Here is a 57,671-nt window from a genome sequence, read left to right as displayed (position 1 = left end):
GCCAGCGACAGCATCTTCATCGCCTTCTTCAAGGCCATGACCGGCACCACGCCGCGGGCGTATTTCAAGTAAGGCCGCACGTTTCATTCCTGGGGGATGTGGCGAAAGCCCACCGCTACAGCACGGGTCGAGGTGGGGCTACGTTACGTGCCGCACGCACCCAGGCCCATGACCGCTATCGGGGAGCTTGAGGAGACCAATGCCGTCGCGGCCCAGCGCCTTGGCGAGGCAGGGCGGGAGACCGCCAGGCAAGGCCCTGCGGGCCTTTGCGCAGCTTCGCAGGCTCAGCAGCGGCTACAGGGCCAGTGCCGTTCGGCGATTTTTGTAGCCGCTGCCGCAGGCGGCGAACGGCTGCGCGCAGACGCGGCGATGCCAGGGGTATTGTCAGGCCAGGGCCGGGCCGGGGCTTGGGGTGGCCGGCGCCTCAGGTGCGGCTGCGCAGCCATTGCAGGAAACCCTTCCTGGGCACTGGCTTGGGCGCAGCCTGGGACAGGGTCTGGGCCATGTGCCGGCGAAAATCCAGGAGGTTCTTCATGGCCTCGTTGATGTCGTGGCGCGCATCCAGGCAGGGCTTGAGGAACTCGTTGTCGATGCGGTAGAGGCTGCAGAAGGTCTTGGCCGCAAACTGCGCCACTGTGGCTTGATCGGCCACCACGCCGGCTTCGCCGATGACCTCCCCCGGCCCCATGCGCCCAGCCTCGAAGGGCTTGCCGTCGCGTTGCATGGTCACCGAAACCACCCCGGATTCGATGATGAACAGGTGATCGCTGACCTCGCCCTGGGCCAGGATGGTCTCGCCGGCACGATAGGTCTGCAGGTGCATGTTCTGGCTGAAGGTGTCCTTCTCATCCTGGCGCAGGGTGGAAAAGATGCTCGAGGCGTCCAGCAGTGCCCGGGGCCGCGACAGGGTCGCCGCCTGGGCCGGCTCGGCGGCGGACAGCAGGCCGATGCCGCTGGCCTGCAAATGGCGGAAGGCCAGGTCGAACAGCTGGTTGCGCACCTCGCGCTTGTGCCCCATGTCGGCGACAAAACAGCTGATCTCGTATTCCGCGCCACTGCTGCTGGTGCTCTTCATCGCCACGCTGGCCGCCGGGGTACTCAACAGCAGGCGGCAGCCCAGGGTGGCCCGTTCCAGGGCCTCGATGACTTTCTGCGGGCGCGCGTGGGGGCTGACCTGCACGCTCACCGACAGGCCATGAACATCCACCGGCCGGCTGAAGTTGGTGATCTTGGCCTTGGACGCCAGGGAGTTGGGGATCACCACCATGCTGCCCTGGGAGGTCTGCAGCCGGGTGGCGCGCCAGTCGATGTCCAGCACCCGCCCCTCGGTGCCGTCGATGGCGATCCAGTCATCGATCTGGTAGGGCTTGGTGGTGTTGAGGACGATCCCGGAAAACAGGTCGCTGAGGGTGCTTTGCAGCGCCAGGCCGACGATGATCGCCAAGGCCCCGGAGGTGGCCAGCACGCCCTTGACCGGCAGTTCCAGCACATAGGCCAGGGCGGCGATGATGGCGATGAGGAAGATCACCGCGCCCATCAGGTCCTGCAGCAGGCGCCCGGTATGCCCCACCCGCTGCATCATCAGGGTGCCCAGCAACACCGTCAGGGTCCGCGCGCCAAACAGCCACCAGCCAATTTCCAGGCCGGTGGCGGCCAGGTGCAGGGGCACGTCGTCGGGCCAGGGCGCGGCCTGCATCGGGTTCATGCCCTGGTTGAACAGCATCAGGCTGTAGAGGGAAAAGATCAGCACCCGTACCGCCAGCTTCCAGTAGTCGCCACGGCTGCCGATCAGGCGCCAGAGCAGCATATCCAGGAACAGCAGGAACAGCGCGGCCAACAACGGATGATCGCTGAACAGGGAAGACATCGAGGCACTCCGGCATGACGAAGACGGCACGATCGCACGAAAGACGCAGGAGCAGGTATAGCTGGAAAAGCCCGGGGCGTGCGCCCCGGGCCGGGATCGGGCGACGGGCGCAGGGCCCGCCGCGACTCAGGGATTACTGGCCCTGGGTCAGGGTGTTGTAGCTGGTCATCAGGTTGCGGTAGTCGGGGATGTGGTTGGAGAACAGGGTGCCCAGGCCTTCGATGTCGTTGCGCCAGTCGCGGTGCAGCTCGCAGGCCAGGCCGAACCAGGTCATCAACTGGGCGCCGGCATTGGACATGCGGTTCCAGGCCGAATCGCGAGTCAGGGCATTGAAGGTGCCGGAAGCGTCGGTAACCACGAAGACTTCAAAGCCTTCTTCCAGGGCCGAGAGCGCCGGGAACGCCACGCATACTTCGGTAACCACGCCGGCGATGATCAGTTGCTTCTTGCCGGTGGCCTTGATCGCCTTGACGAAGTCCTCGTTGTCCCAGGCATTGATCTGGCCCGGGCGGGCGATGTACGGCGCATCGGGGAACAGCGCCTTGAGCTCCGGCACCAGGGGGCCGTTGGGGCCGGTTTCGAAACTGGTGGTGAGGATGGTCGGCAACTTGAAGTACTTGGCCAGGTCGGCCAGGGCCAGCACGTTGTTCTTGAAACGATCGGGCTCGATATCGCGGACCAGCGACAGCAGGCCGGCCTGGTGGTCTACCAGCAGAACGGCGGCGTTATCCTTGTCCAAACGCTTGTATGCAGTGGTCATGTGAAGTCCTCGCTAATGATCGATGCCGGAAGACCCGGCTTGGATGAAACCCGTGGCACGCTCCGCCGGGGTAACGGCGGGCGTCGGGGAGTAGCACGCGACAGGCAAAGCCTGGTGGCCGATGCCCGCCGCGCCAGTGCAACCGGTCAGTGACCGGTTGCGTCCATCTGGCCGAAGCGTCCCGATTGGAAATCGACGAAGGCCTGATGAATCTCTTCTTCGCTGTTCATCACGAACGGGCCGTGGCCGACGATGGGTTCGTCGATGGGCTCGCCGCTGAGCAACAGCACGATCGCGTCGTTGTTGGCCTCCAGGCTGATGTCCTGGCCGTCACGCTCCAGCAGCGCCAGCTGACCTTCGCGCACCAGCTCCTGGCCATTGACCTGCACCGTGCCGCGCAATACCACCAGGGCGCTGTTACGCCCCGAATGCAGAGGCAGGTCCAGGTGCTTGCCGGCTTGCAGGCGGATGTCCCAGACGTCGATCGGGGTGAAAGTCCGTGCAGGGCCCCGGTGGCCATCGAACTCGCCGGCGATCAGGCGCAGGCTGCCGGCATTGCCCGGCAGCGGGACCTGCGGGATGTCCGCCGCAACGATGGTCTGGTAACCGGGCGCCGCGAGCTTGTCCTTCGCCGGCAGGTTGACCCACAACTGGACCATTTCCAGGTTGCCGCCACGCCGGGCGAAGTCCGTGGAATGGAACTCCTCATGGAGGATCCCCGAGGCCGCGGTCATCCACTGCACATCGCCAGGGCCGATCTTGCCGCCGCTGCCGGTGGAATCCCGGTGCTCCACCTCGCCGTCATAGACGATGGTTACGGTTTCGAAACCGCGATGGGGGTGCTGGCCGACGCCGCGCCGGGCGCTGGTGGGGCTGAACTGCGCGGGGCCGGCGTGATCCAGCAGCAGGAACGGGCTGATGTGCTGGCCGAGGTTGTCGTAGGAAAACAGGGTACGGACCGGGAAGCCGTCACCGACCCAATGGGGCCGTGGACTGGTGTAGATGCCAATGATGTTTTTCATGTCGTCCTCCAGAACTATCTGATGGACACACCTTAAAACTCAGACCTTTGCCGCGCTAGACTGCAAAAATCACCCTTAGCGTTCTATCTGGAGAACGATCTTGGAAGATCTGAACACCCTCTACTACTTCACCCAGGTGGTGGAGCACCGTGGCTTTGCCGCCGCGGGACGGGCCCTGGACATGCCCAAGTCCAAGCTCAGCCGACGGATTTCCCAGTTGGAGGAACGCCTTGGAGTGCGCCTGATCCATCGCACCAGCCGCCACTGTTCGCTGACCGAGATCGGCCAGGAGTACTACCAGCGCTGCCTGGCCATGCGGGTGGAAGCCGAGGGCGCGGCGGAGGTCATAGAACGCAACCGCTCCGAACCCCAGGGGCTGGTACGCGTGGCTTGCCCCACGGCCCTGCTCAATTCCTGGGTGGGGCCGATGCTTACCCGCTTCATGCTCAAGTACCCCCTGGTGGAACTGTTCATCGAGAGCACCAACCGCCGGGTCGACCTGATCCACGAGGGCTTCGACATCGCCCTGCGGGTGCGCTTCCCGCCCCTGGAAAACACCGACCTGGTGATGAAGGTGCTGGGCAACAGCACCCAGTGCCTGGTGGGCCACCCGGATTTTCTCCAGCGCCTGTCGGGCCCGGCAACACCGGCCGACCTCAGCGGTTTGCCGAGCGTGCACTGGGGTGCGGCGCAACGTGAATATCAATGGCAATTGCTAGGCCCGGACGGCGCCGAGGCACTGATCCGCCACCGACCGCGGATGGTCACCGACGACCTGCTGGCGCTGCGTCATGCAGTGTTGGCGGGCATCGGCATCGCCCACCTGCCCAAGGTGGTGGTGCGTGAAGACCTGGAGGCCGGGCGACTGCTGGAACTGGTGCCCGACTGGGCGCCAAGGTGCGGCATCGTGCATGCGATCTTCCCCTCGCGCCGAGGGCTGCTGCCTTCGGTACGCAGCCTGATCGACTTTCTCGGGGAGGAATTCAGCCACAGCGACATGGCCTGAGGCTCAGAAGCAAGCGCCTGGAACGGCCAGGTGGTGGCGGTTGGGCAACCTCCCTGTGGGGTTTCGTGCCTGGGTACGCGATTCGCCGGCAAGCGGGTTCCTACAGGGGCAGGTGGATTCGTGAACGCGGGGCAATATTCCTTTGTGCCGGCGGCGGTTTTTCTCAGCGATGCAGGTACGGATACTGCCGGCCAATCCCACTGCAATGCCCGGAGTGACCCATGTCTGTACCCGCCTTTGGCCTCGGCACCTTCCGCCTTCAGGGCCAGGTGCTCATCGATTCCTTGAGCTGCGCCCTGGAACTGGGCTATCGCGCCATCGATACTGCGCAGATCTACGACAACGAAGCCGATGTCGGCGCCGCGGTGGCCGCCAGCGGCATTCCCCGCGACCAGCTGTTCATCACCAGCAAGATCTGGATCGCCAACCTGTCCCGGGAGCGCCTGATCCCCAGCCTCAAGGAAAGCCTGCACAAGCTGCGCACCGATTACCTGGACCTGACCCTGATCCACTGGCCCTCGCCAGACAACCAGGTGCCGGTGGCGGAGTTCATGCAGGCCCTGCTGGAAGCCAAGACCCAGGGCCTGACCCGGCAGATCGGCGTGTCCAACTTCAGCAATGCCTTGCTGCAGCAAGCCATTGATGCCGTCGGGGCCGAGCAGATCGCCAGCCACCAGGTGGAATTGCACCCCTACCTGCAGAACCGCAAGGTGGTGGAATTCGCCCGCAGCCAGGGCATTCACATCACCTCCTACATGACCCTGGCCTATGGCGAAGTGCTCAAGGACCCACTGATCCTGCAGATCGCCCAGGCACGCCAGGCCACGCCGGCCCAGGTGGTGCTGGCCTGGGCCATGCAGTCGGGCTATGCGGTGATCCCCTCCTCCACCCGCCGGGCCAACCTGCAAGGCAACCTCGCCGCCTGCGCCTTGACCCTGAGCAGCGCGGAGCTTGAGAGCATCGCCGGCCTGGAGCGCGGCCAACGCCTGACCAGCCCGGCAGGCATTGCCCCGCAGTGGGACTGAAGCGCGAACGGCGCTGACAATAACGCCAAACGGCATCCCTCGGGATGCCGTTTGGCGTGGGGTGTGCAAACCTCGGTCAGTTCGGGCTGCCCCAATGGCCATGCAACTGCGCCAGCCGCTGCCGGGAAGGCCCGGCGGCCTCGGGCAATGGCGGGTCCACCCATAGCATCAGGCGCTTGATCGCCGCGCTGTCCGGCCATTCGGCCGGGCTGACATGCACCTTGCACCACCGGCTGCCGGAAGTGGCGGCAAGATGCTGGGTGCCGTAGATCAGGGCTTGCTCGATATGCGGGTGGTCCAGGCAGAAAACCAGCAGGTCGAAATCACTGCGGACAGCCAGGTTGGCGTTGATGATCAGCAGGTCGAACGACTCGCAGGAATACTCCACCAGCGTCAGCAGTTCCTCCAGCCTGTGCACCGGGGCCACTCGGTAATAGTTCAGTTGATTCAGGGCTCTTTCGATCTGCATGCGACGAAAGTGCTGATCATCGGCAATCAATATGCGCAATGCTCTGTTGGACATTTTTCTGATCCTGCTGACAAGACTTCGGCACTGCGAATACCGGCCCTACTCCCGGGCCGCTGGAAGGCTAAGCCAGTGCGTGGAGGTTGGCTCTAGGAACAACCTGAAAGTCGCTGCCGAGGGCGCCCCGGCGGACGGCGCTCTACCCCAGCCGCCTGGCGCTCGCGGCTCGTCCTCCAGCCCCGCTGTGCAACCGTGCCCTACCATAACCACCGGCCACGGTTTTTAGCAGGGGCCAGCCCGCGGAAAAGTCTTGTTGTCCGGTAAGCCCCTTCCGAGAGAAGCCGAGCCGTATCTCATGCCTCCCCTGGACGGAGGCGAAAAATGCTCATTCGGTGGTGCTCGGGCTCCAGAACGCCTGCTGCACCCAGGGCGATGTGGACAGCCGGGCCACCAGCACATCCAGTTCGTCACCGTCCACCGAGGTGGTCGCCAGGGTCGCCTCGATCTCCACATCCTCCGTACCGAAGGCGTGCACATCAACGTCGCTGGCGGGGTAGTTGCAGCGCGCCAGCTCCGCTTCCAGCAGGGCGAACACTGCCTTCTGCTTCGAGCGGTGGGCGATCACGTAGACGATATTGGTGACCTCGGCGGACACCACGTCCAGGGGCTGGCGGTTGATGTTGTTGACGATGGGCCGCAGCAGGGTATTGGCGGCCAGCACGAACAGGGTGCCCAGCAGTGCCTCGAGGATCAGGTCGGCACCGGCGCAGGCCCCCACCGCCGCCGAGGCCCAGAGGGTGGCGGCGGTATTCAGCCCACGGACATTACCCTCCTCGCGCATGATCACCCCGGCGCCGAGAAAGCCGATACCGGAGACCACGTAGGCCACCACCCGCACCGCCCCTTCGGCGCCCCCCAGGCGGTTGGCCATGTCGACGAAGATCGCGGCCCCCACCGCCACCAGCACATTGGTGCGCAAACCCGCGGTGCGCTGGCGGTACTGGCGTTCGAAGCCGATCAGGCCCCCGAGGATAAAGGCGGCGCTGAGGCTGACCAGGGTATCGATCAGCGAGTCCAGGTTGATGTTGTGCAGGGCTTGCATGGCGACTGTCCTTGAGCGAAGGGCATGAATGGCACCAGAGGACTCTAGCAGCGGTCCATGAACGTCTCATGGCCTGCCGTGATGCACGGCTGACCGTAGGAGCCGGCTTGCCAGCGAAGAGGCCCGTAAGGGCGCCTTAGCCCGCCGGGGAGCTTTCGCTGGCAACACAGCCTTCGCCAGCGAGCTGGCTCCTACAGGGCAGCATTACTGCCAGCCGAAGCGCCGCACGTAGAAGCCCTTCACCGCCTGGGTCAGGGCCATGTAGGCCAGCAGGATCAGCGGCAGGAACACGAAGTACAGCGACGGCAGCGCCTGCAGCTTGAAGTAGTGCGCCAGCGGGCCCATCGGCAGGAAGATCCCCACCGCCATGATGACGCCGGTCATCACCATCAACGGCATGGCCGCGCGGCTCTGCAAAAACGGAATCTTCGGCGTGCGGATCATGTGCACGATCAGGGTCTGGGTCAGCAGCCCCACCACGAACCAGCCGGACTGGAACAGCGTCTGGTGGTCCGGGGTATTGGCGTCGAACACGTACCACATCAGGGCAAAGGTGGTGATGTCGAAGATCGAGCTGATAGGCCCGAAGAACAGCATGAACCGCCCCACATCCGCCGGCTGCCAGCGCTGCGATTTTTTCAGCATTTCCTCATCGACGTTATCGAAGGGAATGGCGATCTGGGAAATGTCGTACAGCAGGTTCTGCACCAGCAGGTGCATCGGCAGCATCGGCAGGAACGGAATGAAGGCACTGGCCACCAGCACCGAGAACACGTTGCCGAAGTTCGAGCTGGCGGTCATCTTGATGTACTTGAGCATGTTGGCGAACGTCCGGCGCCCTTCCAGCACGCCCTCCTCCAGCACCATCAGGCTCTTTTCCAGGAGGATGATGTCCGCCGCTTCCTTGGCGATGTCCACCGCGCTGTCCACGGAAATGCCGATGTCGGCGGTGCGCAACGCCGGGGCGTCGTTGATGCCGTCGCCCATGAAGCCCACCACGTGGCCGTTGGCCTTGAGCAGGCGGACAATGCGCTCCTTGTGGGTCGGGGTCAGCTTGGCGAACACGTTGGTGGTTTCCACCGCCTGGGCCAGTTGCTCGTCGCTCATGCGCTCGATGTCGTTGCCCATCAGCAGGCCCTGCTGCTCCAGGCCCACTTCGCGGCAGATCTTCGCCGTCACCAGTTCGTTGTCACCGGTCAGCACTTTCACCGCCACGCCATGTTCGGCCAGGGCCTTGAGGGCCGGCGCAGTGCTTTCCTTGGGCGGGTCGAGGAATGCCACGTAGCCGATCAGGGTCAGCTCGCACTCGTCCGCCAGGCTGTAGGTATCGCGCCCGTCGATCATCGGCCGCGCGGCCACCGCCACCACCCGCAGCCCCTCTTCGTTGAGGTCGGCGGTCACCTGGCGGATCCGCGCCAGCAGGCTCTCGGTCAGGGCTTCCTCGGCTTCGCCATGGCGTACGTTGCGGCACACCGCCAGCACTTCCTCCACCGCCCCCTTGCAGATCAGCAGGTGCGGCCGGTCCTGTTCCGCCACCACTACCGACATGCGCCGACGGGTGAAATCGAAGGGGATTTCATCGACCTTCTGGAATGCCGTGCCGACCTTGAGCTCGCGGTGCACCTCGACGTGCTCCAGTACCGCCACGTCCAGCAGGTTCTTCAGCCCGGTCTGGTAGTAGCTGTTGAGGTAGGCCATTTCCAGCACGTCGTCGGAATCCTCGCCCCAGACGTCCACGTGCCGCGCCAGGAAGATCTTGTCCTGGGTCAGGGTGCCGGTCTTGTCGGTGCACAGCACGTCCATGGCGCCGAAGTTCTGGATCGCGTCCAGGCGCTTGACGATGACCTTCTTGCGCGACAGGAACACCGCGCCCTTGGCCAGGGTCGAGGTGACGATCATCGGCAGCATTTCCGGGGTCAGGCCCACGGCAATCGACAGTGCGAACAGCAGCGCCTCCATCCAGTCGCCCTTGGTGAAGCCGTTGATGAACAGCACCAGGGGCGCCATGACGAACATGAAGCGGATCAGCAGCCAGCTGACCTTGTTGACCCCGCTCTGGAACGAGGTGGGCGCGCGGTCGGTGGCGCTGACACGCTGGGCCAGGGCGCCGAAATAGGTGCTATTGCCGGTGGTCAGGATCACTGCCGTGGCGGAACCGGAGACCACGTTGGTGCCCATGAACAGGATGTTGTCCAGGTCCAGGGGGTTGCTGGTGTCGGCGTCCTGCTGGCGGGGGAATTTCTCCACCGGCATGGATTCGCCGGTCATGGCCGCCTGGCTGACGAACAAGTCCTTGGCGCTGAGCACCCGGCAGTCGGCGGGAATCATGTCGCCGGCCGAGAGCACGATCAGGTCGCCGGGCACCAGTTGCTTGATCGGCAACTCGATGCGCTGAGCGCCCTTGACCTCGGCGGCGGCCCCCAGCAGGCGGCCGAGCATCGGCGCGGCCTGGGGCGCCGCCCCTGGGCGCATGACCGTGGCGGTGTTGCTGACCATGGCCTTGAGGGCATCGGCGGCCTTGTTCGACTTGGCCTCCTGCCAGAAGCGCAGCAGGGTCGAGAGCACCACCATGGAGAAGATCACCGTGGCCGCCTTCATGTCTTCGGTCAGCCAGGAAATCACCGCCAGCAGGGTCAGCAGCAGGTTGAAGGGGTTCTTGTAGCAGTGCCACAGGTGGGTCCACCAGGGCAGCGCCTGCTCGTGCTCGACCTCGTTGAGGCCGTGACGCTCACGCAGGGCATCGGCCTCCTCGGTGCTCAGGCCGTCGGTGTGGCTGCCGAGCTGGTCCAGCAGTTGCGCGGCATCGCTGTTGGCCGCGGCCACCAGGGTTTGCGCCAGGGTCGGCGGCACGTCGCGACTGACGCTGGCATCGCTGAAACTTTCCAGCAGTGCCAGGCGGCGGAAGTGCCGGGCGAAATGCCGGGTCCGCAGGAAGCCGGCAAAGAACTCTTTCAACAGGGTGAGCTTCATGGTGATGACTCCTGCAGCAACGGCGTAGGGAAAACCGCAGGCAGGTACGATCGGGCGTTGCCGGAGGGTAATCCTCCATGCATGCCTGATCCGCAGGTCCTGGACCTGCGCGTCGATGCCACCACGACACGGCAGCCGGCCGGGTCGAAGGGGAAATAGAAGTCGCCAGGAAGTGGCGTCGGGAAGCGAACCACAGAAGTTCGCGATCGGGATGCCGCATCTCGCTGGACGGCGAGACAGCGGCAGGAAAAAGGCTGCGCGCTATCTTGCCGGGACTGCGCCGGTTACTGAAACCGGCCGACTCCTGTCACTCGAACAAGTACCCACACTGGGCCTCCACTGATTGAAAACGCGCGCAGCTTACGCCGCACTATTTGCAGAGTAAACCGGAGGGAAACCCTGGCAGAGGGAATCGAAAAGTTCTTCAGCCAAGGTTCAGGAATGCCTTCGCCGGCAAGCCGGCTCCTACAAAAAACACCCGGGATAGCCCCGAATGGCAGGAGCCGGCTTGCCGGCGAAGAGGTCCGCAAGAACGGAGGTGGCGCCGATCAGCTGGCGGTGGCCAGCAGCATGTCACGCACCGAACGGCTGTGACCGCGGCTCTTGCCGTGTTCGTAGAGCGAATCGGCAATCTCCTGGGCACGGATCGGCAGCACCGACAGCAAGGTGTCGCTCAGGCCATGGCTGGCCTGGCTGAAGCCCTGCATGTAGACGCCGGCCTTGCAGCGCTCGTCGGTCACCAGGCGGTAATTGCGGTCCACCTCGAAGTCACCCAGGTAGGCCTGCAGCGGCGCCAGCAGTTGACGATGCATCTGCCGCTCGTAGCCGGTGGCCAGCACCACCGCATCGTAGTGACGCACTTCGCGCTCGCCGCTGGCACTGTTGCGCAGGATCAGCTCGATGCCCAGGTCGGTGGCGGTGGCCTTCTCCACCGTGGTCATGGTGCGGAAGGTGTGGCGTGCGATGCCGGAAACCTTCTGCCGGTAGAAAATCCCGTAGATGCGCTCGATCAGGTCGATGTCCACCACCGAATAGTTGGTGTTCTGGTATTCGCTGACCAGGCGCTCGCGCTCGCTGCCAGTCTGCTGGAACACCAGGTCGGTGAAGGCCGGGGAGAACACTTCGTTGACGAACGGGCTGTCATCCGCCGGCTTGAGTGCCGAACCGCGCATGATGATGTCGGCCTGCACCGAAGGGAAACTGTCGTTGAGGTCGATGAAGGCTTCTGCCGCGCTCTGCCCGCCGCCGATGATGGCGATGTTCATCGGTTTGCCACTGACACAGGGCTGGTTGGCCATGCGTTCCAGGTACTGGGAATGGTGGAACACCCGCGCATCGCCCTTGAGCCCCTTGAAGGTTTCCGGAACCCGCGCCGTGCCGCCGGCACTGACCACCACCGAACGGGTGGTGCGCACCAGTTCGCTGCCCTGGGCATCCCGGGAAATCACCCGCAACGCCTCGACCTGCTGGTTGTGCAGCACTGGCTCGATGGCCAGCACTTCTTCGCCGTAGCGGCTGTGTTCCTGGAAGTGCCCGGCCACCCAGCGCAGGTAGTCGTTGAACTCCATGCGGCATGGATAGAAGGTGCCCAGGTTGATGAAGTCCACCAGGCGCCCGTGGTGCTTGAGGTAGTTGACGAAGGAATAGGGGCTGGTGGGGTTGCGCAGGGTCACCAGGTCCTTGAGGAAGGAAATCTGCAGTTCGCTCTGGGTTACCAGGGTATTGCCATGCCAGCGATAGTCAGCCTGCTTGTCGAGGAACAACGCGTCCAGCGGACCGTGCTCCTGCCCGCGCTCCTCCAGCGCAATGGCCAGCGCCAGGTTCGAGGGGCCGAAACCGATACCGATCAAATCGTGAACGTGGGCCGATGCAATTGCCTGTGTCATTTCCAGTGTCCTCTGGATAAACCGCCTCAACGCGGGGGATAAAGTGTCACGGTGACCCGACTGGCCCATGCAGGACAGCAGATCGTCTGTTGAGTAGGGACGAGGACAATGAAAAAAAATTTAACTAAATACGTCTCAACGGCAACGGCTTATTGAGCATCCCACTGGCGCAGGCGCGACCGGCAATGCTTCATGGCATTAACGATGTGTTTCTCCACCAGGCTGCGGGAAATCCCCAGCTGTTCGGCGATCTGCGGGTGGGACAGACCTTCGAGCTTGCGCAGCAGGAAGCTCTCGCGACACAGCCGGGGCAGCTCGGCCAGGGCCCGTTGCAGCATTTCCAGGCGCTGGCCGTGATCCAGGCTGGTCTGCGGCGAAGGGTTGAAGTAACGCTCTTCGTTGTCCAGCACCTCCAGGGGCTCGGACTGGCGCAAGGCATTGCGCCGATGGCCGTCGATCACCAGGTTCAGGGCCGTGCGATAGAGAAACGCCCGCGGCTGCTCGATGGGGGTATCGCTGGAGCGCTCCAGGACCCGCACATAAGCGTCATGCACCACATCCTCGGCCACCTGGCGATTGCCCAGCTTGGCGTTGAGGAAGCACATCAGCTCGCGATAGTAGTTTTCCAACAGGGCTCCCGAGCGCCCACTGGGGCGGTTCTGTCCTTGAGCAAGTCCGGCCATGGCCGATTGCACCCGGTAATTCGTGATGGCTGTTTAGTAGCGGCGTAATTTATAGTAATTCTCATATAGATTTAAAGTAGCGGAGCACCGCGGTGGGTTTATTTTCAGTGTTCCGACAGCTGTAACGCCATGTGTCGGCAGTTAAATTCCCCCCCCGGCATCTCGTTTACCTGACAGCTCCCCGTCTCTGCCGTTCCTGCGGCAGCCGCAAGCCTGGCTGCCCCTTGTGCAGCTGGCCGTTGTGACGGGCCGATATCCCCTGGCCGGAACCCTGCATGAAACGTCCTCGCCCTACCCGACGCGCCCTGCTTGCCGCACTGTGTGTGATCCCCGTTGTTGCCATCGCTGCCTGGAAGTTCATCCCGGCAGGCCGTGACCAGTTCACCACCGTGCAAGTGAGCCGCGGCGATATAGAAAGCAGCGTCACCGCCCTGGGCACCTTGCAGCCACGACGCTACGTGGATGTGGGCGCCCAGGCGTCCGGGCAGATCCGCAAGATCCACGTCGAATCCGGTGATCAGGTCAAGGAAGGCCAGTTGCTGGTGGAGATCGACCCCTCCACCCAACAGGCAAAACTCGACGCCAGCCGTTTCTCCATCGAGAACCTGCAGGCCCAGTTGCAGGAGCAGTACGCCCAGAACCAGCTGGCCCGGCAGAAGTACCAGCGCCAGCAGAATCTGGCGGCCGGCGGCGCCACCCGCGAGGAAGACGTACAGACCGCCCAGGCCGAACTCAAGGCCACCCAGGCGCGGATCGACATGTACAAGGCGCAGATCCGCCAGGCCCAGGCCAGCCTGCGCAGCGACCAGGCCGAACTGGGCTACACGCGCATCTATGCGCCCATGTCCGGCACCGTGGTCGCGGTGGACGCCCGCGAAGGCCAGACCCTCAACGCCCAGCAGCAGACCCCGTTGATCCTGCGCATCGCCAAGCTCTCGCCCATGACCGTCTGGGCCGAAGTCTCGGAAGCCGATATCGGCCACGTCAAACCCGGCATGCACGCCTACTTCACCACCCTGAGCGGCGGCAACCGACGCTGGACCAGCACTGTGCGGCAGATCCTGCCGATCCCGCCCAAGCCCCTCAACGAATCCAGCCAGGGCAGCGGCAGCCCCAACAGCACCAGCAAGAGCGGCAGCGGCCGGGTGGTGCTCTACACCGTGCTGCTGGACGTGGACAACGCCGACAACGCCCTGATGGCGGAAATGACCACCCAGGTGTTCTTCGTCGCCAATCAGGCAAAAAATGTGCTCACTGCCCCCATCGCCGCCCTGCACGGCAGTACCGAGCCGGACCTGCAGATGGCTCGGGTAGTGGCCAAGAACGGCTCGATCGACGAACGCAAGGTCCGGGTCGGCATCAGCGACCGCCTGCGCATCCAGATCCTCGACGGCTTGAACGAAGGTGATCATCTGCTGATCGGCCCGGCCAACAGCAGCGGGGGTTGAATGCAGACGCCTCTGATCGACCTCAGGAACATCCGCAAATCCTACGGCGGCGGCGACAGCCCGCAGGTCGATGTCCTGCGGGGCATCGACCTGTCGATCCACGCCGGCGAGTTCGTCGCCATCGTCGGCGCCTCGGGCTCCGGCAAGTCGACGCTGATGAACATCCTCGGTTGCCTGGACCGCCCGACCTCGGGCGAGTACCTGTTCGCCGGGGAGAACGTGGCTCACCTGGACAGCGACGAACTGGCCTGGCTACGCCGCGAAGCCTTCGGCTTCGTGTTCCAGGGCTACCACCTGATCCCATCCGGCTCAGCCCAGGAAAACGTCGAGATGCCGGCCATCTACGCCGGCACCCCGGCCGCCGAACGCCACGCCCGCGCCGCCGCCCTGCTGGAGCGCCTGGGCCTGGCCAGCCGCAGCGGCAACCGCCCGCATCAATTGTCCGGTGGCCAGCAGCAGCGAGTGTCCATCGCCCGCGCCCTGATGAACGGCGGCCACATCATCCTCGCCGACGAACCCACCGGCGCCCTGGACAGCCACAGCGGCGCCGAAGTCATGGCCCTGCTGGACGAACTGGCCAGCCAGGGCCACGTGGTGATCCTCATCACCCACGACCGCGAAGTGGCGGCCCGGGCCAAGCGCATCATCGAGATCCGCGACGGCGAGATCATCAGCGACACCGCCACCAGCGATCCCTCGGTACAATTGAGCGCCAACGCCGGCGCCCTGCAAGCCGTGGACCTGCGCCAGCGCCTGGCCGACGGCAGCGAGCCCACCGGTGCCTGGAAAGGCGAACTGCTGGAAGCCATACAGGCCGCCTGGCGGGTGATGTGGATCAACCGCTTCCGCACCGCCCTGACCCTACTGGGGATCATCATCGGCGTGGCCTCGGTGGTGGTGATGCTGGCGGTGGGCGAAGGCAGCAAGCGCCAGGTGATGGCGCAGATGGGGGCGTTTGGCTCGAACATCATTTACCTGAGCGGCTACTCGCCCAACCCGCGCACCCCGGAAGGCATCGTCACCCTGGATGACGTCGCCGCCCTGGCCAACCTGCCCCAGGTGAAACGGATCATGGCGGTCAACGGCGCCAAGGCCGGGGTGCGTTTCGGCAACGCCGACTACATGAGCTACGTGGGCGGCAACGACACCAACTTCCCGGAAATCTTCAACTGGCCCGTGGCCCAGGGCAGCTACTTCAGCGAGGCCGACGAACGCTCGGCAGCGGCAGTGGCGGTGATTGGCCACAAGGTCCGGGAAAAGCTCCTCAAGGACGTGGCCAACCCCATCGGCCAGTACATCCTCATCGAAAACGTGCCGTTCCAGGTGGTCGGCGTACTCTCGGAAAAAGGCGCCAGCTCCGGCGACAGCGACAGTGACGACCGCATCGCCGTGCCCTACTCCGCCGCCAGCATCCGCCTGTTCGGCGACCACAACCCGCAATACGTGGCGATCGCCGCCGCCGATGCCAGCCGGGTCAAGCAGACCGAACAGGAGATCGATGAACTGATGCTACGCATGCACGGCGGCAAGCGCGATTTCGAACTGACCAACAACGCCGCGATGATCCAGGCCGAGGCCCGGACCCAGAACACCCTGTCGCTGATGCTCGGCGCCATCGCCGCGATCTCGCTGCTGGTGGGCGGCATCGGGGTGATGAACATCATGCTCATGACCGTGCGCGAACGCACCCGGGAAATCGGTATCCGCATGGCCACCGGTGCCCGCCAGCGCGACATCCTGCGCCAGTTCCTCACTGAAGCAGTGATGCTTTCGGTGGTCGGCGGCCTGGCCGGCATCGGCGTGGCCCTGATCATCGGCGGCATCCTGATTCTCAGCGAAGTGGCGGTGGCCTTCTCCCTGGCCGCAGTGCTCGGCGCCTTCGCCTGCGCCCTGGTCACCGGCGTCATCTTCGGCTTCATGCCGGCCCGCAAAGCTGCCCGGCTCGACCCGGTCACGGCCCTTACCAGTGAATGATCGATCTATGAAAGTGCACCTGACCCTCCTGGCCGCCAGCGTCTTGCTGGCGGCCTGCAGCAGCCCGGCGCCGCGCCCGGAAAGCGGCCTGCAAGCACCGGCGTCCTGGCACTCTCCCGCCAGCCAGGGCGACCGGCAGCAAGACCTGCGCTGGTGGACCCGTTTCGGCAGCCCGGAGCTGGACCAACTGATCGCCGAAGCCCGGGCCGGCAGCCACGACCTGGCCGCCGCCATGGCCCGGGTCCACCAGGCCCAGGCCAGTGCCATCGTCGCCGGGGCACCGCTGCTGCCCAGCGTCAATGGCACCTTCAACGCCAGCCGCAGAAAACAGTTGCGGGGCAACGACTCCAGCCAGCTCGATTCCAGCAGCAACAGCAAGGTCACGAACTCGTTCGACGCGGGCCTGAGCGCCACCTATGAAGTCGACTTCTGGGGCGGCCGCCGCGCCGCCTACGACAGCGCCCTGCTCGGGGTCCAGGCCAGCGAGTTCGACCAGGCCACCGTTGAGCTGACCCTGCTCAGCGGCGTGGCCAACAGCTATGCCCAGGTCCTGTCGTTGCGGGAACAGAGCCGTATCGCCGAACTCAACCTGGCCAATGCGCAGAACGTGTTGCAACTGGTGCAGACCCGCTATGACTCCGGCTCGGCCACCGCCCTGGAACTGGCCCAGCAGAAAAGCCTGGTGGCCGCCCAGCAACGCCAGGTGCCCCTGGTGCAACAGCAGGCCGAAGAGGCGCAGATCACCCTCGCCACCCTGCTGGGCCGGCCGGTACAGAGCCTGAAACTGAACGACCAGCCCTTTACCCAATTGAACTGGCCGACCATCGATGCCGGGGTGCCCAGCGAACTGCTGACCCGCCGTCCCGATATCGCCGGTGCCGAGGCCCGGCTGGCGGCGGCCCAGGCCGATGTCAAAGTGGCGCGGGCGGCAATGCTGCCGACCCTGACCCTGACCGCCAACCTGGGTTCGAACGCCGACAAGCTGGGCAATGTCTTGCGCAATCCCTTCTACAACCTCACCTCTGGGCTGGTGGCGCCGATCTTCAACAACGGGCGCCTGAGCGCCGAACGGGACAGGACCACAGCGCGCCAGCAAGAGCTGCTGGAGACTTATCGCGGGGCGATCATCAATGGTTTTGCCGATGTGGAGAAAGCCCTCAACAGCATTCGCGGCCTGGACCAGCAGCGCCAGTGGCAGAGCGAAGAACTGAACCAGGCGCAGCGCGCCTTCGAGATCGCCCAGAGCCGCTATCAGGCCGGCGCCGAAGACCTGCTGACCGTCCTGGAAACCCAGCGCACCCTGTACACCGCCCAGGACCAGAACGTGCAACTGCGGCTGTCGCGCCTGCAGTCGAGCATTGCCCTGTACAAGGCCCTGGGGGGCGGCTGGAGCCACTGACACGGCGGGAGTGGTCGGCCCGTTCACTCCCGCGCCCGGCGCAGCGGTCGAGCGTGAAATCGCTTAGAATCCCCTCCCGCCCCACCGCCAACAGAACCCCATGTCCCTCGAAAATGTGCCGCACGACCCACTGGCAGACCTGCTGGCCCTGCTGCGCAAGGTCTACCCCAACGGGCTCGACAACCGCGACTACAAGCGCCTTCTGGTGCTGCTGTACCCGCACTTGTGCGACCGCAATCTGGCACAGTTGATGGCGCAGCTCACCCACAGGGACGCGGACCTCATTCTCAACGACCTCTACGCCGCCGTGACCGGCCAGCCGCCGCCCGCCGCAGAGCTGCAAGCGTTGCAGGCGCTACTGGAGCGGCACGGCGCCCGGGCCCTCCTGACGGACGACTGACTGCGCAAGGAGCAAACAATGAACGTCGAGGACTTCAAGCAACTGCTGGACGAGCGCAAGCGCAGCCATCCGATCTGGTTCGAACTGCCGTCGGACCGCCTTGCCAGCCAAACCCAAATCCTGGAGGCGCAGCAGGCCTTGGGGCTGCAACTGCCAGCCGACTACACCTGGTTCCTCAAGGAGTGCGGCGGCGGCTACTTTGCCCTGGCCATGCTCTACTCACTGGACAGCAGCAGTGATTTCCACCTGGTGCAGATCAACCGGGCGCACCAGGCCATCACCGGCCGTCACCTGCTGTTTTCAGAGAACGGTTGCGGTGACTTCTACGGGTTCAGGATCGAGAGCCGGCACTGCCTGGCGCCGGTCGAGTTTTTCGACCACAGCTGCGGGCAATGGCAAACCAGCCGATACAACGGGCTCTTGAGCTTCCTCGCCGAAGTGGCTCTGAGCAACTGAATCCCCCGCCTCAGAGCTTCAAGTGCTGGGCATACCAGGGCCGGCGCGGCGCCCGCTTGAGCAGGTCCGGCACCTCTTCGTCGCGGCTCAGGGCGATGCGCAAGGCCAGCTTCATGACCTCCTGATCCATCTCCAGGGACATTTCTCCCGGGGCATTGCCCAGGGGGCCGCAGCCATGGGTCGAGGCCCCCAGCCACGGGTCGTCGATCTCGACCCAACGCCCGGGGGCGAACCAGGGCACGCCATTGACCTCGCGGCGCAATACTTCGCCGGGGTGGTAGCGCTCGTGGGCCCGGAACCAGTCGTCGATCCGGTCATCGATCCAGCCATGGAATTTCCAGAACATGGGGTGCACGTGGGACGAGAAGGGATCGCCGAGAAAGTCATTCTGCGGCTGGTACCAGCGCCCGGCGAAGTCCGAGGACAGGCGCGCTTCCATCACCGGCATGCCGTTGGAAGGATCGCGGGCGACATCCGCCCAGCGCATGTGCAGCCAGTCGTGCAGGCCCAGCTCGACCTCGGACCCGAACTGGCCCAGGGTCAGGCGGCTGAGGTACTCGGGGTCCTGGTACTGCGACTCCCAGACCTGGAAATTGCCATAGAACGCCGCATCGCTTTTCAGCCCGTGCAGCCATTGGGTGAACTCTTCATCGTCGTCGGCCACCCAGGCCGGCGGCACCGAACAGCCGTCGTGGTTTTCGTAATAGCGGATAAAGGCCTGCCGGTCCTGCTCAAGGCGGGCACAGGGCAGCGGCAACTGCTGCCAGGACACCAGGTCCGGCTGCAACGAGCGGGCGTGCAGGAGCATGTGCCGGTGCATGAACAGAAAATCGATGCCCGAGGCATTGCGGTGCTTGCGCCGCCCACGGGCGTCACGTTCATGCTTGACCGGGCCCGGCTGCCAGCCGAGCCCCCGCAGGCTGTTGCGCTTGTCCTTGGGCAGGGTGTGCCAACGGTCCCGCGAAGCGTGCCAGAGCTGATGGAACAGGCGGTGCTGCGGCGAGACCAGCCACGCCAGCAAGGCGGGGCTCAGCCCGCTCTGGTCCCGGGCGGCAGGAAAGACTCGCTTGCGCGCCACAAAACGCGCCGCGGATACCGGCGCCAGTGGCGACGCCTGCAGCGACTGCAGGCTGCCACTGAGGGTGCCGCTGCCGGCATTGCCCCAACTGGCCCAGACCTCATCGAGCACCACCTGGCATTCATGGCTGGGGGCACCGGCGATGCGGCCACCGGCAAACAAGCGCCAGCGCAACCTGGCGGCGTCCACCGACGCCAGGTCGCCCTGCACCATGAACTCCACCGGGCCGTCGCCTCGCAGGCTCTGCGCACGCCCCAGGAGGCCACGCAAGCCGCGCCCGGTGGGGCCGGCATCCAGTAACAACTCACAACCTTTACGAGGCAGGGATTGCGGTCCGTTGGCGTCGAGAAACTCGATATCCCAGATGCCCCGCAGGTGATCGGCAAGGCGCACGCCAGGGTCCAGGGCCACCTCCAGCTTGGCTTCCCCGGGGGTGATCTCCTGCTCTTCCTTGCGGCGAACATCCTGACGCAGCAACTCCTTCTGGGTGTAGAACGCCACAGGGATAGCCGCTCCTGTTACCGCCAGACCGGTCAAAAATCCTCTTCTCGAAAACCTCATCGCTCTACCTTTATCCAGTGGCGCGTCACGCATCTAGCTAGAACGTTGGATTTGCAGGGAAATTTACCGGCCAGCGATTGCCGCGACGCTAAATTTGCTCTCGGCCAGCTCGTTTATCGCGGATAGATGTGCACAAAAGGTCGGACCCGGCAGCACTGAACCCCAGGGCCCGACCCCGTCATCAGCCCGCCTGCGACTGGGATAGCAATGATCAAAATATCTGGTAAGAAAACCCTCTATCTGAGCCTGCTGATACTTATCATCGCCGCCCTCGGCGTCGGTGCCGGCGCGGCCTGGCACTACTACTGGAAGGATCGGGTGTCCTACCCCAACGAAATCGTCAAGCACGCCAACGACCTGCAAGAACGCATCATCTCCTTCGACAGCCACATCACCGTGCCCCTGGATTTCGGCACCGAAGGCAGCGAAGCGGACAAGGACACCTCTCGCCAGTTCGACCTGGTCAAGGCCGGTCGCGGCCGCATGTCCGGCGCCGCCCTGAGCATCCTGGCCTGGCCGGAGATGTGGAACGGCGCCAACGCGCCGCACCGCCCCACCGCCGGCTTCGTCGAGGAAGCCCGCCACCAGCGCGAGACCCGCTACCGGATCATCCAGGGCATGGTGCGTGACTTCCCCAACCAGGCCGCCATCGCCTACACCCCCGCCGACCTGCGCCGCATTGCCTCCGAAGGCAAGGTGGCGGTGGTGATCAGCCTGCTCAATGCCTACGCCATGGGCGACGACCTGGACCAGCTGGACCAGTGGGCCGCACGGGGCATGCGCCTGTTCGGCTTCAGCTATGTGGGTAACAACGACTGGGCCGACTCGTCGCGCCCGCTGCCCTTCTTCAATGACACCCGGGACGCCCTCGGCGGCCTCTCGCCCGTCGGCAAGCAGGCGGTGCAGCGGCTCAATGACCTGGGGGTGGTGATCGACGTCTCGCAGATGTCGAGCAAGGCCCTGGACGACGTTGCGAGCCTGACCCGGGCACCGGTGGTGGCTTCCCACTCCGCCCCCAGGGCGCTGGTGGATATCCCGCGCAACCTCAGCGACCAGGAAATGCAACAGATCAAGGCCACCGGCGGGGTGATCCAGGTCGTGGGCTTCTCCACCTACCTGCGCCCCCTCAGCCAGCCGACCCTGGACAAGCTCAATGCCTTGCGCAAGCGCTTCGACCTCGGGCCACTGCAAGGCCTGGAGAACGCACTGATGCCCGGCGACGCCGTGATCACCATCTGGCCGGAACAGCGCTTTGGCGAATACGCCAGCTCCCTGTACGGCATCCTCGATGAGGAACCCAAGGCCAGCCTCAAGGACTATGTCGACGCCATCGATTACACGGTGAAGAAAGTCGGCATCGACCACGTCGGCATCAGCTCGGACTTCAACGAGGGCGGTGGCGTCAATGGCTGGATGAGCGTGGCGGACAACCGCAACGTCACCGCCGAGCTGATCCAGCGTGGCTACAGCGATATCGAGATCGCCAAGCTCTGGGGCGAGAACTATCTGCGCGTCTGGGAACAGGTGCAGAAACTGGCCAAGCCTGCAAAACCCGCCCCTCAACCCGCCATCGCCGGCTAACCCATGACCACGAGCCTTCCTGTGACCAACCGTCGGACATTCCTCAAACAAGCAGGCCTGTTGGCCGCCGCCCTGCCCCTGGGCAACCTCGCCATCAGCCAGGCCCGGGCCGACAGTGCCACCGCCAGTGCTTCGCAGTGGACCCAATTGCGCCAGTTGTTCGACCTCGACCCGGACTACGTGCACCTGGCCAATTTCCTCATCACCTCGCACCCGAGGCCGGTGCGCGAGGCCATCGAAAAATACCGCGCAGTGCTCGACCGCAACCCGGCCATGGCCATGGACTACGACACCCAGTACACCTGGAAGCGCGAGGCCCAGGTGCGCGAAAGTGTCGGCCGCTACCTGCAGATCAAGCCCGGCCAGGTGGCCCTGACCGGCAGCACCACCGAAGGCCTGGCCCTGATGTATGGCGGCATCCACGTGCGCCCCGGACAGGAGATCCTGACCACGGTTCACGAGCACTACTCGACCCGCAACGCGCTGAAGTACCGCACCCAGCGCGACGGCACCCAGGTGCGCACCATCGAACTGTTCAAGTCGCCCCACCGGATGTCCACCGACGAAGTGCTGGGCAACATCGACCGCAACATCCGCGCCAACACCCGCGTACTGGGCATGACCTGGGTGCAGTCGGGCAGCGGCGTGAAACTGCCGATCGGCGAGATCGGCAAGCTGGTGGACCAGCACAACCGCAATCGCGATGAGCACGAGCGGATTCTCTACTGCGTCGATGGTGTGCACGGGCTGGGGGTGGAGGACATCACCTTTGCCGACCTGAACTGCGACTTCTTCGTCGCCGGCACCCACAAATGGATGTTCGGCCCCAGGGGTACCGGGATCTTCTGCTCGCGCTCGGAACAACTCGAACACCTGACGCCGATGGTGGCGACCTTCTCCGAAAACCAGAACTTCGCCACCACCATGACCCCCGGCGGCTACCACAGCTTCGAGCACCGCTGGGCCGTGGACCAGGCCTTCGACCTGCACATGCAGCTGGGCAAGGCCAACGTCCAGTCGCGCATCCACGAACTCAACAGCTACCTCAAGCAGCGCCTGCAGGAACACCCGGGCATCGAACTGGTCACGCCCCTGAGCCCCGAGCATTCCGCCGGCTTCACCTTCTTCCGCGGCCAGAACCTGGACACCGACGCCACCGCCGCCTGGCTGATCGAGAACCGCATCCTGGTGGACGCGGTGGACCGCGATGCCGGGCCGGTAGTGCGCATGGCCCCCGGCCTGCTCAACAGCGAGGCGGATATCGACCGGACCATGGACCTGCTGGGCAAGCGCCTGCGCAGCAGCAAGACCGCCTGAGCCGTTGCCACGCCCCCTGAACTCACATTGCACAAGGCTATTGACTGATGAAACCCATCGCCTATTCCTCCTTGGCCGCCCTGGCCGGTTGCCTGATCAGCCTCAACGCACACGCGGTAGAACCGCCCAAGCCCGGCAGCGTGTTCAAGGACTGCAAGAACTGCCCGGAAATGGTGGTCCTGCCGGCCGGCAGCTTTGTCATGGGTACCCCGGAAGACGAAGTGGGCCGCGAGCCCGATGAAGGCCCGCAGCACAGCGTGACCTTCAAGAACGCCTTAGCCATGAGCCGCTTCCATGTCACTGCCGCCGAGCTTGATGCCTACATCCGCGAAACCGGTACCGTGATCAAGGACGGCGACGACCGCCCCGGCCGCCTGTGCCAGGCCAGCAAACCACGCTATGAACAGGGGCCGCGCCAGCCGGCGGTCTGCGTCGACTACGCCGACGTGCAGGCCTATACCCAGTGGCTGTCGAAGAAAACCGGCAAGCACTACCGGATGGTCAGCGAGGCGGAACGCGAATACGCCGCACGCGCCGGCAGCACCGGTTCCTTTCCCTTCCCTTTCGACGAGGAAGGCCAGTACCAGATCACCAAGCACGCCAACACCTACGGCCCCAAGGACGGCTTCAGCTTCACCGCCCCGGTGGGCAGCTATCCGCCCAATGCCTTCGGCATGTATGACATGCACGGCAACGTCTATGAATGGGTCGCCGACTGCTGGCACCCCGACTACGTGGGCGCACCTGCCGATGGCCGGGCCTGGATGGAAGAGTCGGAAGGGGTGTGCCTGGATGCCCAGATTCGCGGCAACGACTGGGGCGAGGCACCGGTATTCTCGCGTTCGGGCAACCGCAACAGCCGCAAGCGCGAAGTGCGCGGGGACTGGCTGAGCTTCCGGGTCGTGCGTGAGCTGGAACAGCCCGGCGCCAGCCACAAGTAGACACCCCGATGAACAGCGGCCCGGGGCAACAACCGCACCGGGCCACTGGCAGTATCAGGCGACGTCCCGGGCCTTGCCGGCCTGAGCCTGGCGAAGGTTCTCCAGCATCAGCCACAGGCCCTGGCGCAAGGCCGGGAACAGGCTGTTGTTGAAGTTGTTCCAGCGCAGTTCGAGGATGGTGTCCTCGGGGCCGATTTCGGTGTTGAGCACGTCATGCAGCACCTCGCCGGAGTCGATACCGTTGTCCACGTAGTGGAACGAGGCACCGGTCAGGTATAGCGGCGCGGTCGGCTCGGTTTCCTTCGTCGCCCAATCCACTACTTTCTGCCCACGGGCGCCGTACAGGGCATTCCAGGTGGCATAGGCCCCGCGACGCTCATAGGGCGATTCGATGCGGGTGATGCCCGGGTGGATGTTCATGATCCGCCGGGCGAAAGGCGCTCCCGGGCGCACCAGTTCATCGAGGATCACCAGCAGGCCGTCGAGCACCACGATATCGGCTTTGAGCTCCACCAGGGTGTCGTGCAGGCGGCGTTCGAAATCCTGCTTGCCGGCGATGTGTTCGGCACTGCCGCGGGGATGGCGACGATAGGTGGACGGCACACTCAGCAGCAAGTCGTTGACCCGCTTGCCCTGCACTTCCAGGTCCGCCGGGTACAACCACTGGCGGCCCGGCTGGTAGGCAAAGCCGTAGTCGCTGACCAACTGCTGGTCCCGTGGCGACTGCTCGTCATCGTCGTAGACCACGCCCACCAGTTCGTAGGCCTCGCCCAGGGGCGTCTGGTTCAGCGTCTGGACCAGAAATTCCAGCACCGATTTCATGTAGCGCTCGTGGTCCTTGTAAGCCACCGCCTGCCCGGCCTTGTCGGCGGCGGCATTTCGCAGGGACCAGACATACACCAGATTCTTCTTTGTCATTTGCTCGCTCTCGCTCAATGGTTCAGGCACTGCGTCGATACACGTGCGCCCACAGAACAAGAACGAACCACAGGCAGGGCAATTTATCCGCAGTGCCCGCCGGGCTGGCATGCCGAGCTAAATACTGGCGTCGGCGCTTCGTTTGTCAGGGGTAAGGGTCTGCGTGCTACGACCCTCTATCCACTCTCTGGGAAGTACTTATGACCGACCCCAAGCGCGGCGCCTTCAACGGTCTGCTCGCATTGCTCAGGCCCTTTCGCACCATCGTGGTGATCTCCGTTGCCCTGGGCATGGCCGGCGGCCTGGCCATCACCCTGTTGCTGGCCACCATCAACAACGCCCTGCACTCGGCGACCGGCATGACCCAAGGCGTGGTCCTGACCTTCGCCGCCCTGTGCGTGCTGGCCCTGGTCAGTTCCATCGTCTCGGACATCGGCACCAACTATGTGGGACAACGGATCATTGCCGCCCTGCGCAAGGACCTGGGTGAAAAAGTACTCTCGGCGCCCATCACCCAGATCGAGCGCTATCGCTCCCACCGCCTGATCCCGGTACTGACCCACGACGTCGACACCATCAGCGACTTCTCTTTCGCCTTCACTCCCCTGGCCATCGCCACCACCGTCACCCTGGGTTGCCTGGGCTACCTGGCGTACCTCTCGGTGCCGATGTTCCTGATGATGGTGGTGGCCATCATCATCGGCACCAGTGTGCAGCTGGTGGCCGGCGGCAAGGGCATCAAGGGCTTCGATGAGGCTCGCGACCATGAGGACGAGCTGCAGCGCTACTACAACGCGATCGCCTCCGGTGCCAAGGAACTGCGCATTCACCGGCCCCGGCGCTTTCGCATGAATACCCAGCGCATCCAGAAAACCGCGGATCGCATCAGCGATATCCAGGTGCGCTCGGTAAACATCTACATCCTGGCCAAGAGCTTCGGCTCGATGCTGTTCTTCGTGGTCATCGGCCTGGCCCTGGCCATGCAGGCCTACTACCCGAACCCGGACCCTGCGGTGATCACCGGTTTCGTGCTGGTGCTGCTGTACATGAAGGGCCCGCTGGAACACGTGGTCGGCTACCTGCCCATCGTCGGCAAGGCCAAGATCGCCTTCGCCCGGATCAGCGAACTGTCCGAACGCTTCTCTTCTCCCGAGCCGCACCTGCTGATGGACGACAGCGAAGCGCCGCAAGCGGTGGTGCACAGCCTGGAACTGCGCGAGGTGCGCTACAGCCCGCCGCCGGTGGAAGGCAGCGAACCGTTCCACCTGGGCCCGATCAACCTGAACATCAAGCAGGGCGACATCGTCTTCATCGTCGGCGAGAACGGCTGCGGCAAGACCACCCTGATCAAGCTGTTGCTGGGCCTGTACCAGCCCCAGTCCGGGGAGATCCGTCTCAATGGCGAAGCGGTGACCGACCGGGCCCGGGATGACTACCGGCAGCTGTTCACCACGGTATTTGCCGACTACTACCTGTTCGACGACCTGGTCCAGGGCAATGCCGGCAAGTCGCTGGACGTCGCCACCCAGTACCTGAACCGCCTGGAAATCGCCCACAAGGTCAGCGTCAAGGATGGCGCCTTCACCACCACCGACCTGTCCACCGGCCAGCGCAAGCGCTTGGCCCTGGTCAATGCCTGGCTGGAAGAGCGCCCGGTGCTGGTGTTCGACGAATGGGCCGCCGACCAGGACCCGGCCTTCCGGCGGATTTTCTACACCGAGCTGCTGCCCGATCTCAAGCGCCTGGGCAAGACCATCATCGTGATCAGCCACGACGATCGCTACTTCGACATTGCCGACCAGTTGGTGCGCATGAAGGCCGGACGAGTCCTGACTGAACTGCAACCGGCGTGATTGTTTCCGGTTTATGGCAGCTGATGCGTCATACAGACAGAACTGAGAATTAATACCATTAACAGTCACTACATCTGCCGGATCTATAAGAGCATATGAGCATGCCCGCACAACACCGACTGACCCCTTTGACGAAAGCGCTGCTTCGCCAGGCCTTCTCGCCAAAACTGGCTTCCCGCACCCTGGGCCTGGCCCTGACCCTGACCCTGCCACTGATGGCTCAGGTCCAGGCCCAGGAAATCCATTTCAACATCGTCTCGCAGTCCATGTCTGCGGCCCTGCAGGAGTTCGGGCGCCAGGCCAATATGCAGGTGCTCTACAACCCTGACGATGTGCAAGGCAAGCGCAGCAACGCCCTCAGCGGCAGCTATTCGCCGGAGCGGGCCATCGCGGCCATGCTCAATGGCACGGGGGTGGCCTACACCCTCAAGGACAACTCGGTCACTATCCGCAACCATGGTGGCAACGGCTCGCTGGAACTGGGGACCAGCACCATCAGCGGCCAGGGCCTGGGCACCACCACCGAGGACACAGGTTCCTACACCACCGGGGCCATGCAGACCGCCAGCAAGCTGTCGCTGACGGCCCGGGAAACCCCGCAGTCGGTCACGGTCATCACCCGCCAGCGCATGGATGACCAGAACATGAGGTCCCTGGAGGATGTGCTCAAGGCCACCCCCGGCATTTCCATCACCAAGGACGGTCCGCAGCGGCCGACCTTCTACTCCCGTGGTTTTGCCGTCGAAAACCTGATGACCGACGGCTTGCCCAACGATTTGACCCACTACCTGAGCCGGGACATGAACTCCTCGGCTGACATGGCGATCTTCGACCATGTGGAAGTGGTGCGTGGCGCCACCGGGATGATGCAGGGCGCAGGTAACCCGTCGGCAGCGATCAACATGGTGCGCAAGCGCCCCACCGCCACACCGCGGGTCACCGTCACCGGCAGCGCCGGCAGCTGGGACGACTACCGCACCGAGATCGACGCCTCCAACGCCCTCAACGAAAGCGGCACCCTGCGCGGCCGGGTGGTCGCCGCCTATCAGAGCAAGGGCAGCTTCCAGGACTTCGTCAGCAGTGAACGCAACGTGTTCTACGGCATCACCGAGGCCGACCTGAACGAAGACACCACCTTCACTTTTGGCGTCTCCAACCAGAGCGGCAGAAACAACACTTCCTGGGGTGGCCTGCCGGTTGCAGCCGACGGCAGCGACCTGCACCTCAAGCGCTCGACCTACCTGGGCAGCAAGTGGGAGTACTGGGATCAGAACAACACCACGGCGTTCAGCCGCCTGGAGTATCGCTTCGCCAACAGCTGGAAAATGCTCCTGTCCGCCAGCAAGAGCTGGTCGGACCTGAACATGCTCGGCTCCATTCCGGAACGCATGGGCGCCAACTACGATGAGTTCGGCCAGAACATCGGTCGCTACGACTACGAAGACCAGCAAAACAGCTACGACGGTTACGTCACCGGTCCCTTCTCCCTGTTCGGGCGTACCCATGAACTGGTGCTGGGCGCCAGCCGGCGCGACTTGACGTTCAAGGGCAAGGGCTTGCCCATCGACCTTGAGACCCACACCAACATCTACAAACCCAGCGGCATTCCCAAGCCGGACATGAGTGCCAACCCCTGGACACAACGCCGTACCAGCCAGCTGGAAGGCACCTACGTCACCACTCGGCTGAGCATCACCGATGACCTGAAGCTGATCCTGGGCGGCCGCCTGGACTGGTACGACTATGACGTGACCACCACCTGGAACGGCAAGGCCTCCGCCTCCAGCCTGCCGAACAAAGTGACACGCCACCTGACCCGCTATGCCGGGGCCATCTATGACCTGGACCAGAACCACTCGGTCTATGTCAGCTACACCGATATCTTCAAGCCACAGACCGAACTCGACACCTCCAACGGCGCGCTCAAGCCCATCGAAGGCAAGAACTACGAACTGGGCATCAAGGGCGAGTACTTCGACGGCAAACTCAATGCCAGTGCGGCGATCTTCCGCATCGACCAGGAAAACCGTGCCAAGGTACTCAACCCCAACCAGTGCAACCCGGTGGGAAGCACCTGCTACGAAGCCGCGGGCCAGGTGCGCAGCGAAGGTATCGAACTGGAAATCAACGGCACCCTGGCCCCGGGCTGGGAACTGGGGGCGGGCTACACCTATGCCTCGGTCAAGTACACCAAGGACTCCAATGAAGCCAACGTCGGCCGCCTGTTCGACACCGACATCCCGCGCAGCGTGTTCAAGGCCTTCACCACCTACCAACTGCCCGGCGACCTGAACCGCTGGACCATCGGGGGCGGGATCTATGGCCAGAACACCATCTACAACAAGGGCACCAACGACTACCTGAGCACCTTCGACTACCGCATCGAACAGAAGTCCTACGCCCTGGTGGACCTGATGACCAGCTACAAGGCCTCGGAAAATGTGAACATTCGCCTCAACGTCAACAACCTCTTCGACAAGCGCTACTACCAGAGCATCGGCACCAACACCGACTACGGCACCAGCCTCTACGGCGACCCTCGCAACGCCATGGTCACGGTCAGCTGGTCTCTGTGAATCACGTCCTCCCCCTGTAGGAGCCGGCTTGCCGGCGAAGGCGCCCTTGAGACTCGTGCGCATTCGCTGGCAAGCCAGATCCTGCAACGCGATGAATTCCCCTCCCCTCCCACATCCCCTTCCGTAGGAGCCGGCTTGCCGATGAAGGCGCCCGCAAGTCATGCAGCGCCCCGGGTGACGTCTTCGCTGGCAAGCCAGCTCCTACAGCAGTCAGATACACGGTGCAGATCCCCGCAGGAGCCGGCTTGCCGGCGAAGAGGCCCGCAAGTCATGCAGCGCCCCGGGTGACGCCTACGCTGGCAAGCCAGCTCCTACAACAGTCGGATGCACGGTGCAGATCCCCGTAGGAGCCGGCTTGCCGGCGAAGAGGCCCGCAAGTCATGCAGCGCCCCGGGTGACGCCTACGCTGGCAAGCCAGCTCCTACAGCAGTCAGATGCACGGTGCAGATCCCCGTAGGAGCCGGCTTGCCGGCGAAGGCGCCCTTAAGACCTGCGCACGTTCGCTGGCAAGCCAGCTCCTACAGAGCGAGGGCGAGCCGTTGATTTGCTTATGACGAAAACGACAAAGGCCTGGACCGTTGCCGGTCCAGGCCTTTGTCGGTGTCTCAGTTCAAGCAGGTCAGCAACTGCTCTGTGAAGCTCTCCAGCAAGGCTCGGCTGTCCACCATGGCTTCATGGCGGGCTTCGATATGATATGAAGCGGCTATCTCACCACCCTGCACCTCACGACCCATGGCCTGCTCCATGATCTGGATCCGCTCCGGGGTGTAGTCACTGGACCACCATAGCCGCGGCGCAACCCGCAGGGGGCGATAGGCATAGGCCGCAGACAAGGCGCTCAAGTCATTGAACACCGCGCTGACTAGCGAGGCGTCGAACTCGGCCTTGAACAGCCCCACCACCCGATCCAGCTCGCCGGGAGCCAGGGGGATATTGCCAGCCACCCAGCCATGGATGCTCTGCCAATCGAGCTCGGCTTCGCGCCTCAAGCGGCTCTCGATCATCCCTGCACTGCCCGGGAACTGCTGGCAGAGCTTGTCGATGATCGCCTGCCACTCGGACTCGGCCGTCACAGTGACTGGCATCTCCTGCGTCTGGATCTGATCGTCCCCGGCGCCCTGAGGCGGTGTCGGGTCGAGCAGGCCGAGGAAACGCACCGTCTCTCCCGCCGCCTCCAGTTCGCTGGCCACGTCCATGGCAATGGACCCGCCCAGGGACCAGCCCGCCAGATAGTAGGGACCGCTCGGCTGTACCTGACGGATGCTGGCGACATAGCGCTCAATCATGGCCTGCCATGAAACCTCGCTCCAGTCGGCTTGCAGGTAGGCCTGGTGCAGCACGCCATACACCGCGCAACGGTCGCGCAACTGCGCCGCCAACGGCAGGTAGCCATACACGCTGCCCCCCGCCGGGTGGAAGCAGAACAGCGGCTGGCCGGAGCCGCCCAGGGCGATGACATTCTGTGCACTGTCGGGCTGACCGGCTGCGATCACACCAGCCAGTTGCCCCACGGTCGGCGCCGTGAACAGCGCATTGATGCTCAGTTGCACAGCCAGTGCCTGGTTGATGGCGCCGATCAGGCGCAAAGCATCCAGGGAGTGCCCACCCAACTCGAAGAAGTTGTCGTCCAGGCCCACCTGATCGACGCCCAGCACCTGGCTCCAGAGGGCGGCGACCTGCTGTTCCAGCTCGCTCTGTGGAGCGATGTAGGCCTGCTGCAACAGGCTGGCCTCGGCCTTGGGCAGGGCCTTGCGGTCCAGCTTGCCATTGGGGCTCAACGGCAGCGCTTCGAGGAACAGCAGGTGCGCCGGCAGCATGTAGTCCGGCAGCACCTCCTTGAGGGCCGCTTTCAATTGCTCGCGCAGTTGCGCCTGGGCCTGCGGCGTATCGGCCGCCACCTGCGCGGCTGGCACTACATAAGCCACCAGTTGTGGCCCGCTCGCGCCGTCCTGGGCCAGTACAAGCGCCTCGCGTACTGGCGTCAGCTCCAGCAGCCGCGCTTCGATCTCGCCCATTTCGATACGGAAACCGCGGATCTTCACCTGGTGGTCGATGCGCCCGGCGTATTCGATCACGCCTTCGGCGTCATAGCGGGCCAGATCGCCGGAGCGATACAGGCGCCCACCATCGCTGCTGAACGGATCGGGAATGAAACGCTCGGCAGTCAGGCCTGGGCGGTCGTGGTAACCCCGGGCCAGCAGGTCGCCACCGATCATCAGCTCGCCAATCACACCGTTGAGCGGCAGGTTGCCGCTGCTGTCCAGCAGGTAGATGGAACGGCCCGGCAGGGCCTTGCCCAGTGGAATCACCGCCGGCAGCGGCTCGGTCCCCTTCAGGTAGGCACCGCAGTCATGGGCCGTGGCACTCACGGTGGCCTCGGTAGGCCCGTAGGTGTTGAGCAGGCAGGCGTGTTTCAGGCCGGCCTGCTTCCAGGCGGCCACGCCTTCCGCCGGCATGGCCTCGCCCCCCAGGTTGAGCTGACGCAGGCGGCCAAAGTCCCGCGGCCCCTTGGCGGCGAAGTCCTTGCCCAGCATGAACCAGTAGGCGGTGCTCAAGTCGACGATACTGATTCCTTGCTCGATCAGCTCGCGGTAGAAGGTTTCGCTGTCCCACAGCGCCTTGCCGCGGATCACCACCGAAGCACCACGGATCAGCGCCGGGTACAGCTGTTCGACAAAGGCATCGAAGTTGAAGGTGGAGAACTGCAAGCCACGGTCCGCAGCCGTCATGTTGAAATGGCTGGCGGTGGCCCGTGCGTGCTGGCTCAGGGCGTTGTGGGTAATACCTACGCCCTTGGGCCGGCCGGTGGAGCCGGAGGTGTACATCACATAGGCCAGGTTTTCCGCGCTGCTGCGCTCAGGCGGGTTGCCCTGCGCCATACCGGCCAGCCAGACGGGAGCCTGGTCCAGGCACAGGTACGGCACCGCGAGGCCATCCTGCAAACGCTCCAGCAGCGGCGACTGGGTCAGCAGCAACTGGATGCCGCTGTCCTGCATCATGTAGTGCAGGCGCTCCTGGGGGTACTCGGGGTCCAGCGGCACGTAGGCGCCACCGGCCTTGAGCACCGCCAGCAGGCCGACAATCATGTCCAGCCCGCGCTCCACGGCAATGCCCACCCGCACATCCGGGCCTACACCCTGCTCGATCAGCTTATGGGCCAACTGGTTGGCCCGCTGGTTGAACTGGCCATAGCTCAGTTGCTGGCCGGCGCACAGCAGCGCCACGGCATCCGGAGTGCGCGCGGCCTGGGCTTCGATCAACTGGTGGATATTCAGGTCCCGGCCCACTTGCCCGGCCGCCCGGCGGGACTCCTGTTCAACGGCCGTCCGTTGCCCGTCGCTGAGCAGCGAAAGATCCCCCAGGCACTGCCCGGGGTTGCCGATCATGGCCAGCAGCAGCTGTTGCAGGCCCTCGGCCAACTGCTGGATCGCGGCGGCACTGAAGTGCTGGCACGAATAGCTGTAGTCGAACGACAGGCGCTCAGCGACGAACACCGACAGGGTCAGCGGGTAGTTGGTCTGCTCATGATTGCCTACCGCGCCAAATTGCAGCTGTGCCGGCGAGCCTTTTTCCAGGGCTTCGGACACCGGGTAGTTCTCGAACACCAGGATGTTGTCGAACAGCGCCTCGCCCCCCAGACCGGCCCAACGCTGCACGTCGTACAGCGGCGTGTGTTCGAAGTCACGCAGGGCCAGGTTGCGTTCCTGCACTGCCTGCAACCAGTCGCTGACCGACAACTGCGGAAGTGGCGCGGCCACCACCGGCAAGGTGTTGATGAACAGGCCGATCTGCTGCTCCACGCCCTTGAGTTCCGCCGGCCGGCCAGACACGGTGGCGCCGAACACCACAGTGTCCTGCCCGGTGCAGCGTTGCAGCAGCAACAGCCAGGCGGCCTGCACCAGGGTGTTGACCGTGACCTTCTGCTGGCGGGCAAACTCGCCCAGGCTGCGGGTCTGGGCCTCGTCGAGGGTGCAGCCATGGCTGCCATGGCCCTCCTCCAGCGGCGCGCGTGCACCGGCAGCAATGGCCTGGGCCAGACGGGTCGGCTCATCCAGCCCCTGCAGTTGCTGTTTCCAGAAATGCTCACTGAGGGTTGCGTCCTGGCGTTGCAGCCAGGCGATGTAGTCGCGGTAGCGCCCGGTCAGGTGCTGCGGCAATTGACCGGCATAACGTTGCAGTACTTCACCGAGCAACTGCGAGTTGCTCCAGCCGTCCATCAGGATGTGGTGGTTGGTGTAGATCAGGTGGTAACGCTGCTCGCCAGTGCGCACCAGGGTCAGGCGCAGCAGGGGCGCAGCGGCCAGATCGAAGCCCCGTTGACGCTCGGTCGCCGCCAGGGTGTCCAGGGCTTGCGGGGTCTGCTGCGTCGAGCGCCAGTCGTGCTCGACACACTCCAGGCTGACCTGCTTGTACACCACCTGGATCGGCGCCGGCAGTTCGCCCTGCCAGAGGAAACCGCTGCGCAGGATGTCATGACGCTCGATGGTTGCCTGCCAGGCCTGGCGGAAGCGCTCGGGATCGAGCCCGTCCACATCCACTCGTAGCTGGTTGATGTAGTCGCCACCCTCCTCTTGATACAGGGTGTGGAACAGCATGCCTTGCTGCATCGGCGACAGCGGATAAAGGTCCTCGACCTGTGCCAGGGCCAGCGGCAAGCGGTCCAGCTGTTGCTGGCTCAGGCCGGCCAGCGGGAAGTCCGATGGCGTGGCGCCACGGTGCTCGGGCTGGCTGCAATGCTCGATCAGCGCCTTGAGTTCCCGGGCGTAGTCATCCGCCAGGTGCTCGATGGTGGCGGTATCGAACATCGCCCGGCTGAAGTTCCAGCCCAGGCTCAGCTCACCGCCATAGACCTGGCCATTGAGAGTCAACCAGTTGCCCAGGGGGGCGTGCAGGCTCTGGTCGTCGCCCTTGGCCTCACTGGCCGGGGCAAACCATGCCTGCTGGTCATCGAAACTGCCGTCGAACTGTCCCAGGTAGTTGAAGGTGATGCGTGGCACCGCCAGTGCGGCGAGGGCTGCCTGTGCTTGAGCATCCCCCAGGTAGCGCAAGGCACCGAAGCCGATGCCCTTGTTCGGCACCGCCCGCAGCTGTTCCTTGATGAACTTGATCGAGTCGGCCAGGGCCGGCTGCGGCGTCAGCTTCACCGGAAACACGCTGGTGAACCAGCCCACGGTGCGGCTCAGGTCGATGCTGTCGAACAGCTCTTCGCGGCCGTGGCCTTCCAGCTGCACCAGGGCGCTGCTGTCGCCGGTCCAGCGGGTGATGACCCGGGCCAGGGCGGTAAGCAGCAGATCGTTGATCTGGGTGCGATAGGCTGCCGGTGCGTCCTGCAACAGACGTTGGGTATCACCCTTGCTCAGCCGGGTTTCGACACTGCTCGCGTGCTGGTTCTGCAACCCGTCGTGGCCGTGGTCGCAAGGCAGGTTCGATTCGACACCCTGCAACTGTGCCTGCCAGTAACCCAGCTCCTGCTGCAGCGCCGCGCTGCTGGCATAGGCCTGCAACTGCCCGGCCCAGGCTTGGGTCGAGCTGGACTTGGCCGGCAGTGCCTGGCCGCCCAGCAAGGCTTGCAGATCCTCCAGGAGAATCCGCCAGGACACCCCATCCACCACCAGGTGATGAACGATCAGCAACAGGCGCTGGCTCTGGTCGGCCAGGGTGAACAGCACGGCCCGCAGCAACGGGCCCTCCTGCAGGTTGAGACTGCTCTGGGCCTGCTCGGCAAACTGCTGCAACGCCTGGGCGTCGGCGACATTGGCCTGCCACAGCAGTTGCACCGGCTCCTCGGCATCGGCAAAGGCTGCACGCCACGTGCCCTGATGTTCGGTAAAGCGCAGGCGCAAGGCATCGTGCTGCACCGTCAGGGCCTGCAATGCGCTTTCCAGGGGCTGGGCTTGCAGCGCCTGTAGCGGCTTGAGCAGCACCGACTGGTTCCAGTGATGCCGTTCCGGTACCGGGGTGTCGAAGAACCACTGCTGGATCGGCAGCAGCGGCATCTGCCCACGCACCGGGCCCTGGTCGATCTGCAAACCGCCCTCGCCCTGCTCCGCCACCGTGGCCAGCCCCTGCACCGTCTGGTGCTGGAACAGGTCCTTGGGGGTGAAGCGGATACCGGCCTGCCGGGCACGGCTGACCACCTGGATCGAGATGATCGAGTCGCCACCCAGTTCGAAGAAGTTGTCGGTGACGCCCACCTGCTCAAGCTTCAGCACATCGGCCCAGATCGCCGCGATCTGTTGTTCCAGCGGGTTCTGCGGCGCGACGTAGGTCTGCTGCATCAGCTGCGCATCGACTTTCGGCAGCGACTTGCGGTCCAGCTTGCCGTTCGGTGTCAGCGGCAGTGCTTCGAGGAACAGCAGGTAAGTCGGCACCATGTAGTCCGGCAGGCTCTCGCGCAGGCGCGCCTTGATGCTCTCGCGCAACTGCGCCTGGCGCTCGTTGCTCGACGCCACCTCGGCGTCCACCGGCACGATATAACCCACCAGCTGCTGGCCGCTCGGCCCTGGCTGGGCGATCACCGCCACTTCCAGTACCGGGTCCTGCTCCAGCAAGCGCGCTTCGATCTCGCCCAGCTCGATACGGAAGCCCCGCACCTTCACCTGATGGTCGACACGGCCCACATATTCCACCAGGCCGTCGGTGCGGTAGCGGGTCAGGTCGCCGCTGCGGTACAACCGGGCGCCGGTGGTGCTGTAGGGGTCGGGAATAAAGCGTTCCGCCGTCAGCCCCGGACGATCCAGGTAACCCCGAGCCACGCCCAGGCCGCCCAGGTACAGCTCACCCGCCACGCCAACCGGCAACAGGTTGAGGTTGGCATCGGCCACGTAGGCGCTGCGGTTGCCAACGATATTGCCGATAGGCGCGTAGGCCGCATCACAGGGATCACCGACACGGGCCTTCCAGATCAATGGCGTAACCACCGTCTCGGTCGGGCCGTAGCCGTTGAAGATGTACTTGGGCCGCAGCACTCGCCACGCCAGATCGTAACTGGCCTGCGGCACTGCATCGCCACCAAAGCAGTACACCCGCACCGCCGGCGGATTGCCATCGCGCTCCGCGTGCACCGCCAGTTGTTGCAGATACACCGGCGGGAACACACCGACGGTGACGCCATAGCGATGCATCTGTTCGTAGGTGAATTCCGGCGACCACAGGCTGTCATCACGGATCAGCACGCTGGCGCCGTAGATCAGCGGGTGCATCCAGCCTTCGTGGGAGCCGTCGAAGGCGAAGGACATGAAGTGCAACTCGCAATCCGCCGGGCTCATTTCATAGCGCTCGCCGGTGGCCAGGCTGTGCATGGCCAGCGGGCCGTGGGACACCGCCACGCCCTTGGGCAAGCCGGTGGAACCAGAGGTGTAGATCACATAGGCGAGGTTTTCCTCGGCCAGATCCACCTGCGGACTGGTCACAGGGTAAGCCGCAAAATCAGCCGCGCCTTCGACGCTGAGGGTCGGCAGCCCCTCAGGAATCGGCAAGCGATCCAGCAGATGGTTCTGGGTCAGCAGCAGCCACGCGCCGCTGTCTTGCATCATGTAGCGCAGGCGGTCCTGGGGGTACTCGATATCCAGCGGCACATAAACCCCACCAGCCTTGAGCACGGCCAGGAAGGCCACCATGATTTCCGCGCAACGCGGCATAGCAATCGCCACCCGCACTTCCGGGCCAACGCCCAGCTCGATCAACTTGTGCGCCAGCTGGTTGGCTTGAGTATCCAGCTCGCGATAGCTCAGGCGCTGCTCGGCGAAGAACACCGCTGGTGCATCCGGCGCCTTGGCCGCCTGATCGGCAAACAGCTGGTGAACAAAACGCTCGGTCGGATAGACCACATCGGTGTGGTCCCAATCCTGGCGGATACGGTGCTGCTCGTCCTGCGTCAGTAATGGCAACTCACCCAGGCCGGTTTGCGCATGCTCCATCAGGCTCAGCAACAGGCCCTGCAAGTGCCCGCCCAACTGCACCATTGAAGGTTCAGAGAAAGATTCACGGGCATAGATGAACTCGAACGACAGGCTCGCCCCCAGGTTGACCGCGACCGTCAGGGGGTAGTTGGTCTGCTCGTGGTTACCCACAGCGCCAAAGCGCAGTTGCGCCGGAGCACCTTTTTCCAGGGCTTCGGACACCGGGTAGTTCTCGAACACCAGGATGTTGTCGAACAGCGCATCCCCGCCCAGCCCGGCCCAGCGCTGCACTTCGTACAGCGGCGTGTACTCATAGTCGCGCAGCGCCAGGTTGCGGTTCTGCACTGCCTGCAACCACTGGCTCACGGTCATGTCCGGGCGTGGCGTAGCCACCACCGGCAAGGTGTTGATGAACAAGCCCACCTGCTGCTCTATGCCCTTGAGCTCCGCGGGACGCCCCGCCACCGTGGCGCCGAACACCACGCTTTCCTGCCCGGTGCAACGTTGCAGCAACAGCAGCCACGCCGCCTGCACCAGGGTATTGACCGTGACCTTCTGCTGCCGGGCAAATTCGCCAAGCCGTGCCGTCTGTGCCAGGTCCAGCTCGCGATGATGCTTGCCGTGGCCGGTGCCGGCCGCAATGTCCGCGACCCGGGACAGCGCCTGGGTCAGGCGGGTCGGTTCATCCAGCGTCTGCAGTTGTTCTTTCCAGAAGCTTTCACAGGCCTGGGCATCCTGGCGTTGCAGCCAGGCGATGTAGTCCCGGTAGCGGCCCGGAGCGTGGCTGGGCAACTGACCGGCATAACGTTGCAGCACTTCGCCGAGCAACTGCGAGTTGCTCCAGCCGTCCATCAGGATGTGATGGTTGGTGTAGATCAGGTGGTAGCGCTGCTCATCGATACGCACCAGGGTCAGGCGCAACAACGGCACGGCATCCAGCTCGAAGCTACGCTGGCGCTCGGCGGTGGCCAGGGTATCCAGGGCTTCCTGCTGCTGCGGCTGGCCGCGCCAGTCATGTTCGGTGCAGTCCAGGGCAATGTGCTTGTGCACCACTTGCAGCGGCGTCGACACCTCGCCCTGCCAGATAAAGCCGGTGCGCAGGATGTCATGCCGATCGATGGCCGCCTGCCAGGCCTGCTGGAAGCGCAGCGGATCAAGGCCATCCACGTCTACCCGCAGTTGGTTGATGTAATCGCCCGCGGCCTGCTCGTAGAGGGTATGAAACAGCATGCCCTGCTGCATCGGCGACAGGGGGTAGAGGTCTTCGACCGAGGCCATCGCCACCGGCAGGCGATCCAGTTGCTGCTGGTTCAGGCCCGCCAGTGGGAAGTCCGACGGGGTGGCGCCACGGTGCTCGGGCTGGCTGCAATGCGCCACCAGCGCCTTGAGCTCCTCGGTATAGTCGTCGGCCAGCCGCTGCACGGTGGCGGTATCGAACATCTGCTGGCTGAAGGTCCAGTTCAGGCTCAACTCGCCGCCATAGACCTGGCCATCCAGGCTCAGCCAGTTGCTCAGCGGGGCCAGTGGGCTCTGGTCGTCGCCCTTGGCTTCACCGCTGGGTTTGAACAGGGAATCCTGCTCGTCGAAACTGCCGTCGAACTGGCCCAGGTAGTTGAAGGTGATACGCGGCACGGCCAAGGCTGCCAGGGTCTGCTGCGCTTGCGCCTCGCCCAGGTAGCGCAAGGCACCAAAGCCGATGCCCTTGTTCGGTACCGCCCGCAGTTGTTCCTTGATGAACTTGATCGAATCGGCCAGGGACGCCTGGGGCGTGAGCTTCACCGGGAACATGCTGGTGAACCAGCCCACGGTGCGGGTCAGGTCGATGCTGTCGAACAGGTCTTCGCGGCCGTGGCCTTCCAGTTGCACCAGGGCACTGGCTTCGCCGGTCCAGCGGGTGATGACCCGGGCCAGGGCGGTGAGCAGCAGATCGTTGATCTGGGTGCGGTAGGCCGCCGGGGCATCCTGCAGCAGGCGCTGGGTACGGGCCTTGTCCAGGCGTGAACTCAGGCTGCTGGCGTGCTGGTTCTGCAACTCGGTCACCGGGCGATCCAGCGGCAGGTTCGACTCGACGCCCTGCAACTGGGCCTGCCAGTACTTGAGTTCTTCCTGCAGCGCCGCACCTTGGGCATAGGCCTGCATCTGCTCCGCCCAGGCCTGGGTCGAGCTGGTCTTGGCCGGCAATGCCAGAGTCTGGCCGGCGCTGAGTTGAGTGTGGGCCCGTTGCAGATCCTCCAGCAGGATCCGCCAGGACACCCCGTCCACCACCAGGTGGTGAATCACCAGCAACAGGCGCTGGCTGCCGTCCTCCAGGCTGAACAGCACAGCCCGCAGCAGCGGCCCGTCCTGCAGGTTCAGGCTGCGCTGCGCCTCGATCGCCGACTGTTCCATAGCCTGGGCGCCATCCACTGCGACCTGCCAGAGCAGCTCCGGCCGCTGGCCGGCATCGGCAAAACGCGCCGACCAGCCATCCGCCTCCTGACTGAACTGCAAGCGCAAGGCGTCATGCTGCACCCACAGTGCCTGCAAGGCGCTCTCTACCACCTCGGCGCGCAACGGCTGGGCCGGCTTGAGCAGCACTGACTGGTTCCAGTGATGGCGTTCGCTCATGGGCGACTCGAAGAACCACTGCTGCACCGGCAGCAGCGCAGTTGCGCCACCCACCGGGCCCTGGTCAATCTGCACCCCGCCCTCGCCCTGCTCGGCCACTGCCGCCAGCCCCTGTACCGTCTGGTACTGGAACAGATCCCGTGGGGTAAAGCGGATACCGGCCTGCCGCGCGCGGCTGACCACCTGGATCGAGATGATCGAATCACCGCCCAGTTCGAAGAAGTTGTCGGTGGCACCGACCTGCTCAAGCTTCAGCACATCGGCCCAGATCGCCGCGATCTGCTGCTCCAGTTCGCTCTGCGGCGCCACGTAGACCTGCTGCATCTGCTGGGCGTCGACCTTGGGCAGGGCCTTGCGATCGAGCTTGCCGTTGGGGGTCAGCGGCAACGCTTCGAGGAACAGCAGGTAGGCCGGCACCATGTAGTCCGGCACGTGTTCCTTGAGTGCCGTCTTGAGGCTTTCGCGCAGGGCGGCCTGGGCCTCGACGGTCGGGGTGGCCTCGCTCGGCACGATATAGGCCACCAGTTGCTGGCCGTTCTCGCCGTCATGGGCCAGGACGAAGGCTTCACGCACCGCCGCCTGCTGCACCAGCCGCGCTTCGATTTCACCCAGCTCGATACGGAAACCGCGGATCTTCACCTGATGGTCGATACGGCCGATGTACTCGATCACCCCATCGGCGCGGTAACGGGTCAGGTCGCCGGTGCGGTACAACCGGCCACCGTCGCTGGAGAACGGGTTGGGTACGAACTTCTCGGCGGTCAGCCCTGGGCGCGCCAGGTAGCCTCGGGTCACCCCGGCACCGGCCAGGTACAGCTCGCCGGCACTGCCCACCGGCACCGGTTGCAGGTCCGGGCTGAGGATGTAGCTCTGGGTATTGCTGATGGCCCGGCCGATATTGGCCTGGCCGCCGGCCTCGCGCCGGGTGTAGGTCGAGTAGGTGGTGTCTTCCGAAGGGCCGTACAGGTCGTAGACATGCACCAGCCAGGGCTGCTGGTAGAGGCTATCCACCAGCGCCTGTTTCAGCGGCTCACCCGCCAGGTTGATGATCCGCACGCTGGGCGGAATCTGCCCGCTGCGGTGCAGCGCGGCAATCGCCGAAGGCACGGTATTGATCAAGCGCACCCGATCACGGTCCACCAGCTCCGGCAGTTCCAGGGCGTTGCGGGCCAGGACGATGGAACCGCCGCTGGACAGGGTGACAAACAGCTCCCACACCGACAGGTCGAAGCAGATCGAGGTGGAAGCCAGCACTCCTTGCAGGTCTTCAGTGCTGTACACCCGGTTCGACCAGTCGATCAGTGCCAGCACGTTGCGATGGGCAATCGCCACGCCCTTGGGCAGGCCGGTGGAACCGGAGGTGTAGATCACATAGGCCAGGTTGTCCGGGGTCGCGCGTGGCGCCGGGTCGTCTGTCGAGTAGCCATCCAGCCAGCCCGGCTGGGCATCCAGTTGCAGGGTCTGCAGGGATTCCACGGACGGCAGCAGCGACAGCAAGGCGCTTTCGGTCAACAGGATCTGCGCCTGACTGTCGCGCAGCATGTGGGCCAGACGGTCCTGGGGATAATCCGGGTCCAGTGGCACATAGGCGCCACCGGCCTTGAGCACCGCCAGCAGCGCCACGACCATTTCCGGGGTGCGCTGCAAGGCCACGCCCACCCGCACTTCAGGCCCCACGCCCAGCTCGATCAGCTTGTGCGCCAGGCGGTTGGCCCGGGCATTGAGTTCCCGGTAGCTCAGGCGCTGGCCAGCGAACAACAGGGCCTCGGACTCCGGGGTTTTCAGTGCTTGTGCTTCCACCAACTGTTGCACGCAACCATCGCTGGGGAACTCACCGGTGGCCGGGGTCCACTCGTGCAGCAACTGGTGCTGCTCGGCAACGCCCAGCAGCGGCAGGTCCCCCAGGCGCTGGCGTGGCTGCTGGACAATGCCCTGCAGCAACTGCACCCAGGACTGGGCCAGACGCTCGATGGTGGAGGCCTCGAACAGGTCGGAGGCATAGGTCAGGGAGGCCCAGAGGCCATCCTCGGATTCGAAGGTATCCAGGGTCAGGTCGAACTGCGCGGCGCGCCCCTGCCAACTCAGGGTCTCGATGCTGAGGTCGTCCAGGCGCTGGCTCTGCCCGCCCTTCTTGACCGCGGTCTGGTGGTTGAACATTGCCTGGAACAGCGGGCTGTGGCTCAGGCTGCGCTCGGGGCGCAAGGCTTCCACCAACTGCTCGAAAGGCAAGTCCTGGTGGGACTGGGCCATCAGCGCGGTCTGCTTGACCTGCTGCAGGAAATCATTGAAGCCCAGTTGCCCGTCGACCTCGGCCTTGAACACCTGGGTATTGACGAAGAAGCCGATCAGGCGCTCGGTTTCCACCCGGTTGCGGTTGGCGGTCGGCACCCCGACGCGGATGTCCGCCTGGCCGCTGTAGCGGTGCAGCAGTACCTGGAACGAGGCCAGCAACAGCATGAACAGGGTCGCCCCTTCACGCTGGGCCAATTGCTTGAGGCCCAGGCGCAGCTCTTCCGGCAACGGGATATCCAGCAGCGCCCCCCGATAGCTCTGGATCGCCGGGCGCGGGTGGTCCAGCGGCAGCATCAGCAAGGGCTGCTCCCCGGCCAGTTGCTCCAGCCAGTAGCCCAGTTGCCGCTCACGCTCGCCGGCGTCCATCCACTGGCGCTGCCAGTTGGCATAGTCGGCGTATTGAATCGGCAGCTCCGGCAGGCTGACCGTGCGCCCCTGGCGGTAGCCGGCATAGAGCTGGATCAGCTCGTCGACCATCACCCCCATCGACCAGCCATCGGAAACGATGTGGTGCTGGGTCAGGACCAGCACATGCTCGTCTGCTGCCACCCGCAGCAATTTGGCCCGCAACAGCGGGCCATTGCGCAGATCGAAGGGCGGCTGGCTCTTGCTGTCGGTCAGGGCATGGACCTGGGCCTCATAGGACAGGCCGCCGGCGTGCAGTTCGATGACCTCGATGTCCAGCGGCGCCGGTGGGTGCACCACCTGCACCGCCGTGCCATCGTCTTCGGAAAAGGTAGTGCGCAGGGTTTCATGCCGGGCAATCAGGGTATCGAATGCATGGCGCAGCGCGTCGAGGTCCAGTTCTCCGGTCAAGCGCAGCGCCGTGGTGATGTGGTAGGCGGTGCTGTCGGGCTCCAGTTGCCAAAGGAACCACTGGCTTTCCTGGGTATAGGAGAGAACCGGCGCCTCGTCGGCGCCGCGGCTGCAGATAGGAGCGATACCAAAGAGGTTGATGCCCTTTTCTTTAAGCAAAATCGCCAGGGCTCTTCTTTCCTTGGAAGAAAGCGTGCCTACCGAGTCGATTAAAGCTTGCATGTACTACCTCGCCTAAGAAATTATTTTTTCAAGATCATCGGGAGATAAACGTTTGAGGGCCTCCAAAGATTTAGCCAATTCATCCTGCAGTGAAGAAGTTGTCTGCCGCAGGGCCTGAACCTTCTCGACAAAGGCCGCGAGGCTCTCCGCGCCGAACAGCGACTTGATGGGCATATCCACGCCAAACTGCTGCTTGACCCGAGTCACCACCTGAGCCACCAACAGGGAGTGGCCGCCCAGCTCGAAGAAGTTGTCGCTCATGCCCACCCGATCCAGCTTCAGCACATCGGCCCAGATCGCCGCGATCTGCTGCTCCAGTTCGCTCTGCGGCGCCACATAGACCTGCTGCATCTGCTGGGCGTCGACCTTGGGCAGGGCCTTGCGATCGAGCTTGCCGTTGGGGGTCAGCGGCAACGCTTCGAGGAACAGCAGGTAGGCCGGCACCATGTAGTCCGGCACGTGTTCCTTGAGTGCCGTCTTGAGGCTTTCGCGTAAGGCGGCCTGGGCCTCGACGGTCGGGGTGGCCTCGCTCGGCACGATATAGGCCACCAGTTGCTGGCCGTTTTCGCCGTCATGGGCCAGGACAAAGGCTTCACGCACCGCCGCCTGCTGCACCAGCCGCGCTTCGATTTCCCCCAGCTCGATACGGAAACCGCGGATCTTCACCTGATGGTCGATACGGCCGATGTACTCGATCACCCCATCGGCGCGGTAACGGGTCAGGTCGCCGGTGCGGTACAACCGGCCACCGTCGCTGGAGAACGGGTTGGGTACGAACTTCTCGGCAGTCAGCCCTGGGCGCGCCAGATAGCCGCGAGTCACCCCGGCACCGGCCAGGTACAGCTCGCCGGCACTGCCCACCGGCACCGGTTGCAGGTCCGGGCTGAGGATGTAGCTCTGGGTATTGCTGATGGCCCGGCCGATATTGGCCTGCCCTCCCGCCTCGCGCCGGGTGTAGGTCGAGTAGGTGGTGTCTTCCGAAGGGCCGTACAGGTCGTAGACATGCACCAGCCCGGGCTGCTGGTAGAGGCTATCCACCAGGGCCTGTTTCAGTGGTTCGCCCGCCAGGTTGATGATCCGCACGCTGGGCGGAATCTGCCCGCTGCGGTGCAGCGCGGCAATCGCCGAAGGCACGGTATTGATCAAGCGCACCCGGTCGCGGTCCGCCAGCTCCGGCAGTTCCAGGGCGTTGCGGGCCAGGACGATGGAACCGCCGCTGGACAGGGTGACAAACAGCTCCCACACCGACAGGTCGAAGCAGATCGAGGTGGAAGCCAGCACTCCTTGCAGGTCGTCAGTGCTGTACACCCGGTTCGACCAGTCGATCAGTGCCAGCACGTTGCGATGGGCAATCGCCACGCCCTTGGGCAGGCCGGTGGAACCGGAGGTGTAGATCACATAGGCCAGATTGTCCGGGGTCGCGCGTGGCGCCGGGTCGTCTGTCGAGTACCCATCCAGCCAGCCTGGCCGGGCATCCAGTTGCAGGGTCTGCAGGGACTCCACGGACGGCAGCAGCGACAGCAAGGCGCTTTCGGTCAACAGGATCTGCGCCTGACTGTCGCGCAGCATGTGGGCCAGACGGTCCTGGGGATAATCCGGGTCCAGGGGCACATAGGCGCCACCGGCCTTGAGCACCGCCAGCAGCGCCACGACCATTTCCGGGGTGCGCTGCAAGGCCACGCCCACCCGTACTTCAGGCCCCACGCCCAGCTCGATCAGCTTGTGCGCCAGGCGGTTGGCCCGGGCATTGAGTTCCCGGTAGCTCAGGCGCTGGCCAGCGAACAACAGGGCCTCGGCCTCCGGGGTTTTCAGTGCTTGTGCTTCCACCAACTGCTGCACGCAACCATCGCTGGGGAACTCACCGGTGGCCGGGGTCCACTCGTGCAGCAACTGGTGCTGCTCGGCAGCGCCCAGCAGCGGCAGGTCCCCCAGGCGCTGGCGCGGCTGCTGGACGATGCCCTGCAGCAACTGCACCCAGGACTGGGCCAGACGCTCGATGGTGGAAGCCTCGAACAGGTCGCAGGCATAGGTCAGGGAGGCCCAGAGGCGATCCCCGGACTCGAAGGTATCCAGGCTCAGATCAAACTGGGTCGTGCTGTCCTCGCCACTGAGCATCTGCACCTGCAACCCTGGAACCTCCAGGGTTGCAGCGTCCTGGCGGGCGGCCGCCTGGTGGTTGAACATCACCTGGAACAGCGGGCTGTAGCTCAGGCTGCGCTCCGGCTTGAGGGCTTCCACCAGTTGTTCGAAGGGCAGGTCCTGATGCTCCTGGGCCTCCAGCGCGGCTCTTTTGACCTGACTTAGAAAGTCGCTGAAGCTCAGTTGCCCGTCGACTTCAGCCTTGAGCACCTGGGTATTGACGAAGAAGCCGATCAGGCGCTCGGTCTCCACCCGGTTGCGGTTGGCGGTGGGCACCCCGACGCGGATGTCCGCCTGGCCGCTGTAGCGGTGCAGCAGCACCTGGAACGAGGCCAGCAACAGCATGAACAGCGTGACCCCTTCGCGCTGGGCCAGCTGTTTCAGGGCCCCCGGCAAGGCGCCATCCAGGCTGATGCCATGGCGCGCGCCCTTGTGGCTTTGCTGCAACGGCCGCCGATGGTCCAGGGGCAAATCCAGAACCTGAGCGCCGCCTTCCAGTTGCTGCAACCAGTAATCCAGTTGCCGCTCGCGCTCACCGGCTTCCATCCACTGGCGTTGCCAGGCCGCGTAGTCCGCGTACTGCACCGCCAGCGCCGGCAACTCGGCCTCCTGCCCCTGGCTATGGGCGCCATAGAGCCGGATCAGTTCCTCCACCATCAACTGCATCGACCAGCCATCGGAAACGATGTGGTGCTGGACCAGCACCAGCACATGCTCGTCCTCCGCCAGGCGCACCAGGGTGGCCCGCAGCAACGGCCCCTGGCGCAGGTCGAACGGCTGACGTACCTGGGTGTCGATGACCTGCTTGATCAAGTCATCGGTGTTGCCGGCCTCCACCAGCAGGGACAAGTCCTGCTGGCTGATGGGCAAGCGGGCCTGGGCCGCGATCACCTGGGTCAGGCCCCGGGCGCTCTCGACAAAGTGCGTGCGCAAGCTTTCATGGCGGGTGATCAAGGCATCGAAACTGCTTTGCAGGGCCCGGCTATCCAGCGAGCCGCGCAGGCGCAGGGCCATGGGGATGTGATAGGCGCTGCTGTCGGGGTCCAGCTGCCAGAGGAACCACTGGCGTTCCTGGGCATAGGACACCGCCAGCGGCTGCTGCCGGTCCACCAGGGGAATCGGCTGGAGTGGCTGGGCAGTTTCCGGGCCCAGCAGGCGGACGAAATCTTCCAGCGACTCGCCTTCGAACAACAGCTTGAGGGGGGCCTCGATGCCCAGCTCCTGGCGGATGCGCGACATCACCTGGGTGGCCAGCAGCGAATGGCCGCCGAGCTCGAAGAAGTTATCGGTCAAGCCGACCTTTTCCAGTTTCAGCACCTGGGCCCAGATCCCGGCCACTTGCTGTTCGCGCTCGCTACGCGGGGCCACGTGGGCCTGCTGCAACAGGCTGCCGTCGATGGCCGGCAAGGCAGCGCGATTGAGCTTGCCGTTGGCGGTCAGGGGCAGCGCCTGGAGGAACAACACATGGGCCGGAACCATGTAGCCCGGCAGGTGCTCGCGCAGCCCGGCCTTGATGGCGTCGCGCAGGGGCAGTTGCTCGGCAAGCGGGTCCTGGCCGTTCCAGTCCAGGCCGGCGGGCACCACGTAGGCCACCAGTTGCGGGCCGTCGGGACCTTCCGGGGCCAGCACCACCGCCTCGCGCACCGCAGGCAATTCCAGCAGCCGCGCTTCGATCTCCCCCAGCTCGATACGGAAACCGCGGATCTTCACCTGGTGGTCGATACGGCCGATGTAGCCGATCGAACCGTCGGCCTGATAACGCGCCAGATCACCGGTGCGGTAGAGACGCCCACCAGCCTCGCCAAACGGGTCCGGGACAAACCGCGCCGCACTCAAGTCGCCGCGGTTCAGGTAGCCCCAGGCCAGCCCGGCACGCCCGACATAGAGTTCACCGATGCAGCCCTTGGGCACCGGTTGCAGGTTGCTGTCCAGCAAATACCAGGACATGTCGGGGATCAGCTCGCCAATCGGGCTGGCCCCCGCCAGGCTCAGGTCCGCCACGGACAAGGGACGGTAGGTCACGTGCACCGTGGTTTCGGTGATGCCGTACATGTTCACCAACTGCGGGCGCTGATCGCCGAAACGCTGGAACCAGGGTTGCAGGGTATTGACCTCCAGGGCCTCGCCACCGAACACGATGTAGCGCAACCGATGCGCAGGCTCGGCGCTGCAGGCCACGTGCATCAACTGGCGGAACGCCGACGGCGTCTGGTTGAGCACCGTCACGCCCTCGCTGCAGAGCAGCGGGTAGAAGTCCTGGGCCGAGCGCGCCACCTCCTGGGGGACGATCAGCAGCCGCCCGCCATACAGCAGGGCACCGAAGATCTCCCACACCGAGAAGTCGAACGCATAGGAGTGGAACAGGCTCCAGACATCCTCGGTGCCGAACTGGAACCACTGCTCGGTGGCCGCGAACAGGCGCAGGACGTTGTGGTGTGGCTGCAAGGTGCCCTTGGGCTTGCCGGTGGAACCGGAGGTGTAGATCACGTAGGCCAGGTCTTCGGGCGTCACCCCGACCTCGGGGTTGTCTACCCGGTAGCCGTCCAGGGGTTGCTCCAGCAACCAGGTACTGCCGGCAAACGCCGGCAAGCCCTGCAGCAGATGCTCCTGGGTCAGCAGCAATGCGATGGCGCTGTCCTGCATCATGTGCTGCAGGCGGTCCTGGGGATAGGCCGGGTCCAGCGGCACGTAGGCGCCGCCGGCCTTGAGGATCGCCAACAGGCCGATGACCATCTCCAGGCTGCGCTCCACCGCCAGCCCCACCAGCACATTGGGCCCCACGCCCTGCTCGATGAGCTTGTGCGCCACGCGATTGGCCCGCTCGTTGAGCTGCTGGTAGTCCAGGCTCTGCCCGGCGAAGGTCAGGGCAATGGCCTGGGGCGCCCTGGCGGCCTGGGCCTCGATGAGCTGATGGACGCAGGCCCGGGAAGGGAATGCCTGCTGCTGCCGGTTCCACTGGTCGAGGATCTGCGCCCGCTCATCAGCCTCAAGCAAGGGCAACAGGCCGATGCGCTGCTGTGGCTGGCTGGCCACGCTTTGCAGCAACTGGCGCCAATGGGCGGCCAGGCGCTCGATGGTGGCGGCGTCGAACACATCGGTGGCATAGACCAGGGACGCGGCGATCCGGCCCTGGGTTTCCACGGTGTCCAGAGTCAGGTCGAACTGCGCCGACTGCCCCTGGGTGTCCAGGGCCTCGATGCTCAGGCCAGGCAGGTTCAGGGGTTTGCCTGCGACCGCCGCTTCCACCTGGTGGTTGAACATCACCTGGAACAGCGGGTTGTGGCTCAGGCTGCGCTCCGGCTGCAAGGCCTCTACCAACTGCTCGAACGGCAGGTCCTGGTGCGCCTGCGCCGCCAGGGCGGTCTGGCGTACCTGCTGCAGCAACTGGCTGAAGGACATCTGCCCGTCGATCTCCGCCTTGAGCACCTGGGTGTTGACGAAGAAGCCGATCAGGCGCTCGGTCTCGACCCGGTTGCGGTTGGCAATGGGCACACCGACGCGGATATCGGCCTGGCCGCTGTAGCGGTGCAGCAGGGTCTGGAACGAGGCCAGCAACAGCATGAACAGGGTCACCCCTTCCCGCTGGGCCAGGCTGCCCAGGGCTTCACTCAACGGCTGCTCCAGGGTCAGCTCCAGGCGCCCGCCCCGATGGCTCTGCACCGCGGGGCGCGGGCGATCCAGAGGCAGTTCGAGCAAGGGTTGCTCGCCGCCCAGTTGCGCTGTCCAGTAGGCCAGTTGCCGGTCCTTTTCACCGGCCTCCATCCAGTGGCGCTGCCAGAGGGCGTAATCGGCATACTGGATCGGCAGCGCCGGCAACGACGCCGTCTGCCCTTGGCAGAAACCGATGTAGAACGCGATCAGTTCATCCACCATGACCTGCATCGACCAGCCATCGGAGACGATGTGGTGCTGGGTCAGGACCAGCACATGGTCATTCTCGGCCACCTGCAACAGGCCGACCCTGAGCAACGGCCCGGCCAGCAGATCGAACAGTTGCCGGGTCTGGGCCTGGACGAAGTCCTGCACGGCCGCATTGATCTGCTGCTGGCTCGCCTGGGCCGGCAGTGCCTGGCGCACCAGCTCCAGGCGCGCCTCGGGGGCGACCACCTGCAGCGCCGTGTCGGCCTCCTCGACGAAATGCGTGCGCAGGCTTTCATGCCGGGCGATCAGGCTGTCGAAGCTGCGCTGCAAGGCCTCGACATTCAGTTTTCCGCGCAGGCGCAGGGCCTTGGGAATGTGATAGGCCGTGCTCTCGGGCGCCAGTTGCCAGAGGAACCACTGGCGTTGCTGGGCATAGGACAGCGGCAGGCGCTCCTGGCTCAGGCGCACCTCGGGAATCGGCAGGTTGGCCGGGGAGATGCCCTGTTCGAGCATCTTCTGCAGGTAGACCTTGCGCTTCTCCAGGGGCAGCAGGATGAAGCCTTTGACAATTTTCAGCGCGGTGGTGTTGTCCATTACACAGCCTCCATTTCGTCGAGCAACAGTTCCAGCGCACTCAGGTCGGCGCCTTGCACCTGGCCGGGCGTCTGTTGCAACTGGCTGACGAACAGCCCCAGGGTGGGAAATTCAAACGCCATCTGCACACTGACCTGGCGCCCAAGCTTGAGCTGGACTCGAGAGACCATCGCGGTTACCAACAAGGAATGCCCACCTAGTTCAAAGAAGTTATCGTTCATGCCCACTTGCTCGACCTCCAGCACCTGGGCCCAGATCGCCGCGACCTGCTGTTCCAGTTCGCTCTGTGGGGCGATGTAGGCCTGCTGCAACAGGCTGGCGTCGGCCTTGGGCAGGGCCTTGCGGTCCAGCTTGCCGTTGGGGCTCAACGGCAGCGCTTCGAGGAACAGCAGGTGCGCCGGCAGCATGTAGTCCGGCAACACCTCCTTGAGGGCCGCTTTGAGTTGCTCGCGCACCTGTGCCTGCTGTTCCGGGCTCTCTACCGCCACGCCCGCGGCCGCCACTACGTAGGCCACCAGCTGTGGACCACCGGCCGCCTCCTGGGCCAGCACCACGGCTTCGCGCACCAGTGGCAGCTCCAGCAGCCGCGCTTCGATCTCGCCCATTTCGATGCGGAAACCGCGGATCTTCACCTGGTGGTCGATGCGCCCGGCGTACTCGATCACGCCCTCGGCGTCATAGCGGGCCAGATCGCCGGAGCGGTACAGGCGACCGCCATCGCTGCTGAACGGATCGGGAATGAAACGCTCGGCAGTCAGGCCTGGGCGGTCGTGGTAACCCCGGGCCAGCAGCTCGCCCCCGATCATCAGCTCGCCGGTGGCGCCGCTGAGGGTCAGGTTGCCGCTGTTGTCCAGCAAGTAGATGGAGCGGCCCGGCAAGCCCTTGCCCAGCGGCATCTGGCTCGGCAAGGCTTGCCCGTTCTGCAGGTAACGGCTGCAGTCATGGGCGGTAACACTCACCGTGGCCTCGGTCGGCCCGTAGGTGTTGAGCAGGCAGGCGTGTTTCAGGCCGGCCTTCTTCCACGCCGCCACGCCTTCTGCCGGCATGGCTTCGCCCCCCAGGTTGAGCTGGCGCAGGCGGCCGAAGTCGCGGGGTTCGCGGCTGGCGAAGTCCTTGCCCAGCATGAACCAGTAGGCGGTGCTCAGATCGACGATGCTGATGCCCTGCTCGATCAGCTCGCGGTAGAAGGTTTCGCTGTCCCACAGTGCCTTGCCGCGAATCACCACCGAGGCGCCACAGATCAGCGCCGGGTACAGCTGTTCGACAAAGGCGTCGAAGTTGAAGGTGGAGAACTGCAGGCCACGGTCTGCCGCGCTCATGTTGAAGTAGTCCCGGGAAACCTGGGCGTGCTGGGTCAAGGCGCGGTGGCTGATATCCACACCCTTGGGCCGGCCGGTGGAACCGGAGGTGTACATCACATAGGCCAGGTTGTCGGCCTGGGCCCGCGGCGCTGGATTGTTCAGGGAGTAGCCGTCCAGGCCCTGCTGATCCAGGCACAGGTGGGGTACCTCCACCCCGTCGCGCAGGCGTTCCAGCAGCGGCGACTGGGTCAGCAGCAGCTGGATGCCGCTGTCCTGCATCATGTAGTGCAGGCGCTCCTGGGGGTATTCGGGGTCCAGCGGCACATAGGCGCCACCGGCCTTGAGCACCGCCAGCAGGCCGACAATCATGTCCAGCCCGCGCTCCACGGCGATGCCCACCCGCACATCCGGGCCCACGCCCTGCTCGATCAACGCATGGGCCAACTGGTTGGCCCGCTGGTTGAACTGGCCATAGCTCAGTTGCTCACCGGCGCACAGCAGCGCCACGGCATCCGCAGTGCGTGCGGCCTGGGCCTCGATCAACTGCTGGACGCAGAGCGGCGACAGGTCTCGCGCCGGAGTACGGCTGCGTTGCTCCTCGATCAAGCGGCGCTCGGTAGCGCCAGTCAACGCCAACTCGCCGATGCTCGACTGCGGCTGCTCCACCAGCGCCATGAGCACCTGCTCCAGGTAGCCCGCCAGTTGCCGGATGTTCGCCTCGGCGAAATGCTCCAGGGCATAGCTGTAGTCGAACGCCAGGGTCTGCCCCAGGTACACCGACAGGGTCAGCGGGTAGTTGGTCTGCTCATGGTTGGCCGCCATGCCGAAGCTCAACTGCGCCGGTGCACCTTGGGCCAGGGCCTCGGACACCGGGTAGTTCTCGAACACCAGGATATTGTCGAACAGCGCCTCGCCCCCCAGGCCCGCCCAGCGCTGCACGTCGTACAGCGGCGTGTGTTCGAAATCGCGCAGGGCCAGGTTGCGTTCCTGCACCAGTTGCAGCCAGTCACTGACCGGCATGTCCGGGCGCGGCGCAGCCACGACCGGCAGCGTGTTGATGAACAGGCCGATCTGTTGCTCCACGCCCTTGAGCTCCGCCGGGCGCCCGGACACGGTGGCACCGAACACCACGCTGTCCTGCCCGGTGTAGCGTTGCAGCAGCAACAGCCACGCGGCTTGCACCAGGGTGTTGACCGTGACCTTCTGCTGGCGGGCGAACTCGCTCAAGCGTTGCGTCTGTTGCAGGTCCAGGTGCTGTTGATGGGCGGCGTAGCCCTTGCCGGCCAGGGCCTGGCCACCGCGGCTGATGGCCTGGGCCAGACGGGTTGGCTCATCCAGGACCGCCAGTTGCTGCTTCCAGAAGGTCTCGCTGAGCTGGGCGTCCTGGCGTTGCAGCCAGGCGATGTAGTCGCGGTAGCGCCCGGGCGCATGGCTCGCGAACTGCCCCGCATAGCGTTGCAGTACTTCCCCGAGCAGCCGTGAGTTGCTCCAGCCGTCCATCAGGATGTGGTGGTTGGTGTAGATCAGGTGGTAACGCCGCTCGCCAGTGCGCACCAGGGTCAGGCGCAGCAGGGGCGCGGCCAGCAGGTCGAAACCACGCAGGCGCTCTTCTTCAGCCAAGCCATCCAGGGCGGCCGGCACGGCCTCGTTCGCCCGCCAGTCATGCTCGACAAAGTCCAGGCGGATACGCTTGTGCACCACCTGGATCGGCGCCGGCAGCTCGCCCTGCCAGAGGAAGCCGCTGCGCAGGATGTCATGGCTGTCGATGGCCGCCTGCCAGGCCTGGCGGAAGCGCTCGGGTTCGAGCCCATCCACATCCACCCGCAGTTGGTTGATGTAGTCGCCCGCGCCCTGCTCGTAGAGGGTGTGGAACAGCATGCCCTGTTGCATCGGCGACAGCGGATAGAGGTCCTCGACCTCGGCCAGGGCCAGTGGCAACTGGTCCAGTTGCTGTTGGCTCAGGCCCGCCAGCGGGAAGTCCGACGGGGTTACCCCACGGTGCTCGGGCTGGCTGCAATGCTCGATCAGCGCCTTGAGTTCCCGGGCGTAGTCATCCGCCAGGTGCTCGATGGTGGCGGTATCGAACATCGCCTGGCTGAAGGTCCAGCCCAGCTTCAATTGGCCGCCATAGACCTGGCCATTGATGCTCAGCCAGTTGCCCAGCGGAGCCTGGGCGCCTTGATCGGCACCCTTGGCTTCGGCGCTGGGGGCAAACCAGGCATCCGGCTCATCGAAACTGCCATCGAACTGGCCCAGGTAGTTGAAGGTGATGCGTGGCACCGCCAGTGCCGCGAGGGTCTGTTGCGCCGCTTCGTCCCCCAGGTAGCGCAGGGCACCAAAGCCGATGCCCTTGTTGGGCACGGCCCGCAGCTGTTCCTTGATGAGCTTGATCGAGTCGGCCAGGGCCGGCTGCGGCGTCAGCTTCACCGGGAACACGCTGGTGAACCAGCCCACGGTGCGGCTCAGGTCGATGGCGTCGAACAGCTCTTCGCGGCCGTGGCCTTCCAGTTGCACCAGGGCGCTGCTGTCGCCGGTCCAGCGGGTGATGACCCGGGCCAGGGCAGTGAGCAGCAGGTCGTTGATCTGGGTGCGATAGGCTGCCGGCGCGTCCTGCAACAGGCGCTGGGTATAGCTCGGGTCCAGTTCGGTGCTGACGCTTAGGGCGTCCTTGATCACGACCTGATCCGTTGTCCGGTCGCAAGGCAGGACCGACTCGACACCCTGCAGTTGCGCCTGCCAGTAACCCAACTCCTGCTGCAGCGCCGCGCTGTTGGCATAGGCTTGCAATTGCCCGGCCCAGGCCTGGGAGGAGCTGGTTTTGGCCGGCAGCTTGATGGTTTGTCCGGCGGCCTGCTGTACCAGGGCCTGATGCAGGTCCTCCAGCAGCACCCGCCAGGACACCCCGTCCACCACCAGGTGATGGATGGCCAGCAGCAGGCGCTGGGTGCCATCACGCAACGTGAAGAGCACGGCACGCAACAAAGGCCCCTGTTGCAGATCGAGGCTGCGTTGCGCGGTATCGCACAGGGCTTGCAACGAATCTTCAGTGGCGTCGTCCGCCAGCCACAGCAGCGCATCGGCCTGCATCGCCGCCAACGGTGCCGCAGTCACCTGCCCCAGCGGGGCATAAGTCGCGACCCAGGCTGCGCCTTCTTCGACAAACTTCAGGCGCAGGCCGTCGTGGTGTTCGAGCAAGGCTTGCAAGCCCTGCTGCAGTGCCTCGGCACTCAGAGGCTTCAGCGGCTTGAGCAGCACCGACTGGTTCCAGTGATGACGTTCCGGCATCGGGGTGTCGAAGAACCACTGCTGGATCGGCAGCAGCGGCATTTGCCCACGCACCGGGCCCTGGTCGATCTGCAAACCGCCCTCGCCCTGCTCCGCCACCGTGGCCAGCCCCTGCACCGTCTGGTGCTGGAACAGGTCCTTGGGGGTGAAGCGGATACCGGCCTGCCGCGCCCGGCTGACCACCTGGATCGAGATGATCGAGTCGCCACCCAGTTCGAAGAAGTTGTCGGTGACGCCCACCTGCTCAAGCTTCAGCACAACGGCCCAGATCGCCGCGATCTGTTGTTCCAGCGGGTTCTGCGGCGCGACGTAGGTCTGCTGCATCAGCTGCGCATCGACTTTCGGCAGCGACTTGCGGTCCAGCTTGCCGTTCGGTGTCAGCGGCAGTGCTTCGAGGAACAGCAGGTAAGTCGGCACCATGTAGTCCGGCAGGCTCTCGCGCAGGCGCGCCTTGATGCTCTCGCGCAACTGCGCCTGGCGCTCGTTGCTCGACGCCACCTCGGCGTCCACCGGCACGATGTAGCCCACCAGCTGCTGGCCGCTCGGCCCTGGCTGGGCGATCACCGCCACTTCCAGTACCGGGTCCTGCTCCAGCAAGCGCGCTTCGATCTCGCCCAGCTCGATACGGAAGCCCCGCACCTTCACCTGATGGTCGACACGGCCCACATATTCCACCAAGCCATCGGTGCGATAGCGGGTCAGATCGCCGCTGCGGTACAGCCGGGCCCCGGTGGTGCTGTAGGGGTCAGGGATAAAACGCTCGGCCGTCAGCCCAGGTCGATCCAGGTAACCCCGGGCCACGCCCAGGCCGCCCAGGTACAACTCGCCCGCCACGCCAACCGGCAACAGGTTGAGGTTGGCATCGGCCACATAAGCGCTGCGATTGCCGACGATATTGCCGATGGGCGCATAGGCCGCGTCGCACGGATCGCCCGCCTTGGCCTTCCAGATCAATGGCGTAACCACCGTCTCGGTCGGGCCGTAACCGTTGAAGATGTACTTGGGCCGCAGCACCCGCCATGCCAGATCGTAACTGGCCTGGGGCACTGCATCGCCGCCGAAGCAGTACACCCGCACCGCCGGCGGGTTGCCGTCACGCTCGGCGTGTACCGCCAGTTGTTGCAGATACACCGGCGGGAACACACCGACGGTGACGCCATAGCGATGCATCTGTTCGTAGGTGAATTCCGGCGACCACAGGCTGTCATCACGGATCAGCACGCTGGCGCCGTAGATCAGCGGGTGCATCCAGCCTTCGTGGGAGCCGTCGAAGGCGAAGGACATGAAGTGCAACTCGCAATCCGCCGGGCTCATTTCATAGCGCTCGCCGGTGGCCAGGCTGTGCATGGCCAATGGACCATGGGACACCGCCACGCCTTTGGGCAGCCCGGTGGAGCCGGAGGTGTAGATCACATAGGCGAGGTTTTCCTCGGCCAGATCCACCTGCGGACTGGTCACAGGGTAAGCCGCAAAATCAGCCGCGCCTTCGACGCTGAGGGTCGGCAGCCCCTCAGGAATCGGCAAGCGATCCAGCAGATGGTTCTGGGTCAGCAGCAGCCACGCGCCACTGTCTTGCATCATGTAGCGCAGGCGGTCCTGGGGGTACTCGATATCCAGCGGCACATAGACCCCACCGGCCTTGAGCACGGCAAGGAAGGCCACCATGATTTCCGCGCAGCGCGGCATGGCGATGGCCACCCGCACTTCCGGCCCCACCCCCAGTTCGATCAGCTTGTGCGCCAGTTGGTTGGCCTGAATATCCAGCTCGCGATAGCTCAGGCGCTGCTCGGCGAAGAACACCGCTGGTGCATCCGGAGCCTTGGCCGCCTGATCGGCAAACAGCTGATGGACAAAACGATGGGTCGGGTAGACCACATCGGTGTGGTCCCACTCCTGGCGAATGCGGCGCTGCTCGTCCTGGCCCAGCATCGGCAGCTCGCCCAGGGCTTGCTGCGGTTCAAGCATGCCTTGCAGCAGATTGCGCCAGTGATCGGCAAGGCTCTGGACGGTGGAGACCTCGAACAATTCGCCGGCATAGATGAACGAAGCGTTGATCCCGGCGTCGGTCTCCAGGGTTTCCAGGGTCAGGTCAAATTGCGCGGTACCGCCCTGCAGGACCATTTCCTCGGCTTGCAGGCCCGGCAAGCTGGTGCCGTCGGTGCTTTCCCCGGCAATGCTCAGGTGGTTGTACATCACCTGGAACAACGGGTTCTGGTCCAGCGCACGCTGGGGCTTGAGGGCATCCACCAGACGATCGAACGGCAGGTCCTGATGGGCCTGGGCGGCCAGGGCCGTGGCCTTGACCTGACGCAGCAACTGCCCCACCGGCAGGCTCGGCGCCAGCTCGACGCGCATCACCAGGGTGTTGACGAAGAAGCCCATCACCCCTTCCATTTCCTGATGGCGGCGATTACTCACCGGCACCCCGATGCGGATATCCGGCTGATCGGAGTAACGGTGCAGCAGCAACGCGAACGACCCCAGGAACAGCTGGAACAGGGTCATGTCATGTTCCCGCGCCACTCGCCGCAGCCCTTGCTCCAGGTCCGCCGGCAGGCGCAGGCCCAGGCGTTCCTGGCGGTGGGAGACCAACGCCTGGCGTGGATGATCCAGAGGCAGCTCCAGAACCGGATGCTCCAGCCCCAGTTGCTGGTGCCAGTAATCCAGCTGGCGCTGTTGCTCGCCCTGCTCCAGCCAGCTGCGATGCCAGTTGGAGTAGTCGGCGTACTGCACGCTCAACGGCTCGAACTGCGGTGCCTGCCCCTGGATCAAGCCGCGGTACAACGCGACGAATTCCCGGGCCAGCACACTCATGGAGGCGCCATCGGAAATGATGTGGTGCAAGGTCACCACCAGCAGGTAATCGCGCTCGGCGATCTGCAGCACCCGGGCCCGGCACAGGGGCCCGCGCTCCAGATCGAACAATTGCTGGGTCTCCTCCAGGGCGCGGGCCTGGACGGCTTCGCGGGGCAGGCCCGGCGTCAATCGCTCCCAGGCCACGCTGATCGCGCCCTGTGCATGCACCACCTGGCACAGGCGTTCCTGATGCTGGGTGAAGGTAGTGCGGAACGCTTCATGGCGCTGGGCCAGGGCATCGAAGGTCTGCTGCAAGGCAGCCTGGTCCAGCTCCCCCTGCAAACGGACCACGATCGGCGTGTGGTAGGCGGTGCTCTGCGGATGCATCTGCCAGAACAGCCATTGCCGCTGCTGGGCATGGGAGGCCGGCAAGGGCCCATCACGCTCCAGCACCTCGATCTGCGGCAGTGCCGCGGCGCCCGCGCAGGCCTGTACCTGTTCGACGAATTCGTCCAGGCGCGAGGTTTCGAACAGCACCCGCAGCGGCACGTCCGCCCCCAGCAGGCGA

At 64.8% G+C, this 57,671-nt stretch carries 26 protein-coding genes (2 of these 26 running past the window's edge); 13 read left to right on the top strand and 13 right to left on the bottom strand.

From position 1 onward, the window contains the following. Positions 1–72, top strand: the final stretch of a protein-coding gene (locus M2395_RS00360) for a helix-turn-helix transcriptional regulator (RefSeq protein ID WP_041119235.1). Its footprint begins 693 nt before the window's first position; only the last 72 of its 765 coding nucleotides appear in the window; its start codon lies beyond the left edge, outside the window; it ends in the stop codon at positions 70–72. A gap of 352 nt (positions 73–424) precedes the next feature. On the opposite strand, the gene M2395_RS00355 is transcribed toward M2395_RS00360, so the two are convergent. From M2395_RS00355 to M2395_RS00345, 3 genes are all read right to left on the bottom strand, one after another. Then, positions 425–1,867, bottom strand: coding sequence for a mechanosensitive ion channel family protein (locus M2395_RS00355; protein WP_123430442.1), 1,443 nt, complete (start codon positions 1,865–1,867; stop codon positions 425–427). A 133-nt stretch (positions 1,868–2,000) separates the two neighbouring features. Next, positions 2,001–2,627, bottom strand: coding sequence for an isochorismate family cysteine hydrolase YcaC (gene ycaC, locus M2395_RS00350; RefSeq protein ID WP_011062354.1), 627 nt, complete (start codon positions 2,625–2,627; stop codon positions 2,001–2,003). Between the two features lie 146 nt (positions 2,628–2,773). After that, positions 2,774–3,649: a pirin family protein gene (locus M2395_RS00345; RefSeq protein WP_011062355.1), complete on the bottom strand. Its 876-nt coding sequence runs from the start codon at positions 3,647–3,649 to the stop codon at positions 2,774–2,776. Positions 3,650–3,746: 97 nt separating this feature from the next. Here M2395_RS00345 and M2395_RS00340 point away from each other — a divergent pair, with 97 nt between their 5' ends. Together M2395_RS00340 and dkgB are read left to right on the top strand one after the other, a co-directional pair. Next, positions 3,747–4,655 (top strand): LysR substrate-binding domain-containing protein, encoded by a 909-nt coding sequence (locus M2395_RS00340; protein ID WP_026020155.1) that lies wholly within the window; start codon positions 3,747–3,749, stop codon positions 4,653–4,655. Between the two features lie 221 nt (positions 4,656–4,876). Beyond that, positions 4,877–5,680, top strand: a complete 804-nt coding sequence (dkgB, locus tag M2395_RS00335; protein ID WP_123430441.1) for a 2,5-didehydrogluconate reductase DkgB — start codon at positions 4,877–4,879, stop codon at positions 5,678–5,680. 76 nt (positions 5,681–5,756) lie between these two features. On the opposite strand, the gene M2395_RS00330 is transcribed toward dkgB, so the two are convergent. From M2395_RS00330 to M2395_RS00310, 5 genes are all read right to left on the bottom strand, one after another. Then, a complete protein-coding gene (locus M2395_RS00330) occupies positions 5,757–6,203 on the bottom strand; it encodes a response regulator (RefSeq protein WP_123430440.1) in 447 nt (148 codons plus the stop codon). 328 nt (positions 6,204–6,531) lie between these two features. Continuing rightward, positions 6,532–7,248 carry an MgtC/SapB family protein gene (locus M2395_RS00325; RefSeq protein WP_123430439.1) on the bottom strand — a complete coding sequence of 239 codons (717 nt, stop codon included), beginning with the start codon at positions 7,246–7,248 and terminating at the stop codon, positions 6,532–6,534. Positions 7,249–7,452: 204 nt separating this feature from the next. After that, positions 7,453–10,218 (bottom strand): magnesium-translocating P-type ATPase, encoded by a 2,766-nt coding sequence (gene mgtA, locus M2395_RS00320; protein WP_123430438.1) that lies wholly within the window; start codon positions 10,216–10,218, stop codon positions 7,453–7,455. 548 nt (positions 10,219–10,766) lie between these two features. Then, positions 10,767–12,104, bottom strand: coding sequence for a lysine N(6)-hydroxylase/L-ornithine N(5)-oxygenase family protein (locus M2395_RS00315; protein WP_041119239.1), 1,338 nt, complete (start codon positions 12,102–12,104; stop codon positions 10,767–10,769). Positions 12,105–12,253: 149 nt separating this feature from the next. Further along, positions 12,254–12,736, bottom strand: coding sequence for a sigma-70 family RNA polymerase sigma factor (locus tag M2395_RS00310; RefSeq protein WP_026020154.1), 483 nt, complete (start codon positions 12,734–12,736; stop codon positions 12,254–12,256). 326 nt (positions 12,737–13,062) lie between these two features. Between M2395_RS00310 and M2395_RS00305 the strand changes: the two genes are divergently transcribed. The 5 genes from M2395_RS00305 to M2395_RS00285 all read left to right on the top strand — a co-directional run bounded on the left by M2395_RS00305 (position 13,063) and on the right by M2395_RS00285 (position 18,464). Then, positions 13,063–14,235, top strand: coding sequence for an efflux RND transporter periplasmic adaptor subunit (locus M2395_RS00305; protein ID WP_015636412.1), 1,173 nt, complete (start codon positions 13,063–13,065; stop codon positions 14,233–14,235). Continuing rightward, positions 14,236–16,209 carry a MacB family efflux pump subunit gene (locus M2395_RS00300; protein WP_041119243.1) on the top strand — a complete coding sequence of 658 codons (1,974 nt, stop codon included), beginning with the start codon at positions 14,236–14,238 and terminating at the stop codon, positions 16,207–16,209. Between the two features lie 7 nt (positions 16,210–16,216). Further along, positions 16,217–17,608: an efflux transporter outer membrane subunit gene (locus M2395_RS00295; protein ID WP_123430437.1), complete on the top strand. Its 1,392-nt coding sequence runs from the start codon at positions 16,217–16,219 to the stop codon at positions 17,606–17,608. A gap of 100 nt (positions 17,609–17,708) precedes the next feature. Then, positions 17,709–18,008: a DUF3349 domain-containing protein gene (locus M2395_RS00290; protein WP_123430436.1), complete on the top strand. Its 300-nt coding sequence runs from the start codon at positions 17,709–17,711 to the stop codon at positions 18,006–18,008. Positions 18,009–18,026: 18 nt separating this feature from the next. Continuing rightward, a complete protein-coding gene (locus M2395_RS00285; protein WP_123430435.1) occupies positions 18,027–18,464 on the top strand; it encodes an SMI1/KNR4 family protein in 438 nt (145 codons plus the stop codon). A gap of 10 nt (positions 18,465–18,474) precedes the next feature. Here the strand turns inward: M2395_RS00285 and M2395_RS00280 are convergent, their stop codons facing one another. Next, entirely contained in the window at positions 18,475–20,103 is a 1,629-nt protein-coding gene (locus M2395_RS00280) for a twin-arginine translocation signal domain-containing protein (protein ID WP_123430434.1), read from the bottom strand. Between the two features lie 207 nt (positions 20,104–20,310). Here M2395_RS00280 and pvdM point away from each other — a divergent pair, with 207 nt between their 5' ends. From pvdM to M2395_RS00265, 3 genes are read left to right on the top strand one after another with little or no spacing between them, the layout of a single operon-like run. Further along, positions 20,311–21,684 carry a pyoverdine-tailoring dipeptidase-like protein PvdM gene (gene pvdM, locus M2395_RS00275; RefSeq protein ID WP_123430433.1) on the top strand — a complete coding sequence of 458 codons (1,374 nt, stop codon included), beginning with the start codon at positions 20,311–20,313 and terminating at the stop codon, positions 21,682–21,684. A gap of 21 nt (positions 21,685–21,705) precedes the next feature. Then, a complete protein-coding gene (locus M2395_RS00270; RefSeq protein WP_041752428.1) occupies positions 21,706–23,001 on the top strand; it encodes an aminotransferase class V-fold PLP-dependent enzyme in 1,296 nt (431 codons plus the stop codon). Between the two features lie 47 nt (positions 23,002–23,048). Next, the gene (locus M2395_RS00265; RefSeq protein WP_123430432.1) at positions 23,049–23,942 is read left to right on the top strand and encodes a formylglycine-generating enzyme family protein; all 894 of its coding nucleotides are present in this window, start codon (positions 23,049–23,051) and stop codon (positions 23,940–23,942) included. Between the two features lie 54 nt (positions 23,943–23,996). Here M2395_RS00265 and M2395_RS00260 read toward each other — a convergent pair whose 3' ends face one another. Beyond that, on the bottom strand, positions 23,997–24,860 hold the full coding sequence (locus tag M2395_RS00260) for a formyltransferase family protein (RefSeq protein WP_019094655.1): 864 nt from the start codon (positions 24,858–24,860) through the stop codon (positions 23,997–23,999). 200 nt (positions 24,861–25,060) lie between these two features. Here M2395_RS00260 and M2395_RS00255 point away from each other — a divergent pair, with 200 nt between their 5' ends. Both M2395_RS00255 and M2395_RS00250 read left to right on the top strand, forming a co-directional pair. Further along, positions 25,061–26,713 (top strand): cyclic peptide export ABC transporter, encoded by a 1,653-nt coding sequence (locus tag M2395_RS00255; protein ID WP_015636422.1) that lies wholly within the window; start codon positions 25,061–25,063, stop codon positions 26,711–26,713. 95 nt (positions 26,714–26,808) lie between these two features. Continuing rightward, positions 26,809–29,289, top strand: a complete 2,481-nt coding sequence (locus M2395_RS00250; RefSeq protein ID WP_123430431.1) for a TonB-dependent siderophore receptor — start codon at positions 26,809–26,811, stop codon at positions 29,287–29,289. Positions 29,290–29,894: 605 nt separating this feature from the next. Here the strand turns inward: M2395_RS00250 and M2395_RS00245 are convergent. The 3 genes in view from M2395_RS00245 to M2395_RS00235 are tightly spaced (at most 12 nt apart) and all read right to left on the bottom strand, a layout consistent with a single transcriptional unit that may run on beyond the window. Continuing rightward, the gene (locus M2395_RS00245) at positions 29,895–43,127 is read right to left on the bottom strand and encodes a non-ribosomal peptide synthase/polyketide synthase (RefSeq protein WP_123472545.1); all 13,233 of its coding nucleotides are present in this window, start codon (positions 43,125–43,127) and stop codon (positions 29,895–29,897) included. Between the two features lie 12 nt (positions 43,128–43,139). Next, positions 43,140–49,721 carry a non-ribosomal peptide synthetase gene (locus M2395_RS00240; protein WP_123430028.1) on the bottom strand — a complete coding sequence of 2,194 codons (6,582 nt, stop codon included), beginning with the start codon at positions 49,719–49,721 and terminating at the stop codon, positions 43,140–43,142. Then, on the bottom strand, positions 49,721–57,671 hold the 3' portion of the coding sequence (locus tag M2395_RS00235) for a non-ribosomal peptide synthetase (protein ID WP_123472546.1). Its footprint extends 3,197 nt past the window's final position; only the last 7,951 of its 11,148 coding nucleotides appear in the window; the start codon falls outside the window, past its right edge; the stop codon is at positions 49,721–49,723. Before M2395_RS00235 ends, M2395_RS00240 begins: the two co-directional genes overlap by 1 nt.

The sequence above is a fragment of the Pseudomonas sp. BIGb0176 genome (assembly GCF_024810175.1).
Lineage (GTDB): Bacteria > Pseudomonadota > Gammaproteobacteria > Pseudomonadales > Pseudomonadaceae > Aquipseudomonas > Aquipseudomonas protegens.
This window is presented reverse-complemented; position numbering and strand designations above follow the sequence as displayed.

Bases quoted from the DNA above. Each gene is read 5' to 3' on its own strand.
- M2395_RS00305 (WP_015636412.1), top strand. From the start codon at position 13,063: ATGAAACGTCCTCGCCCTACCCGACGCGCCCTGCTTGCCGCACTGTGT.
- M2395_RS00325 (WP_123430439.1), bottom strand. From the start codon at position 7,248: ATGCAAGCCCTGCACAACATCAACCTGGACTCGCTGATCGATACCCTG.
- dkgB (WP_123430441.1), top strand. From the start codon at position 4,877: ATGTCTGTACCCGCCTTTGGCCTCGGCACCTTCCGCCTTCAGGGCCAG.
- M2395_RS00240 (WP_123430028.1), bottom strand. From the start codon at position 49,721: ATGGACAACACCACCGCGCTGAAAATTGTCAAAGGCTTCATCCTGCTG.
- M2395_RS00255 (WP_015636422.1), top strand. From the start codon at position 25,061: ATGACCGACCCCAAGCGCGGCGCCTTCAACGGTCTGCTCGCATTGCTC.
- M2395_RS00280 (WP_123430434.1), bottom strand. From the start codon at position 20,103: ATGAGGTTTTCGAGAAGAGGATTTTTGACCGGTCTGGCGGTAACAGGA.
- M2395_RS00295 (WP_123430437.1), top strand. From the start codon at position 16,217: ATGAAAGTGCACCTGACCCTCCTGGCCGCCAGCGTCTTGCTGGCGGCC.
- M2395_RS00265 (WP_123430432.1), top strand. From the start codon at position 23,049: ATGAAACCCATCGCCTATTCCTCCTTGGCCGCCCTGGCCGGTTGCCTG.
- M2395_RS00345 (WP_011062355.1), bottom strand. From the start codon at position 3,649: ATGAAAAACATCATTGGCATCTACACCAGTCCACGGCCCCATTGGGTC.
- ycaC (WP_011062354.1), bottom strand. From the start codon at position 2,627: ATGACCACTGCATACAAGCGTTTGGACAAGGATAACGCCGCCGTTCTG.
- M2395_RS00260 (WP_019094655.1), bottom strand. From the start codon at position 24,860: ATGACAAAGAAGAATCTGGTGTATGTCTGGTCCCTGCGAAATGCCGCC.
- M2395_RS00330 (WP_123430440.1), bottom strand. From the start codon at position 6,203: ATGTCCAACAGAGCATTGCGCATATTGATTGCCGATGATCAGCACTTT.
- pvdM (WP_123430433.1), top strand. From the start codon at position 20,311: ATGATCAAAATATCTGGTAAGAAAACCCTCTATCTGAGCCTGCTGATA.
- mgtA (WP_123430438.1), bottom strand. From the start codon at position 10,218: ATGAAGCTCACCCTGTTGAAAGAGTTCTTTGCCGGCTTCCTGCGGACC.
- M2395_RS00290 (WP_123430436.1), top strand. From the start codon at position 17,709: ATGTCCCTCGAAAATGTGCCGCACGACCCACTGGCAGACCTGCTGGCC.
- M2395_RS00355 (WP_123430442.1), bottom strand. From the start codon at position 1,867: ATGTCTTCCCTGTTCAGCGATCATCCGTTGTTGGCCGCGCTGTTCCTG.
- M2395_RS00250 (WP_123430431.1), top strand. From the start codon at position 26,809: ATGAGCATGCCCGCACAACACCGACTGACCCCTTTGACGAAAGCGCTG.
- M2395_RS00245 (WP_123472545.1), bottom strand. From the start codon at position 43,127: ATGCAAGCTTTAATCGACTCGGTAGGCACGCTTTCTTCCAAGGAAAGA.
- M2395_RS00315 (WP_041119239.1), bottom strand. From the start codon at position 12,104: ATGACACAGGCAATTGCATCGGCCCACGTTCACGATTTGATCGGTATC.
- M2395_RS00285 (WP_123430435.1), top strand. From the start codon at position 18,027: ATGAACGTCGAGGACTTCAAGCAACTGCTGGACGAGCGCAAGCGCAGC.
- M2395_RS00300 (WP_041119243.1), top strand. From the start codon at position 14,236: ATGCAGACGCCTCTGATCGACCTCAGGAACATCCGCAAATCCTACGGC.